The 54109-nt window shown below is 72.1% G+C and carries 54 protein-coding genes; 28 read left to right on the plus strand and 26 right to left on the minus strand.

The genetic code is table 11. The features are described from left to right. Window positions 1-560 (minus strand): VanZ family protein (locus ACFU97_RS41915; protein ID WP_384267410.1); only part of this gene is annotated, 560 nt, incomplete at its 3' end. Between the two features lie 537 nt (window positions 561-1097). Between ACFU97_RS41915 and ACFU97_RS41920 the strand changes: the two genes are divergently transcribed. From ACFU97_RS41920 to ACFU97_RS41945, 6 genes are read left to right on the plus strand one after another with little or no spacing between them, the layout of a single operon-like run. After that, window positions 1098-1277 (plus strand): hypothetical protein, encoded by a 180-nt coding sequence (locus ACFU97_RS41920; protein WP_384267412.1) that lies wholly within the window; start codon window positions 1098-1100, stop codon window positions 1275-1277. Next, window positions 1274-1726 carry an MrpF/PhaF family protein gene (locus ACFU97_RS41925; protein ID WP_384267415.1) on the plus strand — a complete coding sequence of 151 codons (453 nt, stop codon included), beginning with the start codon at window positions 1274-1276 and terminating at the stop codon, window positions 1724-1726. The genes ACFU97_RS41920 and ACFU97_RS41925 overlap by 4 nt, the downstream gene beginning before the upstream one ends. Further along, the gene (locus ACFU97_RS41930) at window positions 1719-1979 is read left to right on the plus strand and encodes a hydrogenase subunit MbhD domain-containing protein (RefSeq protein ID WP_384267418.1); all 261 of its coding nucleotides are present in this window, start codon (window positions 1719-1721) and stop codon (window positions 1977-1979) included. The genes ACFU97_RS41925 and ACFU97_RS41930 overlap by 8 nt, the downstream gene beginning before the upstream one ends. Beyond that, the gene (locus ACFU97_RS41935; protein WP_384267421.1) at window positions 1976-2713 is read left to right on the plus strand and encodes an MnhB domain-containing protein; all 738 of its coding nucleotides are present in this window, start codon (window positions 1976-1978) and stop codon (window positions 2711-2713) included. Before ACFU97_RS41930 ends, ACFU97_RS41935 begins: the two co-directional genes overlap by 4 nt. A gap of 19 nt (window positions 2714-2732) precedes the next feature. Further along, window positions 2733-3080, plus strand: a complete 348-nt coding sequence (locus tag ACFU97_RS41940; protein ID WP_384267535.1) for a sodium:proton antiporter — start codon at window positions 2733-2735, stop codon at window positions 3078-3080. After that, on the plus strand, window positions 3080-4840 hold the full coding sequence (locus ACFU97_RS41945; RefSeq protein ID WP_384267424.1) for a complex I subunit 5 family protein: 1761 nt from the start codon (window positions 3080-3082) through the stop codon (window positions 4838-4840). Before ACFU97_RS41940 ends, ACFU97_RS41945 begins: the two co-directional genes overlap by 1 nt. 19 nt (window positions 4841-4859) lie before the next feature. On the opposite strand, the gene ACFU97_RS41950 is transcribed toward ACFU97_RS41945, so the two are convergent. Beyond that, a complete protein-coding gene (locus tag ACFU97_RS41950; protein ID WP_384267427.1) occupies window positions 4860-5522 on the minus strand; it encodes a DUF4230 domain-containing protein in 663 nt (220 codons plus the stop codon). 142 nt (window positions 5523-5664) lie between these two features. Between ACFU97_RS41950 and ACFU97_RS41955 the strand changes: the two genes are divergently transcribed. After that, a complete protein-coding gene (locus ACFU97_RS41955; protein WP_384267429.1) occupies window positions 5665-6855 on the plus strand; it encodes a cytochrome P450 in 1191 nt (396 codons plus the stop codon). A gap of 56 nt (window positions 6856-6911) precedes the next feature. On the opposite strand, the gene otr(A) is transcribed toward ACFU97_RS41955, so the two are convergent. After that, window positions 6912-8777 (minus strand): tetracycline resistance ribosomal protection protein Otr(A), encoded by a 1866-nt coding sequence (gene otr(A) / locus ACFU97_RS41960; protein WP_384267432.1) that lies wholly within the window; start codon window positions 8775-8777, stop codon window positions 6912-6914. A gap of 191 nt (window positions 8778-8968) precedes the next feature. Here otr(A) and ACFU97_RS41965 point away from each other — a divergent pair, with 191 nt between their 5' ends. Further along, window positions 8969-9922 carry a ribose-phosphate diphosphokinase gene (locus ACFU97_RS41965; protein WP_384267435.1) on the plus strand — a complete coding sequence of 318 codons (954 nt, stop codon included), beginning with the start codon at window positions 8969-8971 and terminating at the stop codon, window positions 9920-9922. A gap of 66 nt (window positions 9923-9988) precedes the next feature. After that, a complete protein-coding gene (gene tuf, locus ACFU97_RS41970; RefSeq protein WP_384267438.1) occupies window positions 9989-11182 on the plus strand; it encodes an elongation factor Tu in 1194 nt (397 codons plus the stop codon). 42 nt (window positions 11183-11224) lie between these two features. Here tuf and ACFU97_RS41975 read toward each other — a convergent pair whose 3' ends face one another. Together ACFU97_RS41975 and ACFU97_RS41980 are read right to left on the minus strand one after the other, a co-directional pair. After that, entirely contained in the window at window positions 11225-11605 is a 381-nt protein-coding gene (locus ACFU97_RS41975; RefSeq protein ID WP_384267441.1) for an anti-sigma factor antagonist, read from the minus strand. Window positions 11606-11812: 207 nt separating this feature from the next. Further along, the gene (locus ACFU97_RS41980) at window positions 11813-12250 is read right to left on the minus strand and encodes a MarR family winged helix-turn-helix transcriptional regulator (protein WP_384267444.1); all 438 of its coding nucleotides are present in this window, start codon (window positions 12248-12250) and stop codon (window positions 11813-11815) included. A 115-nt stretch (window positions 12251-12365) separates the two neighbouring features. On the opposite strand from ACFU97_RS41980, the gene ACFU97_RS41985 reads away from it, so the two are divergent. Then, window positions 12366-13820, plus strand: a complete 1455-nt coding sequence (locus ACFU97_RS41985; RefSeq protein WP_384267448.1) for an aldehyde dehydrogenase family protein — start codon at window positions 12366-12368, stop codon at window positions 13818-13820. A gap of 68 nt (window positions 13821-13888) precedes the next feature. Beyond that, window positions 13889-14995: an NAD(P)-dependent alcohol dehydrogenase gene (locus ACFU97_RS41990; protein ID WP_384267451.1), complete on the plus strand. Its 1107-nt coding sequence runs from the start codon at window positions 13889-13891 to the stop codon at window positions 14993-14995. Between the two features lie 10 nt (window positions 14996-15005). Here the strand turns inward: ACFU97_RS41990 and ACFU97_RS41995 are convergent, their stop codons facing one another. Further along, window positions 15006-15956 carry an NADP-dependent oxidoreductase gene (locus ACFU97_RS41995; protein WP_384267453.1) on the minus strand — a complete coding sequence of 317 codons (951 nt, stop codon included), beginning with the start codon at window positions 15954-15956 and terminating at the stop codon, window positions 15006-15008. 86 nt (window positions 15957-16042) lie between these two features. Here ACFU97_RS41995 and ACFU97_RS42000 point away from each other — a divergent pair, with 86 nt between their 5' ends. Further along, window positions 16043-17002, plus strand: coding sequence for a GlxA family transcriptional regulator (locus tag ACFU97_RS42000; protein ID WP_384267537.1), 960 nt, complete (start codon window positions 16043-16045; stop codon window positions 17000-17002). 100 nt (window positions 17003-17102) lie between these two features. Here ACFU97_RS42000 and ACFU97_RS42005 read toward each other — a convergent pair whose 3' ends face one another. Next, entirely contained in the window at window positions 17103-18344 is a 1242-nt protein-coding gene (locus ACFU97_RS42005; protein WP_384267456.1) for a PucR family transcriptional regulator, read from the minus strand. A 319-nt stretch (window positions 18345-18663) separates the two neighbouring features. On the opposite strand from ACFU97_RS42005, the gene ACFU97_RS42010 reads away from it, so the two are divergent. Genes ACFU97_RS42010 through ACFU97_RS42030 form a run of 5 tightly spaced genes read left to right on the plus strand, consistent with a single transcriptional unit; the run spans window position 18664 to window position 23062 of the window. Further along, the gene (locus tag ACFU97_RS42010; protein WP_384267459.1) at window positions 18664-20445 is read left to right on the plus strand and encodes an ATP-binding protein; all 1782 of its coding nucleotides are present in this window, start codon (window positions 18664-18666) and stop codon (window positions 20443-20445) included. 5 nt (window positions 20446-20450) lie between these two features. Beyond that, window positions 20451-20861 (plus strand): roadblock/LC7 domain-containing protein, encoded by a 411-nt coding sequence (locus tag ACFU97_RS42015; protein ID WP_030043913.1) that lies wholly within the window; start codon window positions 20451-20453, stop codon window positions 20859-20861. After that, complete coding sequence (locus ACFU97_RS42020; RefSeq protein WP_384267462.1) at window positions 20858-21229, plus strand: DUF742 domain-containing protein; 372 nt, start codon at window positions 20858-20860, stop codon at window positions 21227-21229. The genes ACFU97_RS42015 and ACFU97_RS42020 overlap by 4 nt, the downstream gene beginning before the upstream one ends. After that, on the plus strand, window positions 21210-21815 hold the full coding sequence (locus tag ACFU97_RS42025; RefSeq protein ID WP_384267465.1) for an ATP/GTP-binding protein: 606 nt from the start codon (window positions 21210-21212) through the stop codon (window positions 21813-21815). Before ACFU97_RS42020 ends, ACFU97_RS42025 begins: the two co-directional genes overlap by 20 nt. Beyond that, window positions 21812-23062: a cytochrome P450 gene (locus ACFU97_RS42030; RefSeq protein WP_384267468.1), complete on the plus strand. Its 1251-nt coding sequence runs from the start codon at window positions 21812-21814 to the stop codon at window positions 23060-23062. Before ACFU97_RS42025 ends, ACFU97_RS42030 begins: the two co-directional genes overlap by 4 nt. A gap of 44 nt (window positions 23063-23106) precedes the next feature. Here ACFU97_RS42030 and ACFU97_RS42035 read toward each other — a convergent pair whose 3' ends face one another. The 3 genes from ACFU97_RS42035 to ACFU97_RS42045 form a co-directional block, all read right to left on the minus strand. Continuing rightward, complete coding sequence (locus tag ACFU97_RS42035; protein ID WP_384267471.1) at window positions 23107-24615, minus strand: hypothetical protein; 1509 nt, start codon at window positions 24613-24615, stop codon at window positions 23107-23109. 810 nt (window positions 24616-25425) lie between these two features. Beyond that, window positions 25426-27060 (minus strand): amidohydrolase, encoded by a 1635-nt coding sequence (locus ACFU97_RS42040; RefSeq protein WP_384267474.1) that lies wholly within the window; start codon window positions 27058-27060, stop codon window positions 25426-25428. Window positions 27061-27114: 54 nt separating this feature from the next. Further along, a complete protein-coding gene (locus ACFU97_RS42045) occupies window positions 27115-28617 on the minus strand; it encodes an APC family permease (protein ID WP_384267477.1) in 1503 nt (500 codons plus the stop codon). A 137-nt stretch (window positions 28618-28754) separates the two neighbouring features. Between ACFU97_RS42045 and ACFU97_RS42050 the strand changes: the two genes are divergently transcribed. Both ACFU97_RS42050 and ACFU97_RS42055 read left to right on the plus strand, forming a co-directional pair. Beyond that, window positions 28755-29483, plus strand: a complete 729-nt coding sequence (locus tag ACFU97_RS42050) for a TetR/AcrR family transcriptional regulator (RefSeq protein ID WP_384267479.1) — start codon at window positions 28755-28757, stop codon at window positions 29481-29483. A gap of 115 nt (window positions 29484-29598) precedes the next feature. Continuing rightward, entirely contained in the window at window positions 29599-29991 is a 393-nt protein-coding gene (locus ACFU97_RS42055; protein ID WP_384267482.1) for a VOC family protein, read from the plus strand. Window positions 29992-30049: 58 nt separating this feature from the next. Here ACFU97_RS42055 and ACFU97_RS42060 read toward each other — a convergent pair whose 3' ends face one another. Both ACFU97_RS42060 and ACFU97_RS42065 read right to left on the minus strand, forming a co-directional pair. Continuing rightward, window positions 30050-30334, minus strand: a complete 285-nt coding sequence (locus ACFU97_RS42060; protein WP_384267539.1) for a DUF4235 domain-containing protein — start codon at window positions 30332-30334, stop codon at window positions 30050-30052. 42 nt (window positions 30335-30376) lie between these two features. After that, on the minus strand, window positions 30377-31390 hold the full coding sequence (locus ACFU97_RS42065) for a glutathione S-transferase family protein (RefSeq protein ID WP_384267484.1): 1014 nt from the start codon (window positions 31388-31390) through the stop codon (window positions 30377-30379). 97 nt (window positions 31391-31487) lie between these two features. On the opposite strand from ACFU97_RS42065, the gene ACFU97_RS42070 reads away from it, so the two are divergent. Then, on the plus strand, window positions 31488-32456 hold the full coding sequence (locus tag ACFU97_RS42070; protein ID WP_384267486.1) for a cation diffusion facilitator family transporter: 969 nt from the start codon (window positions 31488-31490) through the stop codon (window positions 32454-32456). Between the two features lie 123 nt (window positions 32457-32579). On the opposite strand, the gene ACFU97_RS42075 is transcribed toward ACFU97_RS42070, so the two are convergent. Beyond that, window positions 32580-33023: a nitroreductase family deazaflavin-dependent oxidoreductase gene (locus ACFU97_RS42075; RefSeq protein ID WP_384267488.1), complete on the minus strand. Its 444-nt coding sequence runs from the start codon at window positions 33021-33023 to the stop codon at window positions 32580-32582. Between the two features lie 343 nt (window positions 33024-33366). Here ACFU97_RS42075 and ACFU97_RS42080 point away from each other — a divergent pair, with 343 nt between their 5' ends. Both ACFU97_RS42080 and ACFU97_RS42085 read left to right on the plus strand, forming a co-directional pair. Further along, window positions 33367-34566 carry a cytochrome P450 gene (locus ACFU97_RS42080; RefSeq protein WP_384267490.1) on the plus strand — a complete coding sequence of 400 codons (1200 nt, stop codon included), beginning with the start codon at window positions 33367-33369 and terminating at the stop codon, window positions 34564-34566. A 13-nt stretch (window positions 34567-34579) separates the two neighbouring features. Continuing rightward, a complete protein-coding gene (locus ACFU97_RS42085; RefSeq protein WP_384267493.1) occupies window positions 34580-34774 on the plus strand; it encodes a ferredoxin in 195 nt (64 codons plus the stop codon). Window positions 34775-34942: 168 nt separating this feature from the next. Here ACFU97_RS42085 and ACFU97_RS42090 read toward each other — a convergent pair whose 3' ends face one another. Continuing rightward, a complete protein-coding gene (locus ACFU97_RS42090; RefSeq protein WP_384267495.1) occupies window positions 34943-35494 on the minus strand; it encodes a TetR/AcrR family transcriptional regulator in 552 nt (183 codons plus the stop codon). A gap of 116 nt (window positions 35495-35610) precedes the next feature. On the opposite strand from ACFU97_RS42090, the gene ACFU97_RS42095 reads away from it, so the two are divergent. Both ACFU97_RS42095 and ACFU97_RS42100 read left to right on the plus strand, forming a co-directional pair. Further along, window positions 35611-36069 carry a nuclear transport factor 2 family protein gene (locus ACFU97_RS42095; RefSeq protein WP_384267497.1) on the plus strand — a complete coding sequence of 153 codons (459 nt, stop codon included), beginning with the start codon at window positions 35611-35613 and terminating at the stop codon, window positions 36067-36069. Window positions 36070-36095: 26 nt separating this feature from the next. Next, window positions 36096-36629 carry a flavoprotein gene (locus tag ACFU97_RS42100; protein ID WP_384267500.1) on the plus strand — a complete coding sequence of 178 codons (534 nt, stop codon included), beginning with the start codon at window positions 36096-36098 and terminating at the stop codon, window positions 36627-36629. 12 nt (window positions 36630-36641) lie between these two features. Here ACFU97_RS42100 and ACFU97_RS42105 read toward each other — a convergent pair whose 3' ends face one another. The 7 genes from ACFU97_RS42105 to ACFU97_RS42135 form a co-directional block, all read right to left on the minus strand. Beyond that, entirely contained in the window at window positions 36642-36776 is a 135-nt protein-coding gene (locus tag ACFU97_RS42105) for a hypothetical protein (protein WP_384267502.1), read from the minus strand. A 447-nt stretch (window positions 36777-37223) separates the two neighbouring features. After that, the gene (locus ACFU97_RS42110; protein ID WP_384267504.1) at window positions 37224-38525 is read right to left on the minus strand and encodes an alpha-glucosidase/alpha-galactosidase; all 1302 of its coding nucleotides are present in this window, start codon (window positions 38523-38525) and stop codon (window positions 37224-37226) included. Beyond that, entirely contained in the window at window positions 38522-39469 is a 948-nt protein-coding gene (locus tag ACFU97_RS42115; RefSeq protein ID WP_384267507.1) for a carbohydrate kinase family protein, read from the minus strand. The genes ACFU97_RS42110 and ACFU97_RS42115 overlap by 4 nt, the downstream gene beginning before the upstream one ends. Then, entirely contained in the window at window positions 39466-40287 is an 822-nt protein-coding gene (locus ACFU97_RS42120) for a carbohydrate ABC transporter permease (RefSeq protein ID WP_384267509.1), read from the minus strand. The genes ACFU97_RS42115 and ACFU97_RS42120 overlap by 4 nt, the downstream gene beginning before the upstream one ends. Continuing rightward, the gene (locus ACFU97_RS42125; protein WP_384267512.1) at window positions 40284-41246 is read right to left on the minus strand and encodes a carbohydrate ABC transporter permease; all 963 of its coding nucleotides are present in this window, start codon (window positions 41244-41246) and stop codon (window positions 40284-40286) included. Before ACFU97_RS42125 ends, ACFU97_RS42120 begins: the two co-directional genes overlap by 4 nt. A 23-nt stretch (window positions 41247-41269) precedes the next feature. Next, entirely contained in the window at window positions 41270-42574 is a 1305-nt protein-coding gene (locus tag ACFU97_RS42130) for an ABC transporter substrate-binding protein (RefSeq protein ID WP_384267514.1), read from the minus strand. Window positions 42575-42579: 5 nt separating this feature from the next. After that, complete coding sequence (locus ACFU97_RS42135) at window positions 42580-43458, minus strand: endo alpha-1,4 polygalactosaminidase (RefSeq protein ID WP_384267517.1); 879 nt, start codon at window positions 43456-43458, stop codon at window positions 42580-42582. 259 nt (window positions 43459-43717) lie between these two features. On the opposite strand from ACFU97_RS42135, the gene ACFU97_RS42140 reads away from it, so the two are divergent. Further along, the gene (locus ACFU97_RS42140) at window positions 43718-44689 is read left to right on the plus strand and encodes an aldo/keto reductase (protein ID WP_384267519.1); all 972 of its coding nucleotides are present in this window, start codon (window positions 43718-43720) and stop codon (window positions 44687-44689) included. Between the two features lie 22 nt (window positions 44690-44711). Here the strand turns inward: ACFU97_RS42140 and ACFU97_RS42145 are convergent, their stop codons facing one another. Next, window positions 44712-45530: a phytanoyl-CoA dioxygenase family protein gene (locus ACFU97_RS42145; protein ID WP_384267521.1), complete on the minus strand. Its 819-nt coding sequence runs from the start codon at window positions 45528-45530 to the stop codon at window positions 44712-44714. Window positions 45531-45593: 63 nt separating this feature from the next. Between ACFU97_RS42145 and ACFU97_RS42150 the strand changes: the two genes are divergently transcribed. Continuing rightward, window positions 45594-46505, plus strand: a complete 912-nt coding sequence (locus ACFU97_RS42150; protein WP_384267524.1) for a helix-turn-helix domain-containing protein — start codon at window positions 45594-45596, stop codon at window positions 46503-46505. A gap of 212 nt (window positions 46506-46717) precedes the next feature. Then, on the plus strand, window positions 46718-48532 hold the full coding sequence (locus ACFU97_RS42155; protein ID WP_384267525.1) for a ricin-type beta-trefoil lectin domain protein: 1815 nt from the start codon (window positions 46718-46720) through the stop codon (window positions 48530-48532). Window positions 48533-48541: 9 nt separating this feature from the next. Here the strand turns inward: ACFU97_RS42155 and ACFU97_RS42160 are convergent, their stop codons facing one another. From ACFU97_RS42160 to ACFU97_RS42170, 3 genes are all read right to left on the minus strand, one after another. Then, entirely contained in the window at window positions 48542-49795 is a 1254-nt protein-coding gene (locus ACFU97_RS42160; RefSeq protein WP_384267541.1) for an SLC13 family permease, read from the minus strand. A 106-nt stretch (window positions 49796-49901) separates the two neighbouring features. Then, window positions 49902-50612 carry a DUF4232 domain-containing protein gene (locus tag ACFU97_RS42165; protein WP_384267527.1) on the minus strand — a complete coding sequence of 237 codons (711 nt, stop codon included), beginning with the start codon at window positions 50610-50612 and terminating at the stop codon, window positions 49902-49904. A gap of 126 nt (window positions 50613-50738) precedes the next feature. Continuing rightward, window positions 50739-52112: a serine/threonine-protein kinase gene (locus tag ACFU97_RS42170; protein ID WP_384267529.1), complete on the minus strand. Its 1374-nt coding sequence runs from the start codon at window positions 52110-52112 to the stop codon at window positions 50739-50741. Between the two features lie 19 nt (window positions 52113-52131). Between ACFU97_RS42170 and ACFU97_RS42175 the strand changes: the two genes are divergently transcribed. Beyond that, window positions 52132-52701: an RNA polymerase sigma factor gene (locus ACFU97_RS42175; RefSeq protein ID WP_384267530.1), complete on the plus strand. Its 570-nt coding sequence runs from the start codon at window positions 52132-52134 to the stop codon at window positions 52699-52701. 30 nt (window positions 52702-52731) lie between these two features. On the opposite strand, the gene ACFU97_RS42180 is transcribed toward ACFU97_RS42175, so the two are convergent. After that, window positions 52732-54109, minus strand: a 1378-nt coding sequence (locus ACFU97_RS42180) for a SpoIIE family protein phosphatase (RefSeq protein WP_384267532.1), incomplete at its 5' end; no start/stop codon positions are given.

The raw sequence follows: 54109 nt of genomic DNA on the forward strand, positions 1-54109 counted from the left end.
GGGGGGGGGGGGGGGGTTTTTTGTTTGGGGGGAGGGGGGGGGGGAAACATCGCGCGAGGACGGGGGGAGAGACAGGGGGGGGGCTGTTCCCTTTCCCCCCCGGCCCCCCCCCCCCCCCGCTCCCGTGCGTGCACCGCCCGGCTCATCCGGCGTCCCAGCAGCACGTAACCGATCAGCGCGCCCGTGGTGTTGAGGATGACGTCGTCGATGTCGAAGGCGCGGCCGGTGATCAGCGCGCCCTGGGCGAACTCCACCAGCAGCATGACCAGAGCGGTCAGCATCAGCACCCGCAGCAGTCCGCGGGCGCGTGGGGCGACGACCGGGACGAGGATCCCGAACGGCACGCCCAGCAGGATGTTTCCGCCGATCTGCTTCACGGCGTCCCGCAGTGCCGGCTGATCCAGATATGCGTGCAGCGAGCGCCCCGGATGGAGATTGGTGTGGGCGAGCGCCGCCGAGGCGGGAGAGGGCTCCAGCGTCAGCCGGGCCAGCACCACGGCGAACGCGACCATGAACCCGAAGGCGCACACCATCGCGAGGAGCCGGATCGGGAGCGCCATGACGTGGTGCTCGCGCGGGGCCGGCCGCGGCCTGCTCCCGGTCTTCCCGGTCCTGCCGGCCTTGGTGGACTTCCCGGCGTCGGTTGATTTCCCGAACCAGCCGAGTCTGCCGGCCTTGCCGGAAGCCGCACCCTTCGCGCTCCTGCCGGCCTTGGCCGTCCGGCCGGCTTTCCCTGTTTTGCCGGCCTTCCCCGTCCTGCCATTCTTCGTGCTCTGGCTGGACTTGGCGGTCTTGTCGGACTTGGTCGTACGTAGGCGCAAAGGCGAACGTGGTCCCAAGGCTGCCCGGGCCATTTGTTCCTCCATTCTTCAACTTCCCCGCGATGCAACGCGGTTACCCGCTGGATGGCCGAGGATGCGGTCCTCCTGACACCTCTGGCCGGATGTCGCCGCGGTTTCCCCTCCCGCTGCGGGGGCACTCCGGGATCTGACCCGCGCGCCGCCGCCCACGGCACCCGCCGCGGTGTTTGGATGCCGCGAAGGACGTAAGGGACATCTCGCCCGGGCGGCGTGGTGGCCGGACCGAGGAGGTGGCGCATGACCCGGCGTACGGCACTCGCCGCCGCCGAGCTGCTCGCCTGGTGGGCCGCGCTCGTCGTGCTGTGGCTGGTCCTCATCAGCGGCGTCGACGCGCTCGAACTCGTGGTCGGCGCGAGTGCCGCCCTCGTGGGCGCGCTCGCCGCATGTGCCGCGCGACGGGCGGTGACCGGGAAGTGAACGGCTGGACGCTCGCCGCGACCGTCGGCCTCGCCGGGGGCCTGGGCGCGGCCCTGTGGGGCGTCGCCACCGGGCCCCTGCGGCGCCGCGTCGTGGCCCAGAACCTCTCCACCGCCCTCGCCTGCCCGGGCATGCTGCTCCTCGCCCAGGGCTACGGCCGCCCCGCCTACGTCGACGTCGGCCTCGTCCTCGCCCTGCTCGGCCCCGTCGGCACGCTCGTGTTCGCCCGGCTGCTCTCCGACGAGCTGGCCGAGGACCCGCCGCGCGCCTGGGGGCTGACGTGGACGGCCGCCGGGCTGGGCGCGGTGGCCGTGATCGCGCTGTGCGCGGCGACCGGCCCGGGCCGCGCCATGGTCAAGCTCCTGGTCGTCGGCGCCCTGCTGGTCGGCGGGAACGTCATGGCCTCGCGCGCCCTGTCCGGCGGATTCCGGGGGGTCCGCCGTGGCTGACGCGCTGATCGTCGTCACGCTCCTGCTGGTCGCCGCGTCCGCGACCGTCGCGGTCGTGACCCGCGACCCCATGCGCCAGGCCCTCGTGCTCTCCGTGCTCGGCGTCGTCCTCGCCGTGCTGTTCACCGTGCTCCAGGCGCCCGATGTCGCCCTGTCCCAACTCGCCGTGGGCTCCGCCCTGACACCGCTGCTGGTGATGCTCAGCGTCCGCAAGATCAGGCGGCGCGGCCGGTCCGGGGAGCGCGAGCGGTGAGCCGCCGCGTCCGGCTGTGGCTCGTTCTGGCCGGCGGCGCCGGTCTCGCCGCCGTCCTCGTCGCCGCCTGCCTGGAGCTGCCGGCCTTCGGCGGCGACCGGCACCCCTACGGCGACCGGGCCGTCCACGCCTCCCTCGCCCGCCGCACCGCCAACACCATCTCGTCCGTCAACTTCGACCAGCGCGCCTTCGACACCCTCGGCGAGATGACCATCCTCTTCGGGGCCGTCCTCGGCTGCGTGATGCTGCTGCGCCAGACCCGCGACGAACAGCGCGCCGCGCCCGAACCCGCCGACGTCGCCCGGCCCGTACGCCGCTACGCCCTCGTCGTCCTGCCCGTCGCCCTCGTCACCGGCATCTACGTCATCGCCCACGGGCAGCTCAGCCCGGGCGGCGGCTTCCAGGGCGGCGTCGTCGCCGCGACCGCCCTGCACCTGCTCTACCTGGGCGCCGACTACACGGCCCTGGAACGCGTCAGGCCGGTCGGCGCCTACGAGGTCGGCGATGCCCTCGCCGCCTCCGCCTACGTCGTGACCGGGCTCGCGGCGCTCATCGGCTCCGGCGCGTTCCTCGCCAACACCCTGCCGTACGGCACGTTCAACACGCTGTCGTCCGGCGGGACCGTCCCGCTGCTGAACGCGGCCATCGGCATGGAGGTCGCCTCCGCGGTCGTCGTGCTGCTCGCCCGCTTCCTGGACCAGGCCGTCGAGATCGTGAAGGAGAGCGGGGAGTGAGACCGCTGTGACCGCCGTGATGCACGTCCTGCCCTATCTGGTGGCGGCCTGGGTGTTCCTGGCCGGCTGCTACGGCCTGGCCACCAGCCGCAACCTCGTCCACGCCGTCGGCTGCCTGTCCGTGTGCCAGGCCGGCACGTACGTCCTGCTGCTGGGCGTCGGCTACCGCGACGGCGCCACCGCGCCGGTGTTCTCCGACATCAGGCCCGGCTCCCGGCCGGTCGTCGACCCGGTGGTGCAGGCGCTGACCCTCACCGACGTCGTCGTGGGCGCCACCGTCACCGCGCTGCTGCTGGCCCTCGTCATGCAGATCGCCAAACGGCACGGGACCGTCGACCCCGACGAACTCTCCGAGCTGCGCGGCTGATGAACGACCTGCTGCCGCTGCTCGTCGCGCTTCCCCTGCTCGGCGCCGCCCTCCTGATCGCCACCGGCCGCCGGCTCGCCCGCGTCGTCGCCGAGTCGACCGCGTGCGCCGTCTCCGCGGGCACGGCCGGGCTCGCCGTCGTGCTGCTGCTCAACTCCTCGCCGCCGATGACCGAATGGGTCGGTGGCCGGCAGCCCGTGAACGGCAAGAGCGTCGGCATCGTGCTGACCGGCGACGGGCCCGGTCTGGGCATGGCCACACTGGCCTCGCTGCTGACCCTCGCGGCGCTGGTGTACTCCTGGCACTACTTCGACCAACCGCCCCGCCGGCACGCGGGCTCCTTCCCGGCGCTGTTGCTCCTCTTCCAGGCCGGCATGTGCGGCTTCGCCCTCGCCGGCGACCTGTTCAACATGTTCGTCTGGTTCGAGCTGATGAGCGTCGTCGCCTACGCCCTGACCGGCACCCGCGTCGAGGAGGCCAAGGCCGTCCAGGGCGCACTGACCTTCGCGGTCGTCACCTCCCTGGGCGCCTACGCCATGCTGATGGGCATCGGCATGCTCTACGCCCGCACCGGCGAGCTGACGCTCACCCAGATCGGGCGCGGACTCGACGCCCACGGCGGACCCGACGCGCTCACCCTCGCCGCCTTCGTCCTCGTCGCCACTGGCCTGCTGGTCAAGGCCGCCGCCGTGCCCTTCCACTTCTGGCTCCCCGACGCGCACGCCGTGGCACCCACCCCGGTGTGCATGCTGCTGTCCGGCGTCATGGTCGAACTCGGCACGTACGGCGTGTGGCGTGTGTACGGGACGGTGTTCGCCGGGCCCGGCGGGGTGCCGGCCGCGGACTTCCAGCGCGTCCTGCTGGTGCTCGGCGTCGTGACCGCCGCGATCGGTGCCGTCCTGTGCTGGTACCAGCGGCACATCAAGCGGATGCTGGCCTGCTCGACGGTGGCCCACACCGGCCTGTTCCTCGTCGGCATCGGCGTCCTGAAACCAGAGGCGGACGACGGGATCGCGCTGTACCTCCTCGGGCACGCCGGCGTGAAGGCCGCTCTCTTCGCCTGCACGGGCATCCTCCTCGACCGCTACGGCAGCGTCGACGAGCAGGCCCTGCACGGCAGGGCGCGGGAGTTGCGGCCCGTCGCCGTCATGTACGTCCTCGGCGGGCTGGGCCTGGCCGGACTGCCGCCCTTCGGCACCGCGCTGGGCAAGGCCGTCACCGAGGAGGCCGTGGGCGGCCCGCTCGCCGTGCTGTTCGTCGCGGCGAGTGCCGTGACCGCCGGAGCCGTACTGCGCGTCGCCGCACGCGTCTTCTACGGCCTCGGCCCCGCACCGCGCGACGGCGGGTACGAGACGACCGGCTCGGGCGAGCAGCCCGAGACCGGCCGCCTCCTGCGCCACGTCCCCACCACCATGACCGCGGTCCCCGCCGTGCTGCTCGCCGCGGCGCTCACCGTCGGCCTGGTCCCCGGGTTCGCCGCCCTCGTGTCGCACGGCGTCAGCGAGGCGGGCTCCGGCGGCCTGGTGGTCACCGTCCCGCACTGGACCCTGCCGGGCGTCCTGCTGGGCCTCCTGTCGACCCTGCTCGCCCTGGCCCTGGCGGCAACGGCCGTCACCCGCCCGGGGCTCCTCGCCGCCCCGGACTGGTCGCTCCCGCTGCGCCGTCTGCAGTCGGGCCATGTGGGGGACTACGTGGCCTGGCTGCTCGTGGGCACGGCCCTGCTCGCGGTGCTGGCCCTGCCGGGGATCGCCGGCACCTGACCGCGGGCGTGCCACCCGGTCAGGTGCCGTAGGTGACGTGCACCTCCTTGAAGCCCAGGGAGTGCAGCAGGCCCTGCAGCATGGCGGTGGTGTTGGTCTCCGCGCGCTTGGTCAGGCCGCTCTCCTTGGCCGCGTCGCCGATGTGCTTCACCGCGACCTTCTGGACGGCCTGTTCGCTGTTGGGGTTGTCAGAGAACAGGTCGCCGAGGCGGTCCAGGAGACCACGCTGCTTGGAGACGGCGTAGGAGCGGTCGGGGTCGAGCGCCGGCTTGCCGAGCGCCGCGTGCGGCAGCCGGAGCGTGGCGGACGTACGGTCGCCGTTGACCGTCACGTCGCCCTTGCCGACCTTGCCCAGGTCGACATAGGCGTCCACGGCACCCGCCCCGATGTACAGTGTGCGGGAGCCGCGGATCGCGTCGGGCAGGTACTTCGTGTCCTTCTCCAGGTCCACGACGACCTGGAAGTTGCCGGAGGCGGCGTCGTACCGGCTCATGTCCTGGATGGACTGCAGAAGTGCCGGTCCCGAGCGGTCGTGCGTCTGTGTGCCGAACAGGTCCTTGAGGCCAGGGAGCAGGCTCAGCCGGATCCCGGCGAAGAACACCACGAGCACCAGCACGACGGCGGTCACCGCCTTCGCCCAGCCGGGCATGCGCCTGGACACGCGCCTGATGGGAGTCGTCATGCGACGGCCCTCCTTCCTACAGTTCCGGATGCCCCTCAAAACCGGCGTCAGACCGGGCCGTTGGCCGAATGGCACCCCTGACGGGGGCATACGGGGCGCACTAGCGTGGGAAATCTCCGTCCCGGCGTGCCTGGAGTCCCGGATGAGTTCTGACAGCACGGCCCGGCCCCTGTGCCCCATGCACCGCGTCGACCTTCCCGAGCCCGGACCGCCCCGGCGCGCTACCCTCGCCACCGGCACCCCGGTCTGGCTCGTGACCCGCTACGCGGATGTGCGCCAGGTGCTCATGGACGCCCGGTTCGACAGAAGTTCGCTCCACGCCGACGACGCCCCGCCCCTGCTCGTCGTACCGAACCTGCTGGACGACCCGGACGCGATGGTCAACCTCGACGGCGCACCGCACCAGCGGCTGCGCGGCACCGTGCAGCGCGCGTTCACGCCCCGCGCGATCGCCCGCTGGCGGCCCTGGGTCGCCTCGGTCGTCGAATCGCTCCTCGACGAGTTCGCCGCGAAGGAGCGTCCCGCCGACATCATCGAGGGGTTCACGCGCCCGCTCCCGGTGTCCGTGATCTGCCGGCTCATGGGCCTGGACGGTCTGGACCGCGAACGCATCCGCCACTGGGCCGACCACGCGCTCTCCGGCGGTGGCCACACGCGCGAGGAAGTCGCCGCGGCCATGCGGGAGTTCGGGGCGTTCGGCGCCGGCCTGGTCGCCGAGCGGCGCAGGTCTCCCGGCGACGACCTGGTCAGCAGTCTGGTGGCGGCGGGCGACGGCCTCGGCATCGAGGAGCGGCAGCTGGTACGCCTGGTCTGCGGGCTGGTGGTGGCCGGGCACGAGACGACGATGACCGCGCTCGGCAATCTCGTCGTCTACCTGCTCACCGACGCCCGGGACTCCTGGCCCGGCCTCGCCGCGGACGAGGAGACGGCGGCCGGTGCCGCCGAACAGCTGCTGCGGGCCGTCCCGCTGAGCGAGGGAGGCGTGCTGCCCGGCCTGATCCGGCGCGCCGTCGAGGACACCGAGGTCGGCGGCGTGACGATCCCCGCGGGTGCCGTCGTCGCCGTGCAGACCAACTCCGCCAGCCGCGACCCCGACGTCTTCCCGCCGGGGCCGCCGGACCCCTTCACCCCGCTGACCTCACCCACCGTGATCTTCGGCGCCGGACCCCACCACTGCCTCGGCGCCTGGCTCGCCCGTCTGGAGCTGGGCCTCGCCCTGCACCGCCTGTCCGCGCGTTTCCCCGGCCTGCGCGCGGAGTTCACGCCCGACACGATCGAGTGGCGGGAGGGCGGGATGACCCGCAGCCCCCGCAGACTGCCGGTCTCGTGGTGACCCACGGCGACCGGCTAACCGGCAGCGCGCCATCCGCAGAGCCGGGGCGATCCTCCTCAGTGGGACCGCAGTTCACGATCGCCCGAGGGCCGTGACCACCACACCCCCTCGCCGTGCGTGAGCCCGGGCAGCCGCAGCTCCACCTCACGCACCCGCCGGGCGGGCAGCTCGCCGGTGATCACCCAGGCCGTCGAACCGCCGGCCGTCCCCGTGAACTCGGCGCCGCACGAGGCGAGTTGGGCGGTCACCGGCGCCAGCGCGTCCAGCGGCACCTCGGTCTCGAACGCCTGGTACGGCTCGTACAGCCGCGTCCCGGCCCGCTCCAGCGCACTGCGCAGCACGACCGGGGTGAGCCCCCGGAAGTCGGCGGCCGTGCTGAGGGGCGCGCAGTAGCCGGAGCGGATCAGCGTGACCCGGTAGTCGGTCACGGACGCGCCGGTGAGCCCGGTCGCCATGGTCGCGTGCACCGTGTCCTCGATCGCCTGGTGGAAGGCGCGGGGGAGGGCGCCGAGTTCCGTCTCGTAGGCGAACACCCCGCCCGAGCCGCGGGGGCCCGGCTCGACCCGCAGCCCGATCGTCGCCCACAGCCGGGTGCCGAGAAGCCACGGCAAATCCTCCTCGGCCTCGCCGACGCCGCGCGGGCGCTCCAGGAACCGCACACGGCCCGGCTCGAAGTCGGCCTCGACGCCGAAGTCCTGCACGAGCGTGGCCGCGAGCACCTCCATCTGCACCTCGCCGTAGAGCAGGAGCGCCGTGCCGCCGCCGGCCGCGGGGCGGGCATGGATCAGCGGGTCCTGGTCGGCGAGGGTGAGCAGGGCGGTGCGCAGGCGGGCCGACTGCTCGGGGCGCCGGGCCCGCACCAGCGTCTCCAGGGTCGGCGGCGCGAACCGCGGGGCCCGCTCGGTGAGCGGTCCCAGCCGGTCGCCCACGCGCACACCGCGCAGGCCGGTGAGCGCCGCGATGTTCCCCGCCGTCAGTGACGGACCGCCGCCGCCGAGTACGTCGAGACCGGTCACTCGGCCGGTCACCTCCGTCGTACGCCCGTCGGCCTCGCGCCGTAGCAGCGTGAGCCGCTGACGGGGCGTCACCTCACCGTCGTAGAGCCGGAGATACGCGGTCCGCTCGCCGGCCGGTCCGGGACGTACGGCGAAGACCGTGCCGCGCGGGCCCGCGCCCGTGTTCGCGGGTGCCGGCGGGATCAGCGCGGTCAGGGCCTCGACGAGTTCGGCGACGCCCTGGCCGCCGAGCGCGGAGCCGAACAGGACCGGGTGGAACGAGCCGTCGGCGGTGCGCGCGGCGAGCGCCCTGCGCAACTCCTCCGGGGTGGGCCCGGGGCCGTCCACGACCGCCGCGAGGATGCCCGGGTCGACCTCGGCGAGCGCCTCGGCCAGCAGCGGATCCCCGGGCGGGCGGACCGTCACACGGGCGCCGGCGGTCCCGAGCGCCGTCACGTCCGTCAGCGGCGCGACGTGCGGGGTCAGCAGGCGCCGGATGTCGGCCAGCAGCTCCGCGGACCGGGCGCCCGTACGGTCGATCTTGTTGACGTGGACGAGCGTGGGCAGCCGCATCCGGCGCAACGTCCTCATCAGGACCCTCGTCTGCGCCTGCACGCCCTCCACGGCGGACAGCAGCAGCACCGCGCCGTCCAGCACCTCCAGGGCGCGCTCCACCTCGGCGATGAAGTCCGAGTGGCCGGGGGTGTCGATGAGATTGATCCGGGTGCCGCCGACGGAGAATCCGGCGACCGCGGAGCGGATGGTGATGCCGCGCCGCCGCTCGATCTCCCCGTCGTCCGTACGGGTGTCACCGGCGTCGACACTGCCGAGCCGGTCGATCGCTCCGTGGTCGAACAGCAGCCGCTCGGTCAGGCTGGTCTTACCCGCGTCGACATGGGCGAGAATTCCGATGTTCAGGGTGGTCATGCGAAGTCGAGTCCTCGAGAACCGTGGGCCGGTGGGGGCGCTGGTGGATTCCGAGGAGTCGGCGCATGGGATCTCCCGAGGTGAGCGAAGACGTACGGCCACATGATGGCGTGCGGCCCGCGGCGGAGCGCAACCGGATTTCCGAGGTCAGTAGCATGAGACCCCCGACATGATCATGCGAGGAGCGGATCGTGCGTGACATCTCCGTGTTCAGCGGCAGTGCCCACCCCGAGCTCGCCGCGGAGGTCTGCGCACATCTCGGCGTGCCGCTCAGCCCCACCCGGGTGAGCCGTTTCGCCAACGACTGCCTGGAGGTGCAGCTCCAGGCCAACTGCCGCGAGCGCGACGTCTTCCTGATCCAGCCGCTGGTCCGGCCGGTCCAGGAGAACCTCGTGGAGCTGCTGCTGATGTGCGACGCGGCCCGGGGCGCCTCGGCGGCCCGGATCACCGTCGTCATGCCGCACTACTCCTACGCCCGCTCCGACAAGAAGGACGCGCCCCGCATCTCGCTGGGCGGCCGGCTGGTCGCGGACCTGATGGTGGCGGCGGGTGCCGGCCGGATGCTGGTCATGACCCTGCACTCGCCCCAGGTGCACGGCTTCTTCTCGGTGCCCGTGGACCATCTGCACGCCCGGCGCGAACTGGCCCAGCACTTCCGGCAGTACGACCTCTCCCGCACCACCGTCGTCTCGCCGGACCTCGGCAACGCCAAGGAGGCGGCCGCCTTCGCGCGGATGATCGGCGCCCAGGTGGCCGCCGGCGCCAAGCAGCGCTTCGCCGACGACCGGGTCTCCATCAGCTCGGTGATCGGCGAGGTCGCCGGCCGGGATGTCATCGTCCTGGACGACGAGATCGCCAAGGGCAGCACGGTCCTCGAACTGCTGCAGCGGCTGAGGGAGTTGGGGCCGCGGTCGATCCGGGTCGCCTGCACGCACGGTCTGTTCGCGGCGGGGGCGCTCAAGCGGATCGGCGAGCAGCCCGACGTCCTGGAGATCGTGTGCACCAACACCGTGCCGGTGCCCGAGGAGGAGCGCACCGAGAAGCTGCGGATCCTGTCCATCGGCCCCGCCCTGGCCGAGGCGGTCCGCCGCATTCACAACGGCGAGTCCGTCAGTGCCCTGTTCGACGCGCCGCGAAGCGAATAGACATGAGTAAGGAGCAGGGCTCGGCGTCCCGGTGACGCCTCACCCACGTGACCAGGAGGGCTTGCAGTGGCGAAGGCGAAGTTCGAGCGGACCAAGCCGCACGTGAACATCGGCACCATCGGTCACATCGACCACGGCAAGACGACGCTCACGGCGGCCATCACGAAGGTGCTGCACGACAGGTTTCCGGACCTGAACCCGTTCACACCGTTCGACCAGATCGACAAGGCGCCCGAGGAGCGGCAGCGCGGTATCACGATCTCGATCGCCCATGTCGAGTACCAGACCGAGCACCGGCACTACGCGCACGTCGACTGCCCCGGACACGCGGACTACATCAAGAACATGATCACGGGCGCGGCGCAGATGGACGGCGCGATCCTGGTGGTCGCGGCCACGGACGGGCCGATGCCGCAGACCAAGGAGCATGTGCTGCTGGCCCGGCAGGTGGGCGTGCCGTACATCGTCGTGGCCCTCAACAAGACCGACATGGTCGACGACGAGGAGATCCTGGAGCTCGTCGAGCTGGAGGTGCGCGAGCTGCTGACCGAGTACGAGTTCCCCGGCGACGAGGTCCCGGTCGTCAAGGTCTCCGCGCTGAAGGCCCTGGAGGGCGACGCGCAGTGGACGCAGTCGGTCCTGGACCTGATGGACGCGGTCGACTCGGCGATCCCCGAGCCGCAGCGCGACGTGGACAAGCCGTTCCTGATGCCGATCGAGGACGTCTTCACCATCACCGGCCGCGGGACCGTGGTCACCGGCCGGATCGAGCGCGGGGTGCTGCACGTCAACCACGAGGTCGAGATCATCGGCATCCACGAGCAGAAGACGAAGACGACCGTCACCGGCATCGAGATGTTCCGCAAGCTGCTCGACGAGGGCCGGGCCGGGGAGAACGTCGGACTGCTGCTGCGCGGCATCAAGCGCGAGGACGTCGAGCGCGGTCAGGTCGTCATCAAGCCCGGGACGGTCACTCCGCACACGGAGTTCGAGGGTCAGGCGTACATCCTGTCGAAGGACGAGGGCGGACGGCACACGCCGTTCTTCGAGAACTACCGGCCGCAGTTCTACTTCCGCACCACGGACGTGACCGGTGTGGTGACGCTGCCCAAGGGCACCGAGATGGTCATGCCGGGCGACAACACCAGCATGCACGTGCAGCTGATCCAGCCCATCGCCATGGAGGAGGGCCTGAAGTTCGCCATCCGCGAGGGCGGCCGTACGGTCGGCGCCGGACAGGTGACGAAGATCCTCAAGTAGCCGGAGATCCTCAACCGGCGCTGCGGGCAAGGGCGGTGAGCGTCATAACGACCCGGACGTGGCCTCGGGCTGGCCCAGGGCCGCGTCCAGGGTCGGGTGCGCCGGCAGCAGCCGGGCCAGACCCGTCACCCGCATGATGCGCAGGGTCAGCGGATGCGTGCACACGAGCCGCAGCTCGCCGTCCTGCTCCACGAGCCGGGCGCGCGCCCGGTAGACCAGCCGCAGCCCCGAGCAGTCGAAGAAGTCGACCTGGGTCAGGTCGATCACCAGACGGACGCCGGGATGCGCCGTCACCCGGTCCAGATAGGGGGCGATCTCCAGGGCCGCGGCGATGTCGATCTCGCCGCGGAGCTCGAGCACCGTGTGTCCCCGGTCCTGGTGGACCCGCAGATGCCGGGTGAGCGGCGCAGGTTCCTGGTGCACGACGACATCGCCTCCAACCTGCTCCGTCCGCTGCGGTGTTGCAGGTCACCGGGGGCCTGGGTGACATCGTGCAGCGAGCGTAACCAGCACGGGTGAGCCCCCGGGTCCCCAGCGAGTGCAAATTCGTTTTCCGCCCAGCAAGTTACCCTCGTTGGAGTGAATTTGAGCATGTTCGGTTGACATATGTCTGCGAATTGCGCTGAACCCTTACGACAGCGCGTGCCAGGACTTGGAGAGTGCCTGACGGAACTGCTCGGTCTGCCGTGCGGTGAGGTCCCGCACCATCCGCTCCTCGAGCCGGCGGACGGGGTCCGCGTGCCGCGCGAGGACCTGGCGCCCGGCGTCGGTGAGCAGGATCAGCAACTCGCGCCGGCTGTGCGGATTGCGCTCCCGGCGCACCAGCCCGCGGGCCTCCAGGGACCGTACGAGATCGGCGATGGACTGGGCGGTGACGAACGAGTCGCGGGCCAGCTGCGCGGCGGACAGCCCGTCGTGCCGCTCCAGGACCGTGAGCGCGGTGTACTGCAGCGCCGTGATCCCGGACGGTCTGACCAGCTCGTCCAGATGGGCCCGTACGACCAACTCCACCTGCTTGACCATGTAGAGCAGTGACGGGGACGCCTTGGCCGCCTGTGCTTCGAGCATGACTTCAGCCTAGAGCATTGACAGGAATCCTGTCTGTATCGAGACTGCGTGACAGAGTCCAGATCGGCAGGAATCCTGTTACTTGAAACCTTGGGTACTACGCTGAGGAGCGGCGATGACCACCTTCGAGACCCATCCGGGCCGGCTCTTCGTCGGAGGGCGGTGGCGCGAGGCCGCCGACGGGGCGCGCACCGAGGTGGTCGACCCGTCCCGGGGCGCGGTCGTCACCACCGTCGCCGAGGCGGGCCCCGCCGACGTGGACGCGGCGGTGCGCGCCGCCCGCACGGCCTTCGACGACGGCGCCTGGTCCGGCCTCGGCGGCCGTGGGCGCGGCCGCGTCCTGCGCCGCGTCGCCGAGCTGATCCGCGAGAGCGCCGACGAGCTCGCCCGCCTGGAGAGCCTGGACGTCGGCAAGCCCCTCTCGCTGTGCCACGCCGTCGACGTGACCAACGCGGCGAACGACTACGAGCACTTCGCGGCCCTCGCCCACTCCCTCGACGGCTCGGTCCGCGACACCCCCATGAACGCCCTCGCCTACACCAGGCGCGAACCGCTCGGCGTGGTCGCCGCGATCACCCCGTTCAACTTCCCGCTGATCCTCGCCGGTTCGAAGATCGGCCCCGCGCTCGCCGCCGGCAACACCGTGGTGCACAAGCCCGCCGACGAGACCCCGCTCAGCGCGCTTCGCATGGCCCGGCTCTTCCAGGAGGCGGGCGTGCCGGACGGGGTCGTCAACGTGGTCACCGGGACCGGTCCGGTGGCGGGCGAGGCGCTGCTGCGGCACGGCGGCGTCGACAAGATCGCCTTCACCGGCTCCACCGCGACCGGCCGCCATGTGGCGCGCGTGGCCGGCGAGGCACTCAAGCCCGTCACCATGGAACTCGGCGGCAACGCCGCCCACATCGTCTTCGAGGACGCCGACCTGGAGACGGCCGTCGCCGCGATCATCAAGGCCTTCGTCTTCAACACCGGCCAGTTCTGCATGGGCGGCCCGCGGCTGCTCGTCGCCCGCCCGGTCCACGACACGCTGCTCGGCATCCTCGCCGACGCCGTACCCGGTGTCCCGGTCGGCGATCCGCGGCGGCCGGAGACCGTCGTCGGACCGATGGCGGGGGAGCGCCACCTGAGGAAGGTCGAGGAGTACGTCGCCCTCGCCCGCAAGGAAGGCGGCCGCATCCTCTGCGGCGGCGAGCGGCTCGAGCTCGACGGCGGCTACTACTACCGGCCCACGGTCGTCGCCGGCCTGCCCAACGACTCATGTGTCGTCCAGGAGGAGATCTTCGGCCCCGTCCTCACGGTGCAGCCCTTCGACACCGAGGACGAGGCGGTCGCTCTCGCCAACTCCACGCCGTACGGCCTGGCGTCGGGCATCCAGACCCAGAACCTGGCCCGTGCCCACCGCGTCGCCGGCCGCCTCCAGGCGGGCATCGTGTGGATCAACGACTGGGCGCTGCTCGACCCCGCGGTGCCCTTCGGCGGTGTCAAGGACTCGGGTTTCGGCCGCGAGTACGGACCGGAGGCGCTCGACGCGTACACCAAGGTCAAGTCCGTCGTCGTCTCGCTCGGCTGAACGCGGCCGGGACCGCCGTAGCGACAAGGCCGCAGAAACAGGGCTGTGGAAACAAGGGAGTTCATGCGATGTCCCGCATCACCCGTGCCGCCGTCGTCGAGTCCGGTGGCGCGCCCTTCACCCTCGCCGACGTCGAGCTGGATACGCCCGGGCCGCACGAGGCCGTCGTCCGCATGGTGGCCGCCGGGCTGTGCCACACCGATCTCGGCGTCGCCGACGGCGGACTGCCCTTCCCGCTGCCCGGTGTGCTCGGGCACGAGGGCGCCGGCGTCGTCGAGGCCGTCGGCGAGGCGGTGACCGGCGTGGCCCCGGGCGACCATGTCGTGCTGTCCTTCACCTCCTGCGGCGGGTGCCGCAACTGCCGGGGCGGCCACCCCGCCTACTGCGCGACCTGGCTGCCGCTCAACCTCCTCGGCGGCCGCCGCGCCGACGGCACCAGCACCCTCCACCGGGACGGCGCGCCGCTCGGCGGCCACTTCTTCGGCCAGTCCTCCTTCGCCGAACGGGCGTTGGCGGACGAGCGCAGCCTCGTCAAGGTCGACGCGGACGTGCCGCCGGAGACGCTCGCGCCGCTCGGCTGCGGTGTGCAGACCGGAGTGGGCGCCGTCTGCAACGTGCTGAAGCCGGAGACCGGCAGCACCGTCGTCGTGCTCGGCGCCGGCGCCGTCGGTCTGTCCGCCGTGATGGCCGCCGCCCTGACTCCGGCGACGCGCGTCGTCGCCGTCGACAGGGTGGGTGAACGCCTCTCCCTTGCACGGGAGTTGGGGGCCACCCACACCGTCAACAGCGCGGACCGCGAGCTCGGTGAGGCCCTTGCGGAGATCACCGGTGGACAGGGCGCCGACGGCGTCGTGGAGACGACCGGCAGCGCCGCCGTGCTGCGCCTGGGCGTGGACGCTCTCGCCGCGCGGGGCACCGCGGTGGTGGTCGGCGCCCCGCCGTTCGGCACCGAAGTCGCCCTGGACGTCAACGGGTTGCTGGGCGGCAAGCGCATCACCGGCCTCACCCTCGGGGACGCCGAGACGCAGACCTTCATCCCGGCCCTGGTCCGCCTGGTGAAGGAGGGGCGGCTGCCGCTGCACGGCCTGATCAGCACCTATCCGTTCGCGGAGATCGACCAGGCGGTGCGGGACATGCGCGCGGGCAAGGCGATCAAGCCCGTGCTCATGTTCTGAACGCCCGGGCTCAGTCCATCACCAGGACCAGCTTGCCGGACGTACGGCCCGTCTCGCCGAGCCGGTGCGCCTCGGCGGCCTCGGCCAGCGGGAAGGTGCCGGCGATCTCGGGGCGCAGCTTGCCCGCCTCCACCAGCTCCGTGATCGCCTCCAGGTCGCTGTGGGACGCGTCGACGAGCATCCGCACGGCGCGGACGCCGAGCCGCTCGGCCTCATTCGGAAACTCGTCGGAACCGATGGGAATGATCGAGACGACGATCCCGCCGGGGCGCAGCACCCGCAGCGAGCGCAATCCGGTGTCGCCACCCATCGTGTCCAGGACCACGTCCACGTCCTTGACGGCCTCGGCGAAGTCCGTCTCCCGGTAGTCGACCGCCTCGTCCACGCCGAGCCCGCGCAGGAACTCGTGCTTGCCCGCGCTCGCGGTGCCGATCACGTACGCGCCCCGCGCCTTGGCGATCTGCACGGCCACGTGCCCGACGCCGCCCGCCGCCGCGTGGACCAGCACCCGCTGGCCCGGCCGCACGTCGGCGTACTCGACCAGGGCCTGCCACGCGGTCAGCGAGACCAGCGGCAGGGCGCCCGCCTTCGTGTGGTCGAGGGAGGCCGGCTTGTGCGCGAACCAGCGTGCCGGGGCGGTCACGTACTCGGCGTGCGAGCCGTGTCCGAAGGGGTACGACAGCATGCCGTAGACCTCGTCGCCGGGCCGGAAGCGGGCGACGCCGATGCCGACCGCCTCGACCACGCCCGAGACGTCCCACCCCAGGACGAAGGGCGGCTCGCCCAGGAAGCCGCCGGTCGCGCGGTGCTTCCAGTCGGTCGGGTTGACGCCGGCGGCGCGGACCCGGATCAGTACCTCGTTGGTGCGCGGCTCGGGGCGCGGCAGCTCCACGTCCTTGAGGACCTCGGGACCGCCGAGGACGTTCTGGCTGATGGCTCGCATCGTGTTCACAGTGCTCATGGTGAACCAGCCTGCCGGGGTCCGCCCGGCAAGAAAATGGCACGATTGCCAACCTTCGATAAGATCGTGCCATGAGTGGTGACGACATGTCCGGTGAACGACAGGTGGAACGGGTCGTGGTCCTGGCCCTCGACGGCGTCTATCCCTTCGAGCTGGGCATCCCCAGCCGGATCTTCGGCGCGGCCGACGGGCGGTACGAGGTGCTGACGTGCTCCGTCGACGGGCGGCCGGTGCGCAGCTGCGCCGACTTCACGATCGGCGTCGAGCACGGACCGGAGATCCTGGACACGGCCGACACGGTGGTGGTCGCCTCCATGACCCCCTCGTACATCCCGGCCGAGCTGCCCCCGGAGGTCGCCGCCGCGCTCGCCCGCATCCGGCCGGACGCCCGCATCGTGTCCATCTGCACGGCCGCCTTCGTGCTGGCGGCGGCGGGCCTGCTGGAGGGCCGCAGGGCCACCACGCACTGGCAGGTGACCGACCACTTCCGGCGGCGCTACCCGCACGTCGAGGTCGACCCCGACGTCCTCTTCGTGCACGACGGCCGCATCCTCACCTCGGCCGGTGCCGCGTCCGGCGTCGACGTCTGCCTGCACATCGTGCGCACCGACCACGGCAGCGAGCTGGCCAACGCGGTGGCCCGCCGCTGCGTCGTACCGCCCTTCCGGGACGGCGGCCAGGCGCAGTACATCGAGCAGCCGGTCCCGCAGAGCGGGGCCGCGAGCACCGCCGCCACCCGGGCGTGGGCGCTGGAGCGGCTGGACGAGCCGCTCTCGCTGGCCGAACTGGCCGGCCACGCCCGGATGAGCCTGCGCACCTTCGCCCGCCGCTTCAACGAGGAGGTCGGCCTCAGCCCGGGCCGCTGGCTCGTCCAGCAGCGCGTGGCCCGGGCCCGGCACCTGCTGGAGTCCAGCGACCTCTCCGTCGACCAGATCGCCGGCCACGTCGGCTTCGCGACAGGTGCTTCGCTACGGCAGCACCTGCACGCGGCGATCGGGGTGTCGCCGCAGGCGTACCGCCGCACGTTCCAGGCGGCCGCGCGCTGAGCAGTCCTCGCGGGCCGCGCTGGGCAGTCTTCGCGGCCGTACCGAGACCGCGGGTCGGGCCGAGCAGTCCTCGCGGGCCGCACGGAGGTCGCGGGTCGCGCTAGGCACTGCTCGCGGCCGGGCGCCGCGTGGTCGTCACACCCCGGCGCAGCTCCAGTGCGCGCAGCGCCAGCTGCATCTCGAACTGGGCTGTCCGGTCGTGCAGTTGGGCCCCGAACAGGTCGTCCAGCTGACGCATGCGGTAGCGCACCGTCTGGGCGTGCACGGCCAGCCGGACGGCCACCTCGCTGGCGTTGCGGCCGCACTGCAACCAGCTGAGCAGGGTCTCCGCGAGACGTTCGCGCTGCGGCGGCCGCACCTGCTCCAGCGGCCGCAGCCGGTGCTCGGCCATCGCGTCGATCAGGGCGTCGTCGCGGAGCAGCAGCAGCGTGGTCAAGTGGTCCTGGCAGCGCACCAGTCCGGTCTCGGCGAGGACGCCGCGGCGCATCAGGTCGAGGGCCTCGGACGCCCAACGCTGCGACCGCCCACCGTCCTGGAGCGCCACGGTCGGCCCCATCGCGGCCCGCAGTCCCTGCAGCGCACCCGCCAAGGCCCGTACCCGGCCCGGCCCTTCGGGGTCCGGCACCACCAGCACGGCCGGCCGGACGTCGAACCGGGCCAGGAACTCGGGCGCCACGATCGGGTGCGAGCCCGCCTTGGGACAGTGGTCGAGCGCGACGACCGCCAGCGCCCGCGGCACCGGCCAGCGCGCGCTGTGCGCCAGTTCCGTGATCGCCTCCACCGAGGCGGGCGGGTCCGCCGTGAGCAGATCGATCAACCGCGTACGCCGCTGCTGCAGTTCACCGGCCGCGTGCAGCCGCGCCTCCGTGAAACCCGCGGTCGTCGCGGCGGCCATCTCGTCCAGGTGCAGGAACAGCGCCTCACCGAAGGCCGCCAGCACGTTGCGCGGCAGCAGGTCGGCGTCGACCAGCGCGTTCACCCGCCGCCAGGTCATCCGGGCGCCCAGCCGCAGCGCCGACTGGAAGGAGTCGAGGCTGCGGCCCTCCTCCGCCTCGCCGCGGCCGATGCGCCGGTACGTCGCCTTCACCGGCTCCCAGTCCGTGTCCGGCTGCGCCATCCGCTCCAGGAAACCCTGCAGCGCATGGTCCACGCCCCGGTGCACGCCCTGCATATAGGTGTCGTCGGCGGGACGCGCGTACTCGGGGATCTCGGTCCTGATCGCTTCGACGACCTCCTCGGTGATGTCGGCGAAGAACGGTCTGAGGTGGTGGTGCAGGTCCGCCGGCAGCGCGTTGAACGCACTGCCCGGCTCGGCGACCGGCACAGCGGCTCTCTTCGGCACGGCGGCGACAATACCCGCCAGTAATCCGTCAGGGCTTATCAATGGCGCACAGGTATGGACCCCGTTGTTGTCATCGCATGACAAGTGCTTCGGTCTGCAAAGGCATTTGTCGATGTGTGGGCCGCTGGCTGAGAGTGACGGAACCCTCACTTCCGCACCGTGACCGAGGTTGATCCTTTCGACGTCAAACCCGATAAGCTCCCCTTCGGCGCTGCGAGTTGACGCGACCGCGATCCGTCGTCTCGTCGTGCGCACGCATGCAGTGCCCTTCCCCCTTGCACACCCCCCTTGTTCGAACGTGTCGCTTGTAAGGATGCAGATGGAACTCGCCACTCCGCCCCCGGCGGCGCGGGCCCCTGTCGCCTGGTACAGCTGGTGGCTGATGCCACTGGCCTTAGGAGGCGGGACTGTTGCCGCGACGTTCATGAGCTCCGAGCGAATAGCCGCCGGCGTCGCCGGCGTCGCGGCCACCGCCGCGAGCGCCGTATGCGTACGGCTGCTGATCCGCACCCGAACGCAGCTGAGCCGTACCGAGGGCTCCTTCCGCTCCACTCAGGCCGAGCACTCCCAGCAGTGGCAGCAGCATGTCGCGGTCCTGGAGCGGAAGTTCACCGCCGAGCGCAGCTCGCTGGAGGCCCAGCTCACCGAGCAGTCCGACGCCTACGAGAGCCGCCTCGCCGAGCAGACCTCGACGTACGAGACGCAGCTCGCCGAGCAGACAACCTCGTACGAGGCCCAACTCGCCGAGCAGAGCCGGACGTTCGAGGAGCGGCTGGCCGAGCAGACCAAGGCCTACGAGACCCGGCTGGCCGAACAGGCCGACGGCTGGCAGGAGCGGCTGACCCACCAGCAGGACGCCGTGGCCCGCCTCGCGAACGAGCAACTGCCGGACGCGCTGCAGCAGCTGCGCGCCGGTGACGCCGTCGACGACCTGCTGCCCGAGCCCAACCAGTGCGCCAAGGTCGGCGCCGACCTCCAGGCCGACCTGCGCAAGGTGCTGCGCACCGCCCTCATCGGCGTCGAGGAGGAGTTCAACCGCTCGACCTCCGCCGAACAGGCCGTCATCAGCATCGGCAACCGTATCCACGTCCTGACCAGCAAGCTCCGTGGCCGGCTGCACGAGATGCAGGGCGAGCACGGCCGGCTGCCGGCGGTCGCGCAGGGCCTGATGGAACTCGACCAGGAGCTCGGCCCCGCCGACTCGCTCGCCGCGAGCATCGGCGTGCTCGGCGGCTCGGACCGGCCCGGACGCCAGTGGCAGGAGCCGCAGCGCCTGCTGAGCGTGGTCCGCGGCGGCATCGGCCGGATCAAGGACTTCCACCGCATCGAGGTCCGCCACCTGCCCGAACTCGGCGTCGACGGCGGCCTGGTGGACCATCTGACGCTGATCTTCGCGCAGCTCCTGGACAACGCGGCACGCTACTCGCCGCCCAGCGAGCCCGTGCTCGTCTCCGGCAAGGAGGTGCCCAACGGCGTCGGCATCGAGATCCAGGACTCGGGCAAGGGCCTGAGCGAGGAGAAGAAGCGCGAGGCCGAGGAGGCGCTCACCGGCACGGCCGCCGGACCGGGCATCGGCGGCATCTCCGAGGACGCCAACATCGGTCTGCGGGTCGTCGGCGCGCTCGCACGCCGCTACGGCATCCGCGTCACGTTCGCCGACTCGCCCTGGCTCGGCACCTCGGTGGTGATCGTGGTCCCCCACAAGTACTTCAGTCCGCTGCCCGCGGCCGCTCCGGCCACCGCGGCGGCCCCGGCGGCCCAGCCCGCCGCGGCCGCACCGGTGCTCACGGCGGCGTCCGCCGAGTCCGTGGCGGAACCCTCCGAAGCGGTGGACACCACGCCGGGCGGGCTGCCCCGGCGCCGCAGCAGGCGGAACGACCCGGTGCGGCCCCAGTCGGCCGAGCGCTCCGAGCGGACCGGGGAGACCGCCGTCTCCGCCGTCCCTCCGGACGCCTCCTTCACCGGCCTCGCCGCCTTCGCCACCGCAGGCCGAACGTCCGGCGCGGGGGCCGGCCCGGAAGCCGCCACGGAGACCATCGCGGAGGAGACGGCGCCCGCCGGGCCCGAGTCCACCGAGCACCGCACTGAAGAGAGCGACTAGTCCTCATGACGCAGCAGGGAACCGACGTGAGCTGGGCGCTCCGCGACCTGGTCGAGTCCATCCCCGAGATCCGTTTCGCACTCGTGGCCTCCAGTGACGGCAAGGCCATCACCTCCTTCGGCGCCGAAGACCCCGACGACGTCGACCGGTTCGCGGCCGTGGTGGCCGGACTGCAGGCGCTGGCTCAGCCGGTCGCCGAGCAGTTCCCCAAGTACGCGGGGCAGCTCAGGCTGGCCATGATCGAGGTCGACGGCGGCCACCTCTTCGTCGTACGCGCCGGGGTGGAGACATATCTCGGGGTCCTTGCCCGGGAAGGCCTCGACCAGGGACTGCTCGGACACCAGATGAGGGATCTGGCCCGCAGGATGGGTGAGCTCCTCGGCACCACTCCGCGCCTGGAGGAGCACTCTGGATGAGTGCTCCCCGCCGGCCCACCGACCCGTCCGGTCTCGAGCGGTACTACGTCCTCACGGGCGGACGCAGCGGACCGGGCGGTTCGGCGTCGAGCCTCGACGTCGCGACCCTCATCGTCTCCGCGACCGCGCCCGCACCGGGTATGCAGCACGAGCACGAGGAGATAGTCCGGCGCTGCCGCGATCCGCTGTCGGTGGCCGAACTCGGCGCCCACCTCGGATTGCCCTTCAACATTCTCGCGGTGCTGCTGGCGGATCTGCTCGAGGCAGGCCGCGTCGAAGCCCGTGATCCCATCCCGGCGCACGACGCCGGTCGCGGGCCCGACCTCGCGCTCCTTGAGGAGGTACTCAGTGGACTTGAACGGCTTTGACCATCCCGGCCGCCCGGCCGCCGGGGGCACCCGCTCGGTGAAGGTGATGATCGCCGGCGGCTTCGGCACGGGGAAGACCACCATGGTCCGCTCGGTCAGCGACATCAAGCCGCTGACCACCGAGGAGACGCTCACCCAGGCAAGCGCCGACGTCGACCATCTCATCGGCGTCGCGGACAAGACGGAGACCACCGTCAGCCTGGACTTCGGCAAGATCAGCCTCAACGACAGCCTGATGCTGTACCTGTTCGGGACGCCCGGGCAGGAACGCTTCTGGTTCCTGTGGAACGGCCTGTTCAAGGGCGCGCTCGGCGCGGTGGTCCTCGTCGACACCCGGCGCCTGGCCTCCAGCTTCCGCGCGATAGAGGAGATGGAGCGGCAGAACGTGCCGTTCGTCGTCGCCCTGAACGTCTTCCCCGACTCCAAGGACTACCCGGTCGAGGAGATCCGCGACGCCCTCGACATCCCCGAGCACATCCCGGTCGTGGCCTGCGACGCCCGCGACCGGGCCTCCAGCCGTGACGTACTCGTCGCGCTCATCCACCATCTGAAGGACCGATCGGCCGTCGCACTGGAGTCCCGATGAACGCCCAGCCCTTAAACGGTCCCGACACCCCGAGCGGCTGCCCCGTCGCCCACGGCGACGCCGACCTCACCCGGCTGTTCGGGGCGGAGGCGGCCACCGATCCGGTCGGCATCTACGAGCGCCTGCGCAAGGAGCACGGTTCCGTCGCACCGGTCCTGCTCGAGGGCGACGTGCCGGCCTGGCTGGTCCTCGGCTACCGCGACAACCGGCGGGTGCTCGACAACCCCCGCCAGTTCAGCCGGGACGCGCGGATCTGGCGGGACTGGCGGGAGGGGCGGGTCTCCGAGACGCATCCGCTGATCCCCATGGTCGGCTGGCGGCCCGACTGCGTCTCCCAGGACGGCGAACCGCACCGACGGTTGCGCCGGGCGGTCACCGACGGGCTGCTCGAGGCGTCCGGCCGCGGCGTGCGGCGGCACGCCACGCACTTCGCGAACAAGCTGATCGACGCGTTCGCCGACACCGGGCGCGCCGACCTGGTGGCCGACTACGCCGAGCAGCTGCCGATGCTCGTGCTCACCCGGATCCTGGGCCTCCCCGCTTCGGACGGGCTGCGCATGGTCGAGTCGTGCGCCCAGGTCTTCAAGGGCGGCGAGGACGCTCTCGAGCACAACGACCGGATCATCCAGATCCTCGGGGAGCTCGCCGAGCGCAAGCGGGCCGAGCCGGGCTCCGACTTCGCCACGGCCCTGCTGCAGCACCCGGCCGAGCTCGACCACGAGGAGGTCGTCAGCCATCTGCGCCTGGTGCTGATCGCCGCGCACACCACCACCAGCAACCTGCTGGCCCGCGTCCTGCAACTGGTCCTCACCGACTCCGCACGGCTGTCCGGTCTGGTCGGCGGGCAGCTGAACATCTCCTCCGTGGTGGAGGAAGTCATGTGGGACACCCCGCCGCTGTCCGTGCTGCCGGGCCGGTTCGCGGCCTCCGACCTGGAGCTCGGAGGCCACCACATCCAGGAGGGGGAGCTGCTCATCCTGGGTCTGGCCGCCGGCAATCTCGACCCGGACGTACGCCCCGACTCGGCCGTCGACGTGCAGGGCAACCAGTCGCACCTGGCGTTCAGCTCAGGACCGCACGAATGCCCGGGTCAGAACATCGGCCAGTCCATCATCGAGATCGGTGTGGACCTCCTGCTGCACCGGCTGCCGGGCCTGCGCCTGGCCGTGCCGGTGGAGGAACTCTCCTCGACCGCCTCCACCTGGGAGTCGCGGCTCGACCGCCTGCCGGTGGAGTTCTCCGTCTGACACCACCGCTGCCCGGCCGGTCCCTCCGGCCGGGCACTGCCGTGTCAGCCGTCGAGCCAGTCGCCCGCGACACCCGTGGGACGGTACCCCGTGGCGTTCCAGAGGAAGTGCGGGTGGGCGCCGCCGAACATGTAGGCCAGCAGTGCGGTGTCCTCCCGCCCGGTCCGCGGGTCGTGCAGGGTGTGGAACTTCTCGGATCCGACCATGCCGGCGTCCTGCTGGACATGGCGAGCGCGGGCCGGGGACGGGTCCGTCCTGGATGCCTCCACGGCGGCTATGTAGGTGCGGCGCAGGATCTCCCACGTGCTGTCGATGTCGCCGTGCCAGGGGCCGTGCAGCGCTTCGAAGGCATGGAGCTCGGCGTCGAAGAGGGGCCAGGTCTCCGGGTGTTGGGCACGGCAGCGTGCGGACAGCTCGGCGGTCCCGGCGCTCAGCGCCGGCGCCGAGCGCCGCGGAGCGATGGTGAGGGTGGCGCCGTCGGTCAGGATGCCGCTGCACGGGTTGGGCTGCAGGTCGCAGAGCGCGCACCCCTCGGCCGGAGGAAGGCCTTGGGTGATGCCGTCGAACCACAGGGCGTGCCGTCCGGTCAGCCCCATCCAGACGATGGTGGTGGTCATCAGCCAGGTGTTCCACATCGGGCGGTGCGCCTCGGGCATGCAGCCGTACTTGACGATGGCGATGGCGCAGGCCGCGTAGAGCGCCTTGGTGTGGGTGGGCATGTCGGCGAGCCAGAAGTTGCTGATCTCGCCGGTGAGGGCGTCGGCCCGTACGTCGGCCATGTCGTCGATGGCGCGGCACAGGAGCAGGGAGGCGAGGTTCTCCTCCTGCCAGAGCTCGGAGTCGGGTGCGACGTGCCAGAACAGGCAGTCCAGTATCTGCAGGATCGAATAGGTGCCCTGGTCGAGCGGGTTGGTCTGGGGGAGCACGACGTTGCCCGCGTGGTGCTGCCGGAGCCAGTACTCGTCGACGGACCGCTTGTGGGCGGCGAAGAGCCCGGAGACCAGGGCCCGTGCGCTGTTGGTGCTGAAGTTCTCGGCCAGGCGGTCTTCGACGTGCTGGGTGAGGCGCGTCGTGTCGATGGTGTCGATCACGCGTTTGTACTCGTGGAAGACGAGGATGTCGTCCTCGAAGCGGTGGCGGTGGCCGAGGTCCTGTTCGAGGTCGTTCATCTGCCGGGTCCAGGACCAGCCGCCGGTCAGGACGCTGTCGAGTTCGCGGCGGTGCGGCCAGGTCTTGACGGTGAGGGGACGTCCGGCGCTCTGCCGCCAGCCGTAGTCGTCGAGGGTGCGTGCGGGGGGTGTGGGCAGTGCGCGGCACAGCGGGCAGTCGCAGACGGCCGTCCTTTCCTCCGCGCGCGGCGGGGTGAGTGCCCGGCTCCGCCAGGCCCCTTCCAGCATCGCGCAGGTCAGGCGGCAGAGTTCGATGTCGGTGCCGACTTGGGGGAAGGCGGCTTCTATCACCCGCAGGCTGGTGTCGAGGCGGCGCAACCTGGCTTGCCCCTCCTCGTCGGGCGGAAGGAACGCGGGCCGCGCCAGGTGGAGGGCCCCTTCCACTCGTAGCGTCGTGCCGTTGCGAGGGGATCCGAGTGCGTCAAGTCGCCGCTGAGCGGCGTTCTGGTGCCTTCGGAACTCCTCGGTGCTCCCCTTGACGCGTTGCACCAGGAGGCGGACCAGGGCGTTCTCCGCCTCCGCGGACTGGTGTTGGGCGCTCGGCTGCGCCGGGATCAAGCCGTCCGAGGACGTCTTCGAAACGCCACCTGCGACGCGAAACTTCACACCGGTCTCCCATCAAACTGTGTTTCTGGCAACGGAATCGACCGACTGCGCTCGTCGGCCTCTCGTGTCCGGGATCCTCTGCACCTGCCGCGACGGCCATGGCGAACAGCCGGGCCCACGCGGACGGCTGGGGGGCCTTGCTGCGAACGTCCGCACAGGACACGGCTGTTGTGTCGACGGCCGGGGGGTGGAGTGGATCGCCCATCTGCCTTCAGGCCGAACTGCCCGTGCCCGCACGCCTACCGGGCATGGCGAGCCGTTCGTCCACGGCGCTGCTGCTACGGGACGAGTACCTCGTGCGGGTGGGTGCGGGCGGCGTGCTGCGGCCGATCCCAGGACGTGTGTTGCCGGAACCCCGTTGACGGGGGTGTCGAAGGGGGGAGGTCGAACAGGACGGCCTGAGGCATGCGATTCCTTCCGGGAAACGGCGATGCAGAGTCCCCCCGGCCCTGCGAACGGGTGGCCGACATTGGCCACCCGTGCCCTCGAACTGAGCTTCTATGGCCGAAAGTTGAACCGAGAAGCGATACGAGGCTGCCCAGAGCGTAAATGATCTACGCGTGACCTGACCGTGATATCCGTTACTGCCTAAGCCTCTTGAGCTGCGTACACTACCTCCCCTCCCACGTACGTCTGGGCCACACCCGTCTCCGCGATCGCCGCGGTCGGCCCGTCGAACGGGTCGCGGTCCAGGACCACCAGGTCGGCCAGCGCGCCGACCTGGATCCGGCCGGTCTCGTCCAGGTGGTTCGCATACGCCGATCCCGCCGTGTACGCGGTCAACGCCTCGGTGAGGGACAGCCGTTCGCCGGGCAGGAACACCTTGGCGCCGTCGCTGTCGGGTGCCAGTCGGTTGACCGCGACATGGATGCCCTGGAGTGGATCGGGGCTGCTGACCGGCCAGTCGCTGCCCGCCGCGAGCCGGGCACCGGAGCGCAGCAGCGCGCCGAACGGGTACTGCCACGCGGCACGTTCGGCTCCCAGGAAGGGAATGGTCAGCTCGTCCATCTGCGGTTCGTGCGCGGCCCACAGGGGCTGGATGTTCGCCGTGGCGCCGAGGAGCGCGAACCGCGGCACGTCCTCGGGGTGCACGACCTGAAGATGCGCCAGATGCGGCCGGGTGTCGTTCGGCCCGTTCGCCGCCCGCGCGGCCTCGATCGCGTCCAGCGCGTCGCGTACGGCCCGGTCGCCCAGCGCGTGGAAGTGGCACTGGAAGCCGAGCGCGTCCAACTCGGTGACGTACTTCGGGAGGTGGCCCGCGTCGATGAAGCTCTTGCCGCGGTTGGCGGTGGCGCAGCCGCACCGGTCCAGATACGGGTCGAGCAGTGCGGCCGTGCCGTTCTCGGCGACCCCGTCGAGCATCAGTTTCACGGTGCCCGCGCGGAACCGGCCGTGACTCAACGCGTCCCGCTTCTCGGCGAGTTCGGGGATCTGCTCGGCTCCGCGCTCCCGGTCCCACCACAGGGCACCGCGGACCCGCGCCGTCAGCGAGCCGTCGCGCGCGGCCGTCAGGTAGGCGGGGGCCGGGTCGTCCATGCCGAGGAAGTCCCCGACGAGCGCGTCCTGCCAGGCCGTGACGCCGAGGGCGTGCAGATGCCGCTGCGCGTGCAACAGCGCCGCCAGCCGGTCGGCCGGCGTGGCCGGCGGGGCCAGCCGTCCCACCAGCTGCATCGCGCCTTCCTGGAGCGTGCCGCTCGGCTCGCCCGCCGCGTTCCGCTCGATCCGCCCGTCGGCGGGGTCAGGGGTGTCGCGGCCGATGCCCGCGAGCTCCAGGGCCCGGCTGTTGGCCCAGGCGCCGTGGTGGTCCCGGTTGGGTAGGTAGACCGGCCGGTCGGGCACGGCCGCGTCCAGGAGCTCCTTCGTCGGCGTACCGCCCTCGAACGCCTCCATGGACCAGCCCCCGCCGAGGATCCACTCCCGCTCGGGATGCGCCTCGGCGTAGGCGCGGACGGCGGCGACCGTCTCCGCGGCCGTCCGGGTCCCGGTCAGATCGCACTGGGAGAGTTCCAGGCCGGCCGGGACGGGATGGACGTGCGCGTCCTGGAAGCCCGGCAGCATCAACCGTCCGGCCAGGTCGACGACTTGGGTCCGCGGCCCGGCGAGCTCGTGCACCTCGTCGTGCCCGACGGCGGTGACGCGGTCGCCGGTGACGGCCACGGCGGTGGCGGTGCGGCCCTCGGGGGTGAGGACCGGGCCGCCTTTGAAGAGGAGATCTGCGTGCATGTTCCTTTTCCTGGTGAGGGGGGACGGTGCCGGTGGTCGGCCGGCCGGACGTTCCTACGGGGCGGTGGGGAGCAGCTGCGGGGCGTCGGCGTCGGTGCCGTCGCCCGTGCGGAAGTACGGCGACCTGCGCACCCACTTGGCCCAGGCGGCGGCCACGAAGCCCGAGGCGATCATCGCCAGGGGAGTGAGCAGCAGGAACCAGCCGTTGTCCGCGCGCAGTTCGAGATGGTCGGCCGAGCTGTAGAAGGACCAGCCGAGGTAGCCGCCGAGCCCGAGCAGCGCCAGGGCGCTGAGTGTGGGCAGCACCACGGCCCGTACGCCCTCCCGCGGGTTCTCGCGCAGCAGGTCGCGGAAGCGGACGGCCGCGGCGAGCGCCGTGAGGGCGTAGGAGAGGGCGACCACGATGCCCACGGCGCTCACCGTCGCCATGATCATGTCCGCGAGACGTGGGATGACCAGGGCGAGCGCGGCGATCACTGTCGCCAGCCCGCCGATCAGCAGCGTCCCGGCGGCGGGAGTGCCGTAGCGGCGGCTGACCCGGGACCAGACGGGGCCGAGCGTGCGGTCCCGGCTCATCGCGAACATCCCGCGGGCGGTCGGGATGACCCCGGCCTGCAGGGAGGCGACGGCCGAGAACATCAGCGCCACGAGGGGGAGTGCCGCGAGGGGCTGTGCGGCGAGCCGGTCGCCGAAGAAGGCCAGTCCCTGGGCGCCGTGCCCGGCCAGCTCCTTCTCGGACAGCACCCGCTGGAAGGCGACCGAGCCGATCAGGAACAGCGTCAGCATGGTGACCAGGGTGATCAGCCCGGCCCGGGAGGCGTCCCGCGGATCGCGCACCTCCTCGTTGACGCTGAACGCGGCCTCGAAGCCCCAGTAACAGAACACCGACAGCAGCAGCCCCTGCGCGAGCGCGGACGCGGACGGGATCGCGAACGGGTCGAACCAGCTCAGGCTGAAGGCGTGCGGGCCGGTGACGATGCCGTAGCCGCAGAACCCGAGCAGAACCACGTACTCGAAGATCAGCAGCCAGGTCTGCAGCCGGGCCGCGGTCCGGATGCCGGTGACGGCGGTCAGCGTGACCGCGACGAGGACGAGGATGCCGACCGCCGTGGTCTGCGCCGTCGAGCCCGCGTCCAGGACGAGGCCGCCCACCCGGTGCAGCCCGGCCTCCCCGGCGAGCTGGATGAGCGCCGAGCCGGTGACCGCGGTCGTGTACGCGAGGAACGCCAGCGTCGCCACGATGTTCACCCAGCCGACCATGAAGCCGAGCCACGGGCTGAGCGAACGGCCCACCCAGACATAGCCGTTGCCGGCGTTCGGCTCCACCCGGTTCAGCCGGGAGAAGGCGCCCGCGATGCCGAGGACCGGCAGGAACGCCAGCAGCATGATGGCCGGCAGATGCAGGCCGACCACACCGGCCGTGACACCGAGGCCGATGCCGATGCTGGTGGTCGCGGCCGTACTGGACGCGGCGATGGCGATGCCGTCCAGCACGCCGAGGGACTTGCGCAGCGCGGGCCGCGCTGGTGGTTGTGCACCGAAGGGCTGATCGGACATGGCCGGGTCTCCGCTCGCACCGGGGGGCCCTGGTCGGCCCCGGTGACCGCACATGAAACTGCCCGGGGACTTAACAGGTCAACGGTGTTGTCATAAGGTGGCGCACCACCGGAGCACCGGCCCCAGGGAGGCAGACCATGAGCGAGCGCGTCGTCCCGCCCGGCGCCCGGCGGCGCAGACGCCCCACCAAGCAGGGCGTCGTCCTCTCCGAGGAGCTGATCGTCGCCACCGCGCTGCGTTTGATGGAGGAGCACGGCGCGGAGGCCCTGTCGGTGCGCCGCCTCGGTCGCGCCCTCGGAGCCGATCCCAGCTCCCTCTACCGCTACTTCCGGCACACCGACGACCTGATGCTCGCCGTCGCCGACGAGCTCATCGGCCGTACGATGCGCACCTGGCGCCCCACCGGTGACTGGCGGGCCGACCTGCGCGACCTCGGCCTGCGCGTGCACGCGGGCGCCCTCGCGCATCCCCGCGCGGCCGTCCTGAGCAGCTACCGGGTGACCGGGCGCGTCCACGAGATCCAGGCCGTGGAGACCATCCTCGGCGTGCTGCGCGACGCCGGCTTCCCCGACCCCGACGCGGTGCGCATCTACCACGCCTTCGTCGACCAGTCCCTCGCCTTCGCCGCCCTCGACTCGGCGAGCGTCGCCCTGCCGAAGGCGGCCCGGGAGGCGGATACGGCCGTGTGGCGGGCGACGTACGCCCGGCTGCCCGCCGAGACCCACCCGCACATCGCCGCGACGGCGGGCCACCTCGTGGCCGACATGAACCGCAGTTCCTACCCGGCCGCCCTGGACCTGCTGCTGACGGCGGCGGCGGCGCGGCTGGCGGAGATCGGGGAGAGGACCGGCGGCGGTCAATCATGACGAAGGCGCGGGCGGCGAGGGCCCGGGCGGCGACTGAAACGGCCGGACGGGGATATCCGCGAAGGTACTGAGCGGCGGAGCACGACGCCCCGCGCCCGAACCGTACGGAGGAGACATGCCACTGGTGGAAGCGGGCTTCGTGGTGCTCGACTGCGCCGAGCCCGAGACGCTCGCGGTGTTCTACATGGAGCTGCTGGAGGCCGAGCAGACGGACGCGACCGCGAACCGCGTGGAGATCAGGGGCGCCGACGGCACCCGCATGGCCTTCCGCCGCGACGTGAACGCGACCCCGCCGAGCTGGCCGCGCCCCGAGAACTCGCTCCAGGCCCACATCGACTTCGTCGTGGCGGACCTGGACGCGGCGGAGCGCAAGGTGGTGGAGCTCGGCGGGCGCCCGCTGGAGACGAAGGACGCGTCCGGGCCGTTCGAGATACGTGGATACGCCGATCCGGCCGGCCACTCGTTCTCGCTGCTCCGCGTCACACCGAGGGCGCCCAAGCAGGGCTGACGGACCCGGGCGTCACCCCCTGCCGCCCGGGTCCGTCAGCACCTGCCCCGCGGGTGCGTCAGTCCCTGCCGCCCGGGTCGGTGGCCGGCCAGACGCCCGTCGAGCGCTCGATGGCCTTCGCGCCCGTGCGGTCCACCGCGCTGCGCACCACGGCGAACAGCGCGCCCTGGACCGCCGCCGCGAACAGGATCTCGCCCCAGCCGCGGTCCTGGTCCAGGGCGTCGGGCGCGTCCTCCTCGTGCCGCAGCGCCATCCACGTCTTGCGGAAGACGAGCCCGGCGAGGGCTCCGCTGGTCCAGCCCATGACGAACCCCAGCGGCTTGTAGGCCAGAGGCAGCTTCATTTTCTTCTTCTTCGTCTTCGCCACGTCTTTCTCCTTCATCGGTCAGGGTCGACCTTCGGCCGCGATCTCCTCGCCCGCGGGCACGGGCCCCGGTGGTGTCCCGTCGCCGAACGGGCGCCCGCCCAGCTCCTCCCGGAAGTGGGATGCGAGCCAGCCCGACAGCTCCGGTCCGACGGGGACGATCCCGGTCGGGTTGATGCCGGTGTGGACCTGGTAGTAGTGCCGTTTGATGTGATCGAAGTCGACGGTGTCACCGAACCCGGGCGTCTGGTAGAGATCGCGGACGTACGCCCACAGGATCGGGTTCTCCGTCACCTTCCAGCGGTTGCACTTGAAATGGCCGTGGTAGACGGCGTCGAAGCGGACCAAGGTGGTGAACAGCCGGATGTCCGCCTCGGTGATCGTGTCGCCGACAAGATAGCGCTGCCCCTCCAGTCGTCGTGTCACCAGCTCCAGCCGCCGGAAGACACCTGTGTACGCCTCCTCGTACTCCTTCTGGTCGGTGGCGAAACCCGCCCGGTACACACCGTTGTTGACGTCCTGGTAGACGTCCGCCATCACCGCGTCGATCTCGTCGCGCCGGCCCTGCGGGTACAGGTCGGGTGCCCCGTCGCGATGCAGGGCCGTCCACTCGGTGGCGAGGTCGAGGGTGAGCTGCTGGTAGTCGTTGGTGACCAGCTTGCCGCTGGGGACGTCGACGAGCGCGGGCACGCTCACCCCGCCCGGGTAGCCCGTCTCCCGCCGGTCGTAGGCCTCGCTCAGGAAGCGGATGCCGAGGACCGGGTCGCGGCCGTCGGGATCCAGGGTGAAGCGCCAGCTGCGGTCGTCCTGGACGGGGTCGGCGACGGCGAGGGACAGCGCGTCCTCCAGGCCGAGCAGCCGGCGTGAGACCAGCGCCCGGCTCGCCCACGGACAGGCACGGCTGACCACCAGCCGGTAGCGGCCCGCCTCCACCGGCCACCCGTCGCGGCCGTCCGCGGTGACGCGGTCGGTGAAATGGCTCCTGGACCGCCTGAACGTCTCGTGGCCGTAGGAGCCGTTGCCCCCGCCTTCCATGATTCCTCCCTGCGTCGCGTGGCCCCGTGAGCTACGCGTTCCCCGATTTCCGCCGCCCGCACGGTGTGATCCCGCAGGACAGGGGCATTCGGCGAAGGTGAGTGGGACATCCTCGAACACCAAGAAGGACAGCAGGACGCGGATCACCGTGCTGGTGGCGCTGGCGGCCAACCTGCTGATCGCGGCGGCCAAGGCGGTCGGTGGTCTGATCGCCGGCTCGCCCGCGCTGCTGTCGGAAGCGGCGCACTCCGTGGCCGACAGCCTCAACGAGGTCTTCCTGCTGGCGGCGCTGCGCCGCAGCAGGCGGCCGGCCGACCAGCGGCATCCCTTCGGCTACGGCAAGGAGCGGTTCTTCTGGTCGCTCCTCGCGGCCGTCGGGATCTTCGTCATGGGCGGCTGCTTCTCCGTCTTCCAGGGCGCCGAGGCCCTCAAGAACGGCGCCGACGAGACGCTCAGCGGCTATGTGGCGGGCCTGATCGTGCTCGGCGTCGCCTTCGTGGCCGAGGGCGTCTCGCTGCTGCGGGCCCTGCACCAGGTGCGCCGCCAGGGCGGCAGGGCCGGGATGCGCGACCCCGCCCTGCGCACGGTGGTCGCCGAGGACGGCACCGCGGTGCTCGGCGTGACGTTCGCCGCCGTCGGCATGGCGCTGCACATGGTCACCGGGCAGGTGGTGTACGAGGCGTCGGCCTCGTTCGCGATCGGCGCGCTGCTCGTCTACGTCGCCTACCGCCTGGGCCGCGAGGCGCGCGACCAGCTGATCGGGGAGTCCGCCGACCCCGAGACGGCGGAACGGATCCGCTCCCTGCTCGCCGAGCAGCCCGAGATCGACAGCGTCGAGGCGCTGTTCACGATGAAGACGGGCCTCGACACGGCCCTGGTCGCCGCGCGTGTCGACCTGGTGCCCGGCCTGGACAGCGAAGAGGTCGAGGAGGTCTCCGTGCGCATCAAGCGCTCGCTGGCGAAGGACGTGGCCGAGGCGGACCAGATCTTCCTCGACATCACCGACCGGCCCGCCGAGGAGGCACGGGAAAGCCCCGCCGCGACGGGGGAACGCGGCGGGGCCTGACGCACGCGTGCCCCACGTCATGGGGTTCATGCGCACCCTGACGAAGATTTTTTGCGGGGCGGTCCCGGGCCCTGTCTGCGGCCCCCTTCGGCCGGCCGGCGGACCGGGCCCGGGCGGCGTGCGCTACTGGGCCGGTTCGAGGACGAAGACCGGGATCTGCCGGTCGGTCTTCCGCTGGTAGTCGGCGTACGGCGGATACGCCGCCACCGCGCGCTCCCACCACTGGTCCTTCTCCGCCCCGGTGACCTCACGCGCCGTCATGTCCCGCTTCGCCGGACCGTCCTGGAGCTCCACATGGGGATCGCCCTTGAGGTTGTGGTACCAGGTGGGGTGCTTGGGGGCGCCGCCCTGGGAGGCGACCACGGCGTACCGCCCGTCGTGCTCGACGCGCATCAGCGGCGTCTTGCGGATCTTGCCGCTCTTGACGCCGCGGCTCGTGAGCACGATCACGGGGAGACCGGTGTCCCGCAGGGTCGTCCCCTTCGTGCCGCCGGAGCTCTCGTACAGCTCCACCTGGTCGCGTACCCACTGCTCCGGGCTGGGTTCGTACTGGCCCTCGAGAGGCATGACTTCCGTCCCATCGTCGAGTCCTTGCTGGCTGGCACCGTCCATCAACACCGGCGTGCCCGTGATTCATCCACACCGGTGGTCCGTATCGGGCCACCACCATCTGTAGGCCCGGCGCCGTGATCACGCCACTCGGCGGCCGCCCACCCCGCTCCGGGGGGTCGCGCCGGGCGCGGCGCGGGTGCGGCATGGATGCGGCACGGGTCCCGGTGCGACACCTGTGCGAGTATCCCCGGCCAGAATGTCCTCACCACCGATCTGGCCGAACTTCTCGTCGCCTCATAGATGCCTCGGGCATCTAATGAAGATCTGCACGACGCACTCTTCGTCTGCGAGGTCTTCCATGCCGGAAACGGAACCTGTGGCCTTTCCCCAGGACCGGTCCTGCCCCTACCAGCCCCCCACCGCATACGAGCCTCTGCGTGCCACCCGCCCGCTGAGCCGGGTCACGCTCTACGACGGCCGTTCCGCCTGGCTGGTGACGGGTCACGCGCTCGCCCGCGACCTGCTCGCCGATCAACGGCTGTCGACCGACCGCACCCATCCCGAATTCCCCGCGCCCACCGAGCGGTTCGCCGCGGTGAAGGAGCGGAGGCTGGCGCTGCTCGGCGTCGACGACCCGAAGCACCGCGTCCAGCGGCGGATGATGGTGCCCAGCTTCACCCTGCGGCGCGCCGTCGAACTGCGCCCGCAGATCCAGCGGATCGTGGACGAGCTGCTCGACACGATGATCGCGCAGGGGCCTCCGGCCGAGCTGGTGAGCGCCTTCGCGCTGCCCGTGCCGTCGATGGTGATCTGCGCGCTGCTCGGTGTGCCCTACGCCGACCACGAGTTCTTCGAGGGGCGGTCGCGGCGGCTGCTGCGCGGGCCCAGGGTCGAGGACGTCGAGGAGGCCCGCCGCCAACTGGACGGCTATTTCGAGGAGTTGATCGACCGCAAGCAGAAGGAGGCGGTGCCCGGCGACGGGATCCTCGACGAACTCGTGCACCGGCAGCTGCGGGAGGGGGAGCTGGACCGGCAGGACGTCATCGCCTTCGCGACGATCCTGCTGATCGCGGGGCACGAGACGACGGCCAACATGATCTCGCTGGGCACCTTCACCCTGCTCCAGCACCCGGAGCAGCTGGCCGAGTTGCGGGGCAACCCGGAGCTGCTGCCGTCCGCGGTCGAGGAGCTGATGCGGATGCTGTCGATCGCCGACGGGCTGCTGCGCAGGGCGACGGAGGACATCGAGGCCGGCGGCACGACGATCCGGGCGGGGGACGGCGTGGTCTTCGCGACCTCGGTCATCAACCGCGACGAGGACGTCTACCCGGCGCCCGACACGCTCGACTGGCACCGGTCCGCCCGCCACCACGTGGCGTTCGGGTTCGGCATCCACCAGTGCCTGGGGCAGAACCTGGCCCGTGCCGAGCTGGAGATCGCCCTGCACAGTCTTTTCGACCGGCTGCCGACGCTGCGTCTCGCCGCTCCGGCGGACGAGATCCCCTTCAAGCCCGGCGACACGATCCAGGGGATGCTGGAACTCCCCGTGACCTGGTAAGAGGCTGCACGCCATGCACATCGACATCGACAAGGACACCTGCATCGGCGCGGGCCAGTGCGCCCTGTCCGCCCCGAAGGTCTTCACCCAGGACGACGACGGCTTCAGCACGCTGCTACCGGGCCACGAGGATGCCACGACCGACCCCATGACCCGCGAGGCGGCCAGGGCGTGCCCGGTGGGCGCGATCACGGTGTCCGCAGACTGAGGCCTCGCCGGACGGCGGGAGCGGCCGGGCCTGCCGCGCGGGTGGTCTTGGGGCGGCGGTGCCGGCCCGGCACACGTGGTTGACGCGGGCCGGCGGGCGGTGTCCCTCGGACCGCCACCGCTCAACCCCCTCGGCCACTGCCGCGGCACCCCACCAGAGCACCCCACCTCACCCCGCCCGCAACAACACCCGTGCCGCCTCCCGTGCCTCCCGGGCCGGGTCCGTGGTCTCGGTCATGCCCGCGGTGACCATGGCGCCCTCCGCGAGAAGGAACAGCTGGCCGGTCAGGGTGCTGGAGAGGCCCGCGTCTGCCACGAGTTGGGCGAGGTACGCGCGGAACGCCCGCTTGTGGGACCGTACTTGGGCCGTCACGCGCTCCGACGTCGCGCCCAGTTCGCCGTACGAGTTGATCCAGGCGCAGCCGCGGAAGCCGGCCTCGCCGAACCACTGCTCCAGCCAGTCGAAGACGGCGAGGATCCGCTCCTCGGGGTCCGCGTGCCGCCGCACATGCTCGGCGAGACGGCTGCGCCAGCGCGCGTCGCGTCGTTCCAGATATGCCTCGACCAGCTGCTCCTTCGCCGGGAACAGCTGGTAGAGCCGCTTGAGCGAGACGCCCGAGGCGCCTCGGATGTCGTCCATGCCGACGGACTGGATGCCGCGCCCGTAGAACAACTCCTCGGCGGCGTCCAGCGCCTGCTCACGGGCGACTGCGCTGTCCATGACGGCCATGCGGCGTACTGCCTCTCCTTGACGCGAGAACGTGCGTTCTCCTACGGTAGCAGCCGGTCGGAGAACGCACGTTCTCCGCCGTCGTCCGCCCGTCGAGGAGGAATCTCATGGCCGACCGTCCGCCCCTGCCCCCGTTCACCCGAGAGACGGCCGCGCAGAAGGTGCAGGCCGCCGAGGACGCCTGGAACACCCGCGACCCGCACAAGGTCTCGCTCGCCTACTCGGAGGACTCGGTCTGGCGCAACCGCGACGCGTTCGTCACCGGCCGCGCCGAGATCGTCGAGCTCCTCACCGCCAAGTGGGAGCGCGAGCTGGACTACGCGCTGCGCAAGGACCTGTGGGCCTTCGACGGCAACCGCATCGCCGTCCGCTTCCAGTACGAGTGCCACGACGCCGACGGCCAGTGGTACCGCTCCTACGGCAACGAACTCTGGGAGTTCGACGAGCACGGCCTGATGACCCGCCGCGAGGCCAGCATCAACGACGTGCCGATCGAGGAGAAGGAACGCCGCATCCACGGCCCGCGCCCCGAATCCGAACGCGGCCGGACCTTCCCCCTTCAGTAGGGTTCCCGGCTCAGTAGGGTTCCCGAATGACCGAACAGGCCGGGAAACCCTTCTTCTACGTCGTCGTCTGCGCCGCGGGCATCGCCGCCGACGTCGGCGAGCTGATCACCGCCGCGCAGACGCGGGGTTGGGAGGTCGGGGTCATCGCGACGCCGGTCGCCATGAACGGCTTCTTCGACACCGACGCGGTCGCGGCGCAGACCGGCCGCGCCATCCGCTCCGCCTGGCGAACTCCCGGTGATCCGCGGCCCTTTCCGCCGCCGGACGCCGTCGTCGTCGCGCCCGCCACCTTCAACACGATCAACAAGTGGGCGGCCGGTCTGGCCGACACCCTGGCGGTGGCGACCCTCTGCGAGAGCTACGGCCTGGGCGTCCCGGTCGCCGTACTCCCGTGCGTGGCCGACGCGTTGGCCGCCCACCCCGCCTACCAGGACAGCCTGACCCGGCTGCGCGGGATGGGCGTGCGGTTCGGCGAGCCGTACTCGGGCGATCCCGAACAGGACGGCTCCCGACCGGAGTTCGGTTGGGAACGGGCTCTGGAGCTGTTGGCCCGCGGTTGACGCCCACTCACCTCAGGCGTCGCCGTCCACCGTGAAGCAGAGGTGGGTGACCCCGGCGCTCTCGACGACGCGCGGCGTCGAGAGCGCGACCGGCGCCTTGGCGAGGTCCCCGACGAGGCGGGTGCCACCGCCCAGGAGCACCGGCACGAGGTCGACATATCTCGTCCAGCAGCCCGGCGTCCAGGGCCTGCCGGGCCAGATCGCCCGCGGCCACCCCGACGGCACGCTCCCCGGCCACCGCCTTGGCCTGGCGCACCGCGCTGTCCAGGCCGTCGGTGACGAACGCGAACGGGGCGTCCGGGTGGTCCCAGTCCGTGGGTGCCCGGTGGGTCACGACGAAGACCGGCACCCCGAAGGGATGACTGCCGCCCCAGCCCTGCGCGACGTCGAACAGACGGCGGCCGACGACCAGCGCACCGAAGCCGTCCAGCTGCTCGCGCAGGTGCCGCGCGGTGGCGGGGGAGACACGGAAGGAAGCGGGGATCGGCGGAGGGGACCTCCACCTCGCCGCGGACCCCGCGACACCCCGGAAGTCATCGCGCCAGGAGCAGCCCCGGGCAGCCCCGGGCATCCCCGCGCCCGGTCGTCCGCCCGTCAGTGCCCCAGTTCCGCGCGCAGTTCCGGCTGCAGCAGGTCTCCGTGGGCCCGTACGAGGTCGTCGCACAGGTCCCAGATGCGTTCCACCGGGAGTGCCGCGGCCGTTGCCGGGTCGGCCATCGCGGCGTGTCTGATGTGGCGGGGATCGCCGTCCGTGGCGGCGCGGACCACCAGGTCGGTGACGGAGACGTAGGCGCTGTTGAGTGCCGCGCACTGCGGGGGCAGCGCACCGACGCGGGTCGGCTGAACGCCAGACGAGTCCACCAGACACGGCACTTCGACCACCGAGTCGGCCGGCAGGTTGGCGATCAGGCCGCGGTTGGGGACGTTGCCGTACACCGTGCGGGGCGTGCCTGTGACCGTGCTGTGGATGATCTGCGGGGCGTACTCCAGCGTGCCCTCCACCGGCAGCGGCCGGCCCGCCGCGAGGGCGTCGCGGGTCTGCTCGTAGCTCGCCGCGTTCTCCTTGATGATCTCCAGGTACGCGCCGACCGGCAGCCGGAGCCGCTCGATCTCACTGTCGTGGTGCAGATACCAGGGCACGTACTCGGAGGAGTGCTCGCTCGTCTCGGTGGGGTAGTGGCCCAGCCTGCGGTACATGTCCACGCGGACCCGGCGCAGCAGACCGGGATCGCGGGCGATCGCCTCGTCCAGCAGGGGGTACAGGTTCCGCCCCTCCCGCTCGAAACGCAGCACCCACGCCTGGTGGTTGACGCCGGCGGCCAGATAACTGACCTCCTCGAAGGGCACGTTCACCAGGGCGGAGAGATCGTGCATCGTCCAGTACACCGAGTGGCACAGGCCGGTGACCTTCAGCCGCGGAGCGATCCGGCTCAGATAGAGCACGTTCATCGCCATCGGGTTGGTGTAGTTCAACAGCTGCGCGTCCGGGCAGAGTTCGGCCATGTCCTCGGCGATGCCCCGCAGGACGGGGAATGTCCGCAGCGCCCGGAAGATGCCGCCGATGCCGAGCGTGTCGCCGATGGTCTGGCGCACGCCGTGGCGGGCCGGGACCGCGAAGTCGGTGCGGGTGGCCGCGTCCATGCCGACCTGGACGATGTTGACGACGAAGTCGGCGTCCGCCAGCGCCGCCCGCCGGTCCAGGTGCGCGGAGATCGCCGGCTTCGCCCCCCGTACCTCCGCGATGTGGCGGGCGGCGCCCTCCGCGGTCGCCAGCCGTTCGGGGTCGATGTCGTGCAACGCGATGCGGGCGTGGGCGAGTTCGGGGAAGGCGAACAGGTCCGCCAGCAGGCCCTGCGTGAACACCACGCTGCCCGCCCCCACGAAGGCGATCTTCATTCGGTCCCTTTCAGGTCGGACGCGGCCCAAGCCTCGTCCCACGTCGGCTGCGTCGCCGTACCGCCGTGGCCGCGCGTCGACAGTGAGCCGCACGCGACGGCGATCTGGACGGACGCCCGCAGCTCCAGTCCGCGCAGCCGCGCCGCGACGAAACCGGCGTCGAAACTGTCCCCGGCGCCCACCGCGTCCACGGGCTCGACGGGCACCGCCCCGACGCGCAGCGGCTCGCCGCCGGCGCAGGCGAGGGCGCCCTCCGCCCCGTCCTTGACGACGACCGTCGGGCCGTAGCGGGTCAACAACTGTGCGGCATCGGTCAGTCGGTCCAGCCCGGACAGGGCACGGGCCTCCGCGGCGTTCGGCAGCAGCACGTCGGTGACCTTGAGGACCGGGTCCAGCGGGGCGCGGTCCCAGCGGGCGGCGGGGTCGTCGTTGGTGTCGAGCGAGGTGGTCGCCCCGTGCGCGCGGGCCTCGGCGAAGACGTCGGCCAGCGACCGGGCGAGGCGCGGCATCAGGAAGAAGGAGGCCGCGTGTACATGCCGGGCCCCGGCGAGCAGTTCGGCCGGCACGTCCTGCGGACCCGTCGCGGCCAGGCAGCCGGACGAGGTGAGGATCGCGCGCTCGCCGTCGCCCGTGGTCACGATCGCCGTGAGCGGAGTGGGCAGTTGGGGGTCCACGACGACATGGCTGACGTCGACGCCGCGTGCCGCGAGGGCCTGGCGCACGAACGCGCCCGCCGCGTCGTCGCCCACCCGCCCCGCGAAGGCGACCCGCAGCCCCAGGCGGGCCGCCCCGCACGCCATGATCGCCGCGGACCCGCCCAGCACCAACCGGCCGTTTTCCACGAGCTGTTCGCGCTGGCCGAACTCGAGCCCGCGCACCGGGCCGAGCACCACGTCGGGGTTGACGTCCCCGATCACCAGCAGGTCGTACGACACTTCTGTCACCCCTTGATCCCGCTCGACGTGAGCGACTGGACGAACGTCTTCTGGGCGAGCAGGAACGCGATCAGCACGGGCAGCACCGTGATCACGTTGCCCGCCATCACCGCGGACCACTTGGTGTGGTGCTGGCCCTGGAAGGTGGTCAGGCCCAGCTGGAGCGTGTACTGCGTGTCGTGGTTGATGGCGATCAGCGGCCACGACAGGTCGTTCCACGCGGTCAGGAAGGTCAGGACGGCGACCGTGGCGAGCGCGGGCCGGGCCAGTGGCAGCACGATCGAGAACAGCACCCGCAGCCGCGAACACCCGTCGATCCAGGCGGCCTCCTCCATCTCGCGCGGCAGCGAGAGGAAGAACTGCCGGAACAGGAACACCGCGAAGGGCGTCACCAGCGACGGCACGATCAGCGCGCCCAGCGTGTCGATCAGCCCGAACCACTTCATCACCAGGAACGTCGGGATCATCGTCAGCTGGAACGGCACGACCATCGTCGCCAGCATCAGCCCGAGCATCAGCCGCGACCCGCCGAACCGCATCCGCGCGAACGCGTACCCGCCCAGGGCGCCGAACAACAGGTTCGACGCGACCGCGACCGTCGACACGATCAGGGAGTTGAGGAACCAACGCGGGAACATCGCGTTGCCGAGCACATAGCGGTAGCCGCCCAGATGGATGCCGTCGGGCCACAGCGCGGGCGGGAAGCGGTTGATCTCCGCGTCCGACATCACCGAGCTCAGCAGCAGCCACACCAGCGGCAGCGCGAAGGCCAGCGCGAGCGGGGCGAGCAGCAGGTGCCAGCCGATCGTCGTACGGCGCGCGCTCATCGGGCGGCTCCTTCCGTACGGCCCTGCCGGCGTCGCAGGAGATGCAGGGCGCCGCCCGCCAGCAGCAGCGCCACCGCGAGGACGTACGCCGAGGCCGCCCCGTATCCGGCGGTGAAGAGCTGGAAGGCCTGCTGCCAGACGAAGTAGACGACGACGGTCGTGGAGTCGAGCGGGCCGCCCTTGGTGGTGACGTAGATCAGGTCGAACACCTGCAGCGCGGTGATGAGCTGCCACAGCAGCAGGAACACGGTGACCGGCGTGAGCGCGGGCAGCGTGACGTTCCACAGGATCTGGCGGCGGTTCGCGCCGTCGAGCCGCGCCGACTCCACCAGTTCGGGCGGCACGTCCTGGAGGGCCGCCAGATAGACGACGACGCAGAACCCGACGCCGTTCCACAGGGAGATGAGGACCAGCAGGTACAGGGCCTGGCCGGGGTCGGAGAGGAAGCCCTGCCGGGAGATGCCGAGATGGTGCAGCAGCGCGTTGGCGACGCCGAAGTCGGGGTCGAGGATGAAGGAGAACAGCACGCCCTGGGCGGTCGCCGACACCACGAACGGGATGAACACCAGGGTGCGGTACAGCCCGATGAAGCGGATGCTGCGGTTGAGGGCCAGCGCGAGGGCGAGCCCGCCGACCAGGCTGAGCGGGACGTAGAGCGCCGAGTACAGCAGCGTGTTGCCCACCGCCGTACGGAAGTTGGGGTCCTGGACGAGGGCGCGGTAGTTGTCGAGGCCGACCCAGCGGCCGGGCGTGACGAGGTCGTCCGCGCGGAACGACAGCAGCAGCGACCAGACGACGGGGACGATGCTCAGGCCGAGGATCACCACGACCGACGGGCTGATGAAGGCCCAGGCTGTGGCCCGTTCGCGGCGGGCACGGCGGCGGGCGGCCCGCCGGTCGGCGGCCGGGACGGCAGGTGCCTGTGGGGCGAGTGTGAGGGCGCGGGGCAGTGTGGACATGACGGTCTCCCGTACCGGGGAAGTCACCTGGGGATCAGCAGGGCCGCATCGGCCTTCTCGGCGCATCGGTGCACGGCGTTCGCAGGGGAGTCCCGGCCGAGCAGGACGGAGACGGCCGCCTCGCCGAGCGCCTGGGAGATCTGCGGGTACGCGGCGTGGATGGGGCGGACGCGGGCGGAGCGCAGGGCGTCGGTGAACACGCCCAGGCCCGTGGTGTCGGCGCTGTGCCGCCGCCACTCCGGCCGGGCGGCGGTCGCCGTGCTCAGCGGCAGGCTGCCCGCCGAGGCGTCCCAGCGCACGTCCTGCGCGGGCTGCATCATCCAGCGCACGAACTCCTGGGCGGCCCGGGAACGCGCGCTGCCGTTGTCGAACACCGTCCAGGTGTCCGGGCCCGAGATGGTCACCGCCCGCCCGCTGTACGAGGGCAGCGGCACCACGTCGTAGTCGACGCCGGCGGTGATGATGTCCGGCAACTGCCAGGGCCCGGTGGGGACCATGGCCATCCGGCCGCTGAGGAAGACCTGGTACATCTGCTCGCTGCCGGTCTTCATGTCGACGTAGACGCTCTTGTCGCGGGCGAGGCGGGCGACCGTCTCCAGCGCCCGTACACCCTGCTTCGCGAAGCCGATGTGCTTGCCGTCCGCGGCGACGACCTCCCCGCCGAGGTCCCAGATCATCGGCCACAGCCGCCAGACGGTGTCCTCGTCGCCGACGCCCGGCCAGCCCGTGCCGAAGACGCCGCGGCCGGAGTCGGTCAGCTTCCGCGCGGTGGCGGTGAACTCGTCCCAGGTCCAGCCGGCCTTCGGGAAGGGGACACCGGCCCGCCGGAACAGCGTGCGGTTGTAGACGACCGCGAGCGAGTCGAGCACGGCGGGCGCCGCCCGCACCTGGCCGTTGACCGTCACGGCCTCGCGCACCGGCTTCCAGTACGAGCTCCACGGCGTCGGCCCGCCGCGCATCGCGTCGGTCAGGTCGACCACGCGCGGCGAGCGCGCCACGCTGGCCAGGTCCGAGCCGAAGATGTAGGCGATGTCCGGGTAGGAGCCGGCCGCGAGCGCTGCGGTCACCTTCTGCAGCATCGCGTCGGACAGGACCCCGCCGCCGCCCGCGTCGACACGGATCGAGGGATGCGTGCGGTTGAACTCGTCGACCAGCTTCTCCAGCGCCTTGCGGGCCGTGTCCGCCTGTCCGTGCCACAGCTCCACGGTGACCTTGCCGTCGGCGCCGACCCCGTCCGAGCCGCCGCCGGCGCACCCGCTCACGGCGGCGGCCGAGGCCGCGGAGGCGGCGCCCAGCACCAGCCGGCGACGCGTCATGCCGTCGGTCATCGCGCTCACCCCGCCCTGCGGACGTAGTGGCCGCTGCCCGGCGTCGACACCATCACGTCCCGGCGGACGATGCTCAGCCGGTCCCGGAAGCCCGCCAGCGCCTTGCGGAACCCGCCGTCCGAGTACTCGATCACCAGGACCCGGTCGTCGAAGGCCTTCGCGTACGTCCCGCACTCGTCGTACTCGGCGCACTCCTCGGCCACCGCGAAGTCGAGCCCCGCCCGCTTCCTGAGCCCGGCCAGCTCCACCGTGTTCTTCTGCCCGATCGCCAGGTGCCGGGCGTGCGCGCGCCGCGCCAGGAGCGTGATGAAGGCGGTGGCGTCGTTGGCGGTCAGCAGGTGCCGGGAGCGGGTGTAGCTGTCGTAGTTGTCGGGCTCGACGGCTTCGTAGCCCTTGGCCGCGCAGCCGTCGATCCACCTGCCGACCCGTGCTGCCACGCGGGCGCGCTTGGCCGGGGTGCGGATGTCTAGCAGTGCCTCGCCCCAGTCCTCGTCGACGACGACCTTGCCCTTGGCGTCCCGCAGCAGCAGGTCGGCGGGCCAGGAGCCGGTCTCGTCCGGCTGGGCCTGGAAGGCGTTGACGTAGCAGACGTTGTAGAGGCCGGGCGCCGGTGGCGCCGTGCGGTCGCGGCTGACGATGCGGACGTCCGCCGGCGGGGGATAGGCGCCGCCGATCTGGTAGTCGAAGCCGGCGTGCCGGGGCGGCAGGCGCACGCCGGCGGCCGCCGGTTTCGCGCCGGACGTGCCCGAAGCCTTCGCGGAACCGCTCGGCGAGCCCGACGGCGCGGGGGAGGATCCGCACGCCGACAGTCCGGCGACGAGAAGAACACATGCGCCGACGGTCGTCCCGAGACCTCCGACGCGGTAGACACCCTTGACGGGCATGTCCGCTCCATCAATCGCGGGTACGACCCCGCCTCGGACCGGGTGTCCGGTCGGTCCTGGCGACTTGGGCCGGACTTGGAGCTCGTCCGCTACCGGCTGGGCGCACCTCTGTGTGCCCCGCTGCGCGCGGCGGCACGTCCCTGGATGAAATCGTCCGGTGCCGCCCGCCGTCAAGTGGGGAAGGTGAAGCGGAGGCGCACGGGACCTCACGTCGTACGCTCGCCACTGATACCCGATCCCGAAGGCAGGAGCAGCAACGATGCAGTATGTGAAGCTCGGTTCGACGGGCCTCGACGTGTCACGGATCTGTCTGGGCTGTATGACCTACGGACTGCCCGACCGCGGCACGCACGAGTGGACCCTCGACGAGGACGCCTCGCGTCCGCTGATCCGGCAGGCGCTGGAGGCCGGGATCAACTTCTTCGACACGGCGAACGTCTACTCCGACGGCACCAGCGAGGAGATCGTCGGTGCGGCGCTGCGCGAGTTCGCGCACCGTGACGAGATCGTCCTCGCCACGAAGGTGAACGGCCGGATGCGGCCCGGACCCAACGGCGCGGGCCTGTCGCGCAAGGCGATCCTGTCCGAGATCGACCACAGCCTCAGCCGGCTCGGCACCGACTACGTCGACCTCTACCAGATCCACCGCTTCGACCCGCACACCCCGGTCGAGGAGACGATGGAGGCCCTGCACGACGTGGTGAAGGCGGGCAAGGTCCGCTACATCGGGGCGAGTTCGATGTTCGCCTGGCAGTTCTCCAAGATGCAGTACACCGCCGAGCGCAACGGCTGGACGAAGTTCGTGTCCATGCAGAACCACTACAACCTCCTCTACCGCGAGGAGGAGCGCGAGATGCTGCCGCTCTGCGCCGACCAGGGCGTCGGCGTCCTGCCCTGGAGCCCGCTCGCACGCGGCCGGCTCACCCGGGACTGGGGCACCGTGACGGAGCGCAGCGCCAACGACAACTTCGGCAGCCGCCTCTACCCGGACGGCGACCGCACCATCGTCGAGGCCGTCACCCGCATCGCGAACGACCGCGGCGTCCCGCGCGCCCAGGTCGCCCTCGCCTGGCTGCTGCACCAGGACACGGTGGCGGCCCCGATCGTCGGTGCCGCCAAGCCGCACCACATCGAGGACGCGGTGGCCGCGGTCGAGCTGGAGCTCAGCGACAAGGAGCTCGAGGAGCTGCAGCAGCCGTACGCGCCCCACGCGATCGTCGGACACGGCTGACCTGGGCCAGGGCGTGCCCGGCCTAGTGGGGTCCCCGCGGTGCGAACTCCGTGCCGCACGGGCCCGCCCCCTCGCTCACGGGCAGTGGCACGCGCGTGCCGTCCATCGTCAGGGTGCGGTAGTGCGTCCCGATGCGCTCGGCGGACCGGCCGACGTAGTGGGCGATGAACGACCGGCGGAAGCGGTCCGCGGAGCGGTTGGGCTGCGAGCCGTGCACCAGGCTGCCGTTGAAGAACAGCACGTCCCCCGGCGCCATGTCGACCGGCACGGCCGCCAGGCCCGGCGGCGGGGGCACGTACTCCCGCGCGAACGACACCTCCGCGTCCGCCTCCTCGGGGCAGAACACGTCCATGCGGTGCGTACCGGGGACGACCTCCAGACCGCCGTTGACCCGGTCGATCACGTCGCAGGCCACCCAGGCCGCCACACACGTGCCCGGCTCCACGCGCAGATAGAAGTTGTCCTGGTGCAGCGCCTGGCCCCGGGCGCCGGGCGGCTTGAAGTAGAACATGCTCTGCGCGGCGAGCACCTCCTCGCCGAGCAGCACCTCCAGCACCGCGCCGAGCCGGGCGTCCAGCAGGACGCGGCGCGCGGGCTCGCTGATCTCGTGCGGATGCATCACCCGGGGATACGCCGCCAGCGGGTCCTCGGAGACACGCGGCCGGAAGTGCCCGGGCACCGGACCGGCCGCGTGCAGCCGCGCGAAGTGCGCGCAGAGCCGGTCGATCTCGTCGCGCCCGAACAGCCCGCGCAGGACCGTGAAGCCGTTCTTTTCGAACCGCCTGAGCCCTTCCCGGGTCAGCAGCGGGGCACCGGCGGCGCTCCTTTCCGTGACTGTCATGCGTCCACTCCTCGGTCGGCTGTCCTACGCTCGTCACGCTAGGCCGCGGGGAACTCGAGGAGGATGCCCGTGAACGCTGACGGATTGCCCGAGACTGCTGCGCCGCCACCCGGCCTGGTCGTGGTCGGCCGCTACGACCAGCCCGAGGGGTACGACGTCACCAGGCCGCGCGGCGCCGACAGCTGGCTGTTCACCTGGACCACGGGCGGGCGCGGCCGGCTGCGCCAGGGAGCCGCCGAGGCGCGGGCCGGCGCGGGGGACCTGGTGGTTCTCGCGCCGGGCGTGCGACACGACTACGCGGTCGAACCGGGCGCCGGCAGCTGGCAGTTCTGGTGGGCCCACTGCCAGGCCCGCCCGTCCTGGGCGCCCTGGCTGCGTCCCTACGAGAGCGGCGACGGGCTGTTCGCCGTCACGCCGACGCCCGCCGCCCTGCACGCGCGCGTCGGCGCGGCCTTCGCGCGGATGCTCGCCGACGCCCGCTGGACGGGCACCGGGTCTCCGCCCGTCACCGCCCCGCAGGACCGGGTCGCCGTCGCGCACGGCACCGCGGCGCGGCAGCTCGCCCTGTCCTCGCTGGAGGAGATCGTGCTGCTCACGGCGGCCGCCGCGCGCCCGCCGGCGCCGCCACCCGGCATCGACGCCCGGGTGCGCCGGGCCGAGGAGCTGATCGCCGCCGATCCGGGCGCCCCGCACACCGTCGAGGGGCTCGCCCGCAGCGTCGCCCTCTCGCCCTCACGGTTCGCGCACCTGTTCACCCGGCAGGTCGGCCGGTCCCCGATGCGGGCGCTGCGCGAGGCCCGGCTGCGGCACGCCGCCCGGCTCCTGGAGAGCACCGGTCTGTCCGTGGACCGGGTGGCCGCGGCCTCCGGATTCGCCAGCCCTTTCCACTTCAACCGGGTCTTCCGCGAGCGGTACGGGGTTCCGCCCGGTGCCTACCGGGCGGGAGGCCAATGGCTGGAGCCGGAGACGCAGTAGAACGCCCTTTCCCGACCGTCGAGCAGATCGATTGACGATTCGTCAATAGCCGCCGACCGGCGGGCATTACGCAAAACCGCCTGATCTCTTGTTAGGCCTCCCTGACCTGTGGAAAGGTGTGCCCTGTCGGCGCACGGCCAGGGACAATTCCGCCGGGTTCCCATACCAGTTGGTATGGACTTTATGCCGCACGCCCCGAGAGGAATGCAGCCGTGAAAGACACCGGCCTGTCGAATTCCCCCAGGTCCGACCGCCGGTTCGACGTGACGGACGAGCAACTGAGCGCCGAACTCAAGAAGTGGACGGGCACGACGCCGGCCCTGCAACCCGTCGGCGAACTCCTCGACCGGCACTGGGAAGCCGGATTCGCGTATGCCCGGCTGTGCACAGACGGCGCCCCTTCCGCGGGAATGCTCACAACTGCCGCATTCACCCGCCTTTTCGGCGAGACGCTGCGGCAGAACGGGCCCACTTCCGCCTGGCGGCCCCAACTCCTGGTCACCGTGCGCCGGATAGCGGCGGAATGGGACAACGACCACAGACGGGAACACCTCAACCTCGAACTGTGCGCGGGCGGCGAGCGCGCCGCGGCCCTGCTGCTCCCGTCACCCGGCCGCCGTCTGCTCTCCGGTGCCTTCCAGCGGCTGCCCCAGTCGGCCCGCTGCCTGCTGTGGCACATCGAGGTCGAGGCCGAACCGCTCGACGTGCCCGCCGGGTTGCTGGGCCTGGAGGTCGAGGACGCGCACGTCGAACTGGAGCGGGCCCGCGAACGGCTGCGCGAGGAATGCCTCCAGGTCCACCGCGAACTCGCCCCCGAGCAGGAGTGCCGCCGCTTCCTGCGGATGCTCGACGTGACCTACCGCCGTGGCGGCTCCGACATCGACCCCGACCTCGCCGCCCACCTCTCCCGCTGCCGGCACTGCATGCACACCGCCGACCAGCTGGCCCAGTTCAACCACGGACTCGGCCCGGCGCTGGCGGAGGCGGTGCTCGGCTGGGGCGCGCGGGCCTACGTGGAGGCCCGCACCGCCTGGCCCGAGGACCCCGGCCCGCTTCCCCCGGAAGTCCCCGTCCCGCCGATACCGGGCGAGCCCTTCGCCCCCGTACACCCCGCGGGCCCGCGCCCCGGGAGCCGCGCCGCCTCCCGCCGCTCGGCCCACAAGGCGGCCCGGCGCCGCGCCGCCGCCCGCCGCCGCAACGTCGCCCTGGCCGCCCTGACGGTGAGCGGACTGATCGTCCTGCCGCTGGTCCTGTGGTCGGTCCTCGGCCCCGACGGCACCACCACGGCCGGCGGCCACCCGGCACCGGCGCCCGGCCGCGGCAAGGCGACGCCGACCGCCGACCCGTCCTGGGTCGGTACCAGCACGGGCGCCCGGGGCACCCTGCGCGGCCGGCTGCACAACCTCGGCTCCGGACTGTGCGTCGCCGTCGTCGGCAAGAAGCCCGTCGACGGAGCCGAGGCCGAACTGGCCAGCTGCACCTCGGCGGACGCCCAGCAGTGGTCGTACGAGTCCGACGGCCGGCTGCGCAGCGTCACGGACCCCGGCCTGTGCCTCGACTCCCACCTCGGCTTCTCGGTGCGGCTCGTCCCGTGCACGGGCAACTCCGAGCCGAAGGGCAAGAACGTCCGCTACGACTTCACCCTTCAGGGCACCCTGGTGCCGCGCTGGAACCAGGACCTGGCGCTCACCCCCGCCGCCACCGACGGCTCCGGCGCGCTGGTCGCGAAGAACCGCGACGGCAGCGACGTGCAGCGCTGGGTGTTCGACACGTCCAAGCCCGACCTGCAGATGCAGGTGGTCAACTGGGACGCCGACGGCAGCCACGCGCCGACCACGCCGGCCGGGCCCACCCCGAAGGCATCCAGGACCCCCAGCCCCACACCGACGCCGTCCGCGCCCCCGACGACCGCGCAGCCGACGCCGACGAGCTCGTACCCGGCGAACCCGTACTGCTACTACAACCCGTACTCCTGCGGCTGGGACGGCGGCCGCTACGACGGACACGGCGGTGGTGGCCGCCACTGACCGCGGCGCTCAGCCGGCCACCTGGAGCGACAGCCACAGCGCCGCCACGGCCGGCACGAGCGCGGCCGGGGTGGCGACCAGGCCCAGACGGGTGAACTCCGTGAGCCGGACCTCCTCGTCGTGCCGGTGCAGGATGCGCCGCCACAGCAGCGTCGCCAGCGATCCCGCGTAGGTGAGGTTCGGGCCGATGTTCACCCCGAGCAGCACGGCCAGGACGGCTCCGGGGCCCGCCGCGGCGGTGAGCGGCAGCAGGACGAGCACCGCGGGCAGGTTGTTGATCAGATTCGCAAGCACGGCGGCCAGGACGGCGATGCCGAGCAGCGCGAGCAGTCCTGAGCCGCCGGGCAGCACATGGCCGAGCGCGCCGGCGAGGCCGTTGTCGACCACCGCCCGCACCACGACGCCGAGCGCGAGGACGAAAGCCAGGAACGCCGGCTGCGCCGCCCGCACCACCGACAGGGCAGTGGTCCGCCGCCGTACGAGCGAACGGACCGCCAGGACCAGGGCCCCGGCGGCGGCCACCCAGGCCGGCTCGATGCCGACCGCCGAGGCCACCACGAACCCGGCCAGCGTGCACCCCACGGTGACCAGCGCGAACAGCGGCAGCTCGGGAGCCGCACCGGATGCGGGCTCGTGGACGGAGACGGACAGGTCGCCGGCGAACCAGCGCCGGAAGACGAGGTACTCGGCACCGATCGCGGCCACCCACGGCAGCGCCATCAGCGCCGCGAACCGGGTGAAGCTCAGCCCGCTGGCCTCGAACGCCAGCAGGTTGGTGAGATTGGAGACCGGCAGCAGCAGCGAGGCCGTGTTGGACAGATGGGCGCACGCGAACAGATGCGGCTTCGCCCGCACCCCCGCGCGCGCCGCGGTGGCCAGCACCACCGGCGTCAGCAGCACCACGGTGGCATCCAGGCTGAGTACGGCCGTGATCACCGAGGCCAGCACGAAGACCGCCACGAGCAGCCGCCCGGGGGAGCCCGCCGCGCGCCGCGCCATCCACGCGCCGCACGCCTCGAAGAGCCCCTCGACGTCGCAGAAGTGCGCCAGGACCAGCACCGCCGCCAGGAAGCCGACGACGGGGCCGAGGCTCGCGAGCTCGGCCCGTGCGTGATCGAGGGAGATCGCCCCGGTCGCGAGCACCACACCGGCGGCCGGGACCGCCAGCACGGCCTCGGGCAGGCCCTTCGGGCGCACCACCGCCCAGGCCAGTACGGCGACGAGCAGCAGGGCGGACAGCGATTCGGCGAGCGGGGTGTTCAGGGCGGGTCCTTCACGGCGGTTCTGCGCAGGGACCGTCGGGGTGGTTCAGCGCGGGGACCTTCAATGAAAACAGGTCCGGGTAAGTGGTCCGCCCCGCCCCCGCCGTTCAGGCGCCCGTGCCGGGGCTGAACACCGTCAGCCGCACCGAGGAGGCGTTGCCGGACACGGGCACCTGGCCGCCCTGCCAGCTCACGGTGAGGCTGTCCCGTTCGTCCGGCGGGGTGACCAGCAGCGAGGCCGGGGTGGCCGCGTGGGCGCCGCTGACCTCCGGGTTGGAGAACGACAGTCCGGCCCAGGCGCTCCTGCCCGGCGCCAGCGAGACCGTCGCCGGGGTGCCCGAGGAGCGCACCGGATCGGGCCCCATCTGCTTGCCGGAGCCGTCGACGAAGGCGGCACCCGGGTAGCCCCGCACCGTGCACGTGCGGGAGGAGGTGTTGGTCAGCACGATCGGGAAGTTCTCCTGCCCGGCACCGGGGTTGTTGCGCCCGACACTCGCCTTCAGCTCGGAGGTGTGGCACCGGCCGCCGCCGGACGTGCCGGCCGGCGTGGACGCGCCCTTGGCCGGTGCGGTGGACGTCGAGGTGGGCTTGTCCGTGCTCGTGGTGGAGTCCCCGGCCGCGCTGTGCGGCGCGGAGGCGGACGGGCTCGCCTGGCCGGTGCCGTGGCTTCCGGTGGCGGGCGCGGCCGTACCCGAAAGGGTCTCGGGGGAACTCGCCGAGGTGCCGCTGTCGTTGCCGCAGGCCGTCAGCAGGCCCAGCACGGCGACCGCGCTCACGGCCAGCGCCGCCCGGTGGACCGAGGGGGACTTCATGGTCATGTTCCTCAACACTCCCGGAGATTCCACGCATACGTCCTGGCATGTGCGTACGGCGCTCTGTGCCCCGTCATACATCTCCGATGCGCGGACGGTCGGAAAAGTTCTCACCCGGCCGTGTGGTTTCGGTCAGCTTCCGACGCGTACGGAGCCGAGGACACGGTCGGTGGCCGAGGCCCCGCCACTCTGGCGGATCTGCACATAGACCCGAGTCTGCGCGCTGCCCTGCGCCGGGGCGAGCGCGGCCTCCGTCATCGAACCGCCGCCCGGGCAGCCGGACCAGGTCCGCACCCGGCCCCGCCAGCGGGCGCCGTCGTAGGCGCGGCTGCCGTCGTAGTGGCAGGTGGGGTGGGTGAGGGCGGTCACCGCGGCGGTGAGATCGCCGTGCTCGCTCAGGCCCACGAAGACGCCGTTCACGTCGGCTTCCAGGTCCTGCCACCGGGTTAGCCGGTCCGCGACGGCCAGTCCCGGCTCGTGCCCGGCGGGCAGGCCGAGCGCCTTCGGGTCCCAGCCGGAGTCGCGCAGCTGGCGGCCCCAGCCGTCGGGCACCTCGGCGACCACCCGGCCGGTCGTGTCCGCGACCCGCAGGTCCGCGGCCGGAGAGTGCCGGTTCACCAGCGAGGCCGTCACCCCGACGGCGGCGGCGACGGCGGTCACGGCGGCCGTGAGCACGGCGGCCGTACGGCGCCTGCGCGGCCGGTGGCCGGAGGCGACCAGCCGCTCCAGCTCCTGGGCGAACGCCTCGGCACCGGGCCAGCGGCGCCTGCGGTCCGGCGCCAGCGCCCGCATCAGCGCCCGCCGGACCGCGGGGGCCACGTCCGGGCGCAGCCGGTCGGGCCGCACCACCCTGCCGGGCTCGCCCGGAACGGTGCCGGTGACCAGGTGATAGCCGACCGCGCCCAGGCTGTAGACGTCGGCCCGCGCGTCGATGCCCTCGCCCGGCTCCGCCTGCTCGGGCGGCCGGTACCCCGCAGAGCCCGCCGCCTGGGTGAGGCCCGAGGCCTGCGCCAGGCTCTTGGCCAGGCCGAGGTCGGCGAGCAGCACCCGCGACGCGCCGGCGGGACCGTCGGGAGACGCGCACAGCAGCACGTTGCTCGGCTTGATGTCCCGGTGCACGATCCCCGCCGCGTGCAGCGCGGCCGCGCCCCGGGCGGCCAGCGCGGTCAGCCGCAGCGCCTCGGACACGGGCAGCGGGCCGTCGGCCACCAGGTCGGCGAGGGTGCCGCCGTCGGCGTACTCCATCACGAAGTAGGGCCTGCCGTCGGGCAGTTCACCGATGTCGTAGACCTGCACGATCCGGTCCGAGTTGGCCCGGCGCAGCATCCGCGCCTCGGACAGGAACCGCTCGCGGACGTCCAGCCGGTGCGACCAGTTGTCGGCGAGCACCTTGACCGCCACCGGAGCCTCGAGCTCGTCGTCGTGCGCCAGCCAGACCGTGCCGAACGCGCCCGAGCCGAGGCGCCGTTCGAGGCGGTAGCGGCCGATGCGCTCGACGGAATGCATACGACTATCATGCCTGGCCGTGGATCGTTTCCGAGGAGAGCCCCAGGTCGCGCCGACCGAGGACCTGGCCCGTGGCGCCGCCGCGGGCGACGCGACGGCCCTGGAGGAACTGCTCCAGGCGATCGGGCCGGAGGTCCTGCGGCGCTGCGCCCGCTTCCTGCCCTGTCGCGAGGACGCCGAGGAGGCGGCCCAGGACGTCCTGCTCCAGGTCGCCCGGAAGATCACCACCTTCCAGGGCCGCAGCCGCTTCAGCACCTGGCTCTACACGGTCGTCGCCAACTGCTGCCGCCAGAAGTACCGCGAGCTCAAGCGGCGCGCGGCCGAGCAGCCGGTGGCGATCGACACCGAGCGGCACGTCGACCCGCGCACGACCAGCGTCATCGCCGGCTCCCGGCTCGATCTGCTGGACGCGCTGGACCGTCTGGAGCGCGAGCACCCCCAGTTGGTCGAGCCGCTGGTGTACCGCGACATCTGCCAGCTCGACTACGCCGAGGCGGCCGAGCGGGCCGGCATCCCGCTCGGGACGTTCAAGTCGCGGCTGCACGAGGCGCGCAAGCAGGTCAGGCCCTGGCTGACGGAAGCGTCCTGACGGCCCGGTGGGCCGTGGGGCCGGTGCGCCTCAGGCCTCGTCCAGCAGGGCGATCTCCGACCAGATGGTCTTGCCCTCGGCCGTGTGCCGGCTGCCCCAGCGCTGGGTGAGCTGGGCGACCAGCAGCAGACCGCGCCCGCCCTCGTCCCAGGTCTTCGCGCGGCGTAGGTGCGGAGCGGTGTGGCTGGTGTCCGACACCTCGCAGATCAGGGTCGCCGTGTCGTGGATCAGGCGCAGCCGGATGGGGTGGGCGCCGTAGCGGATCGCGTTGGTGACCAGCTCGCTGACCACCAGCTCGGCCGTGAACGTGGCCTCCTGAAGCCCCCAGGTCTCCAGCTGCTCGACGACCTGCTTGCGGATGGGCGCGACGAGTGAGGGGTCGGCGGGGATGTGCCAGGTGGCGACCTGGGACGAGGGCAGCCCCCGGGTGCGCGCGAGCAGCAGGGCCACGTCGTCGGGGGCGCCACCGGTCGGCAGCAGCCGGTGCAGGACGCGGTCGCAGGTCTCGTCCAGCGAGTCCGCGTACGTCGACAGGGCCTCGCACAGCAGCCGGTGGCTGGCGTCCACGTCCCGCTCGCGGGACTCGATCAGCCCGTCCGTGTAGAAGGCCAGCACGCTGCCCTCGCGCAGGTCGAGCTCGGCGGACTCGAAGGGCAGCCCGCCCAGGCCCAGCGGCGGTCCGGCGGGCAGGTCGACCTGGCGCGGCTCGCCTCCCGGCGGCACCACGACCGGCGACGGATGCCCGGCCCGGGCCATGGTGCAGCGCCGCGAGACCGGGTCGTAGACGGCGTAGAGGCAGGTGGCGCCGACCTCGCCGGGGTTGCCCTCGTGTCCCGCTTCCGCCGACAGCCGCACGACGAGGTCGTCGAGGTGGGTCAGGAGCTCGTCGGGCGCCAGGTCGATGTCGGCGAGGGTGCGGACGGCGGTGCGCAGCCGGCCCATGGTGGCCGAGGCCTGGATGCCGTGCCCGACGACGTCCCCGACGACCATGGCGACCCGCATCCCGGACAGCGGGATGACGTCGAACCAGTCGCCGCCGACCCCCGCGCGCGCCGCCGGCAGATAGCGGGAGGCGGCGTCGACCGCGGCCGTGGTCGGCAGCGAGCGGGGCAGCAGGCTGCGCTGCAGGGCGAGGGCGGTCTCCCGCTCGCGGGAGTAGCGCCGCGCGTTGTCGATGCAGACGGCGGCGCGCGCGGTGACCTCCTCGGCCAGCAGCACGTCGTCGGGCGTGAACGCCTCGGGGCGCCGGAACCGGCACAGCACCGCGACACCGAGGGTCAGCCCGCGGGCCCGGATCGGCACGGACATCGTCGAGTGGATGCCGTACTCCTTGATCCGGTCCAGCCGCCGGGGGTCCCAGGTGAGCCACTGCGCGAGGTCGTCGGCCTCGGTGGTCGCCACGATGGAG

This window comes from Streptomyces sp. NPDC057616, from assembly GCF_042800575.1.
GTDB lineage: Bacteria > Actinomycetota > Actinomycetes > Streptomycetales > Streptomycetaceae > Streptomyces.

Coding starts and splice junctions, on each gene's coding strand:
- ACFU97_RS41920 (WP_384267412.1), top strand. CDS start 1,098: ATGACCCGGCGTACGGCACTCGCCGCCGCCGAGCTGCTCGCCTGGTGG.
- ACFU97_RS41940 (WP_384267535.1), top strand. CDS start 2,733: ATGCACGTCCTGCCCTATCTGGTGGCGGCCTGGGTGTTCCTGGCCGGC.
- ACFU97_RS41945 (WP_384267424.1), top strand. CDS start 3,080: ATGAACGACCTGCTGCCGCTGCTCGTCGCGCTTCCCCTGCTCGGCGCC.
- ACFU97_RS41950 (WP_384267427.1), bottom strand. CDS start 5,522: ATGACGACTCCCATCAGGCGCGTGTCCAGGCGCATGCCCGGCTGGGCG.
- ACFU97_RS41955 (WP_384267429.1), top strand. CDS start 5,665: ATGAGTTCTGACAGCACGGCCCGGCCCCTGTGCCCCATGCACCGCGTC.
- ACFU97_RS41980 (WP_384267444.1), bottom strand. CDS start 12,250: ATGCTCGAAGCACAGGCGGCCAAGGCGTCCCCGTCACTGCTCTACATG.
- ACFU97_RS41985 (WP_384267448.1), top strand. CDS start 12,366: ATGACCACCTTCGAGACCCATCCGGGCCGGCTCTTCGTCGGAGGGCGG.
- ACFU97_RS41990 (WP_384267451.1), top strand. CDS start 13,889: ATGTCCCGCATCACCCGTGCCGCCGTCGTCGAGTCCGGTGGCGCGCCC.
- ACFU97_RS41995 (WP_384267453.1), bottom strand. CDS start 15,956: ATGAGCACTGTGAACACGATGCGAGCCATCAGCCAGAACGTCCTCGGC.
- ACFU97_RS42000 (WP_384267537.1), top strand. CDS start 16,043: ATGTCCGGTGAACGACAGGTGGAACGGGTCGTGGTCCTGGCCCTCGAC.
- ACFU97_RS42010 (WP_384267459.1), top strand. CDS start 18,664: ATGGAACTCGCCACTCCGCCCCCGGCGGCGCGGGCCCCTGTCGCCTGG.
- ACFU97_RS42015 (WP_030043913.1), top strand. CDS start 20,451: ATGACGCAGCAGGGAACCGACGTGAGCTGGGCGCTCCGCGACCTGGTC.
- ACFU97_RS42020 (WP_384267462.1), top strand. CDS start 20,858: ATGAGTGCTCCCCGCCGGCCCACCGACCCGTCCGGTCTCGAGCGGTAC.
- ACFU97_RS42030 (WP_384267468.1), top strand. CDS start 21,812: ATGAACGCCCAGCCCTTAAACGGTCCCGACACCCCGAGCGGCTGCCCC.
- ACFU97_RS42040 (WP_384267474.1), bottom strand. CDS start 27,060: ATGCACGCAGATCTCCTCTTCAAAGGCGGCCCGGTCCTCACCCCCGAG.
- ACFU97_RS42045 (WP_384267477.1), bottom strand. CDS start 28,617: ATGTCCGATCAGCCCTTCGGTGCACAACCACCAGCGCGGCCCGCGCTG.
- ACFU97_RS42050 (WP_384267479.1), top strand. CDS start 28,755: ATGAGCGAGCGCGTCGTCCCGCCCGGCGCCCGGCGGCGCAGACGCCCC.
- ACFU97_RS42055 (WP_384267482.1), top strand. CDS start 29,599: ATGCCACTGGTGGAAGCGGGCTTCGTGGTGCTCGACTGCGCCGAGCCC.
- ACFU97_RS42060 (WP_384267539.1), bottom strand. CDS start 30,334: ATGAAGCTGCCTCTGGCCTACAAGCCGCTGGGGTTCGTCATGGGCTGG.
- ACFU97_RS42065 (WP_384267484.1), bottom strand. CDS start 31,390: ATGGAAGGCGGGGGCAACGGCTCCTACGGCCACGAGACGTTCAGGCGG.
- ACFU97_RS42075 (WP_384267488.1), bottom strand. CDS start 33,023: ATGCCTCTCGAGGGCCAGTACGAACCCAGCCCGGAGCAGTGGGTACGC.
- ACFU97_RS42080 (WP_384267490.1), top strand. CDS start 33,367: ATGCCGGAAACGGAACCTGTGGCCTTTCCCCAGGACCGGTCCTGCCCC.
- ACFU97_RS42085 (WP_384267493.1), top strand. CDS start 34,580: ATGCACATCGACATCGACAAGGACACCTGCATCGGCGCGGGCCAGTGC.
- ACFU97_RS42090 (WP_384267495.1), bottom strand. CDS start 35,494: ATGGACAGCGCAGTCGCCCGTGAGCAGGCGCTGGACGCCGCCGAGGAG.
- ACFU97_RS42095 (WP_384267497.1), top strand. CDS start 35,611: ATGGCCGACCGTCCGCCCCTGCCCCCGTTCACCCGAGAGACGGCCGCG.
- ACFU97_RS42100 (WP_384267500.1), top strand. CDS start 36,096: ATGACCGAACAGGCCGGGAAACCCTTCTTCTACGTCGTCGTCTGCGCC.
- ACFU97_RS42110 (WP_384267504.1), bottom strand. CDS start 38,525: ATGAAGATCGCCTTCGTGGGGGCGGGCAGCGTGGTGTTCACGCAGGGC.
- ACFU97_RS42120 (WP_384267509.1), bottom strand. CDS start 40,287: ATGAGCGCGCGCCGTACGACGATCGGCTGGCACCTGCTGCTCGCCCCG.
- ACFU97_RS42125 (WP_384267512.1), bottom strand. CDS start 41,246: ATGTCCACACTGCCCCGCGCCCTCACACTCGCCCCACAGGCACCTGCC.
- ACFU97_RS42130 (WP_384267514.1), bottom strand. CDS start 42,574: ATGACCGACGGCATGACGCGTCGCCGGCTGGTGCTGGGCGCCGCCTCC.
- ACFU97_RS42135 (WP_384267517.1), bottom strand. CDS start 43,458: ATGCCCGTCAAGGGTGTCTACCGCGTCGGAGGTCTCGGGACGACCGTC.
- ACFU97_RS42140 (WP_384267519.1), top strand. CDS start 43,718: ATGCAGTATGTGAAGCTCGGTTCGACGGGCCTCGACGTGTCACGGATC.
- ACFU97_RS42145 (WP_384267521.1), bottom strand. CDS start 45,530: ATGACAGTCACGGAAAGGAGCGCCGCCGGTGCCCCGCTGCTGACCCGG.
- ACFU97_RS42150 (WP_384267524.1), top strand. CDS start 45,594: ATGCCCGTGAACGCTGACGGATTGCCCGAGACTGCTGCGCCGCCACCC.
- ACFU97_RS42165 (WP_384267527.1), bottom strand. CDS start 50,612: ATGACCATGAAGTCCCCCTCGGTCCACCGGGCGGCGCTGGCCGTGAGC.
- ACFU97_RS42170 (WP_384267529.1), bottom strand. CDS start 52,112: ATGCATTCCGTCGAGCGCATCGGCCGCTACCGCCTCGAACGGCGCCTC.